This window comes from Nonomuraea mesophila (assembly GCF_004352805.1).
GTDB lineage: Bacteria > Actinomycetota > Actinomycetes > Streptosporangiales > Streptosporangiaceae > Nonomuraea > Nonomuraea longispora.
This window is the reverse complement of sequence record NZ_SMLD01000048.1, coordinates 1-53,902: the sequence shown is the minus strand read 5'-3', so window position 1 is coordinate 53,902 and position 53,902 is coordinate 1. Positions and strand designations below refer to the sequence as shown.

At 70.4% G+C, this 53,902-nt stretch carries 55 protein-coding genes, 2 tRNA genes, 1 rRNA gene and 1 riboswitch; of the genes, 30 read left to right on the top strand and 28 right to left on the bottom strand.

Annotated elements, in window-relative coordinates:
- Positions 1 to 145 precede the first annotated feature (145 nt).
- A complete protein-coding gene (locus tag E1295_RS19820) occupies positions 146 to 1,072 on the bottom strand; it encodes a zinc-binding dehydrogenase (RefSeq protein ID WP_132631813.1) in 927 nt (308 codons plus the stop codon).
- A 220-nt stretch (positions 1,073 to 1,292) separates the two neighbouring features.
- Between E1295_RS19820 and E1295_RS19810 the strand changes: the two genes are divergently transcribed.
- Both E1295_RS19810 and E1295_RS19805 read left to right on the top strand, forming a co-directional pair.
- A complete protein-coding gene (locus tag E1295_RS19810) occupies positions 1,293 to 2,081 on the top strand; it encodes a hypothetical protein (RefSeq protein WP_132631812.1) in 789 nt (262 codons plus the stop codon).
- Positions 2,078 to 2,821, top strand: coding sequence for an MBL fold metallo-hydrolase (locus E1295_RS19805; protein WP_132631811.1), 744 nt, complete (start codon positions 2,078 to 2,080; stop codon positions 2,819 to 2,821). Before E1295_RS19810 ends, E1295_RS19805 begins: the two co-directional genes overlap by 4 nt.
- On the opposite strand, the gene E1295_RS19800 is transcribed toward E1295_RS19805, so the two are convergent.
- The 4 genes from E1295_RS19800 to E1295_RS19785 form a co-directional block, all read right to left on the bottom strand.
- Positions 2,802 to 3,251 carry an NUDIX domain-containing protein gene (locus tag E1295_RS19800; RefSeq protein WP_132631810.1) on the bottom strand — a complete coding sequence of 150 codons (450 nt, stop codon included), beginning with the start codon at positions 3,249 to 3,251 and terminating at the stop codon, positions 2,802 to 2,804. The two genes, E1295_RS19805 and E1295_RS19800, sit on opposite strands and share 20 nt — an antisense overlap.
- Positions 3,229 to 3,978 carry a DUF1722 domain-containing protein gene (locus E1295_RS19795; protein ID WP_132631809.1) on the bottom strand — a complete coding sequence of 250 codons (750 nt, stop codon included), beginning with the start codon at positions 3,976 to 3,978 and terminating at the stop codon, positions 3,229 to 3,231. The genes E1295_RS19800 and E1295_RS19795 overlap by 23 nt, the downstream gene beginning before the upstream one ends.
- A gap of 81 nt (positions 3,979 to 4,059) precedes the next feature.
- Positions 4,060 to 4,746, bottom strand: a complete 687-nt coding sequence (locus E1295_RS19790; RefSeq protein ID WP_246080147.1) for a DUF47 domain-containing protein — start codon at positions 4,744 to 4,746, stop codon at positions 4,060 to 4,062.
- Positions 4,743 to 5,699, bottom strand: a complete 957-nt coding sequence (locus E1295_RS19785) for an inorganic phosphate transporter (protein ID WP_246080146.1) — start codon at positions 5,697 to 5,699, stop codon at positions 4,743 to 4,745. Before E1295_RS19785 ends, E1295_RS19790 begins: the two co-directional genes overlap by 4 nt.
- A 343-nt stretch (positions 5,700 to 6,042) precedes the next feature.
- Between E1295_RS19785 and purU the strand changes: the two genes are divergently transcribed.
- Positions 6,043 to 6,906, top strand: a complete 864-nt coding sequence (gene purU / locus E1295_RS19780) for a formyltetrahydrofolate deformylase (protein ID WP_132631808.1) — start codon at positions 6,043 to 6,045, stop codon at positions 6,904 to 6,906.
- A gap of 6 nt (positions 6,907 to 6,912) precedes the next feature.
- On the opposite strand, the gene E1295_RS19775 is transcribed toward purU, so the two are convergent.
- The 4 genes from E1295_RS19775 to E1295_RS19760 are packed head-to-tail and all read right to left on the bottom strand — an operon-like array spanning position 6,913 to position 10,821.
- Positions 6,913 to 7,557 (bottom strand): DUF6461 domain-containing protein, encoded by a 645-nt coding sequence (locus E1295_RS19775; protein ID WP_132631807.1) that lies wholly within the window; start codon positions 7,555 to 7,557, stop codon positions 6,913 to 6,915.
- Between the two features lie 48 nt (positions 7,558 to 7,605).
- Positions 7,606 to 7,956 carry a VOC family protein gene (locus E1295_RS19770; RefSeq protein ID WP_132631806.1) on the bottom strand — a complete coding sequence of 117 codons (351 nt, stop codon included), beginning with the start codon at positions 7,954 to 7,956 and terminating at the stop codon, positions 7,606 to 7,608.
- Positions 7,953 to 8,753: a helix-turn-helix domain-containing protein gene (locus E1295_RS19765; protein ID WP_132631805.1), complete on the bottom strand. Its 801-nt coding sequence runs from the start codon at positions 8,751 to 8,753 to the stop codon at positions 7,953 to 7,955. The genes E1295_RS19770 and E1295_RS19765 overlap by 4 nt, the downstream gene beginning before the upstream one ends.
- 10 nt (positions 8,754 to 8,763) lie before the next feature.
- Complete coding sequence (locus tag E1295_RS19760; protein ID WP_132631804.1) at positions 8,764 to 10,821, bottom strand: prolyl oligopeptidase family serine peptidase; 2,058 nt, start codon at positions 10,819 to 10,821, stop codon at positions 8,764 to 8,766.
- 281 nt (positions 10,822 to 11,102) lie between these two features.
- Between E1295_RS19760 and E1295_RS19755 the strand changes: the two genes are divergently transcribed.
- From E1295_RS19755 to E1295_RS19745, 3 genes are read left to right on the top strand one after another with little or no spacing between them, the layout of a single operon-like run.
- Positions 11,103 to 11,609, top strand: coding sequence for an HNH endonuclease (locus E1295_RS19755; RefSeq protein WP_132631815.1), 507 nt, complete (start codon positions 11,103 to 11,105; stop codon positions 11,607 to 11,609).
- A 44-nt stretch (positions 11,610 to 11,653) separates the two neighbouring features.
- Complete coding sequence (locus E1295_RS19750; RefSeq protein ID WP_132631803.1) at positions 11,654 to 12,448, top strand: GNAT family N-acetyltransferase; 795 nt, start codon at positions 11,654 to 11,656, stop codon at positions 12,446 to 12,448.
- A 41-nt stretch (positions 12,449 to 12,489) separates the two neighbouring features.
- Complete coding sequence (locus E1295_RS19745; protein ID WP_132631802.1) at positions 12,490 to 12,693, top strand: FmdB family zinc ribbon protein; 204 nt, start codon at positions 12,490 to 12,492, stop codon at positions 12,691 to 12,693.
- Here E1295_RS19745 and E1295_RS19740 read toward each other — a convergent pair.
- The 4 genes from E1295_RS19740 to E1295_RS19725 all read right to left on the bottom strand — a co-directional run bounded on the left by E1295_RS19740 (position 12,690) and on the right by E1295_RS19725 (position 17,128).
- The gene (locus E1295_RS19740) at positions 12,690 to 13,631 is read right to left on the bottom strand and encodes a serine hydrolase (RefSeq protein WP_132631801.1); all 942 of its coding nucleotides are present in this window, start codon (positions 13,629 to 13,631) and stop codon (positions 12,690 to 12,692) included. The two genes, E1295_RS19745 and E1295_RS19740, sit on opposite strands and share 4 nt — an antisense overlap.
- Positions 13,632 to 13,699: 68 nt before the next feature.
- Positions 13,700 to 14,194 carry a helix-turn-helix transcriptional regulator gene (locus tag E1295_RS19735; RefSeq protein WP_165974528.1) on the bottom strand — a complete coding sequence of 165 codons (495 nt, stop codon included), beginning with the start codon at positions 14,192 to 14,194 and terminating at the stop codon, positions 13,700 to 13,702.
- Between the two features lie 87 nt (positions 14,195 to 14,281).
- On the bottom strand, positions 14,282 to 16,120 hold the full coding sequence (ilvD, locus tag E1295_RS19730) for a dihydroxy-acid dehydratase (protein ID WP_132631800.1): 1,839 nt from the start codon (positions 16,118 to 16,120) through the stop codon (positions 14,282 to 14,284).
- Positions 16,121 to 16,300: 180 nt separating this feature from the next.
- Positions 16,301 to 17,128 (bottom strand): nuclease-related domain-containing protein, encoded by an 828-nt coding sequence (locus E1295_RS19725; protein WP_132631799.1) that lies wholly within the window; start codon positions 17,126 to 17,128, stop codon positions 16,301 to 16,303.
- Positions 17,129 to 17,358: 230 nt separating this feature from the next.
- Here E1295_RS19725 and E1295_RS19720 point away from each other — a divergent pair, with 230 nt between their 5' ends.
- Positions 17,359 to 17,649: a hypothetical protein gene (locus E1295_RS19720; protein ID WP_132631798.1), complete on the top strand. Its 291-nt coding sequence runs from the start codon at positions 17,359 to 17,361 to the stop codon at positions 17,647 to 17,649.
- 7 nt (positions 17,650 to 17,656) lie between these two features.
- Entirely contained in the window at positions 17,657 to 18,019 is a 363-nt protein-coding gene (locus E1295_RS19715) for a DUF5130 family protein (RefSeq protein WP_246080148.1), read from the top strand.
- Between the two features lie 13 nt (positions 18,020 to 18,032).
- Here the strand turns inward: E1295_RS19715 and E1295_RS19710 are convergent, their stop codons facing one another.
- The 3 genes from E1295_RS19710 to pepN all read right to left on the bottom strand — a co-directional run bounded on the left by E1295_RS19710 (position 18,033) and on the right by pepN (position 23,008).
- Positions 18,033 to 18,983, bottom strand: a complete 951-nt coding sequence (locus E1295_RS19710) for a hypothetical protein (RefSeq protein ID WP_132631796.1) — start codon at positions 18,981 to 18,983, stop codon at positions 18,033 to 18,035.
- A gap of 52 nt (positions 18,984 to 19,035) precedes the next feature.
- Positions 19,036 to 20,313, bottom strand: coding sequence for a serine/threonine-protein kinase (locus E1295_RS19705; RefSeq protein ID WP_132631795.1), 1,278 nt, complete (start codon positions 20,311 to 20,313; stop codon positions 19,036 to 19,038).
- Positions 20,314 to 20,443: 130 nt separating this feature from the next.
- Complete coding sequence (gene pepN / locus E1295_RS19700; RefSeq protein WP_132631794.1) at positions 20,444 to 23,008, bottom strand: aminopeptidase N; 2,565 nt, start codon at positions 23,006 to 23,008, stop codon at positions 20,444 to 20,446.
- Between the two features lie 90 nt (positions 23,009 to 23,098).
- On the opposite strand from pepN, the gene E1295_RS19695 reads away from it, so the two are divergent.
- Positions 23,099 to 23,719 (top strand): mycothiol-dependent nitroreductase Rv2466c family protein, encoded by a 621-nt coding sequence (locus tag E1295_RS19695; protein WP_132631793.1) that lies wholly within the window; start codon positions 23,099 to 23,101, stop codon positions 23,717 to 23,719.
- A gap of 129 nt (positions 23,720 to 23,848) precedes the next feature.
- Positions 23,849 to 25,252 carry an aldehyde dehydrogenase family protein gene (locus E1295_RS19690; protein WP_132631792.1) on the top strand — a complete coding sequence of 468 codons (1,404 nt, stop codon included), beginning with the start codon at positions 23,849 to 23,851 and terminating at the stop codon, positions 25,250 to 25,252.
- A 23-nt stretch (positions 25,253 to 25,275) separates the two neighbouring features.
- Here the strand turns inward: E1295_RS19690 and E1295_RS19685 are convergent, their stop codons facing one another.
- Together E1295_RS19685 and def are read right to left on the bottom strand one after the other, a co-directional pair.
- On the bottom strand, positions 25,276 to 26,004 hold the full coding sequence (locus tag E1295_RS19685) for an SDR family oxidoreductase (protein WP_132631791.1): 729 nt from the start codon (positions 26,002 to 26,004) through the stop codon (positions 25,276 to 25,278).
- A 9-nt stretch (positions 26,005 to 26,013) separates the two neighbouring features.
- Positions 26,014 to 26,499 (bottom strand): peptide deformylase, encoded by a 486-nt coding sequence (gene def / locus E1295_RS19680; protein WP_132631790.1) that lies wholly within the window; start codon positions 26,497 to 26,499, stop codon positions 26,014 to 26,016.
- A gap of 92 nt (positions 26,500 to 26,591) precedes the next feature.
- Here def and E1295_RS19675 point away from each other — a divergent pair, with 92 nt between their 5' ends.
- Positions 26,592 to 27,059, top strand: coding sequence for a ribose-5-phosphate isomerase (locus tag E1295_RS19675; RefSeq protein WP_132631789.1), 468 nt, complete (start codon positions 26,592 to 26,594; stop codon positions 27,057 to 27,059).
- Between the two features lie 3 nt (positions 27,060 to 27,062).
- On the opposite strand, the gene E1295_RS48780 is transcribed toward E1295_RS19675, so the two are convergent.
- On the bottom strand, positions 27,063 to 27,209 hold the full coding sequence (locus tag E1295_RS48780; protein WP_166427310.1) for a hypothetical protein: 147 nt from the start codon (positions 27,207 to 27,209) through the stop codon (positions 27,063 to 27,065).
- A 15-nt stretch (positions 27,210 to 27,224) separates the two neighbouring features.
- Positions 27,225 to 28,457, bottom strand: coding sequence for a GNAT family N-acetyltransferase (locus tag E1295_RS19670; protein WP_132631788.1), 1,233 nt, complete (start codon positions 28,455 to 28,457; stop codon positions 27,225 to 27,227).
- A gap of 118 nt (positions 28,458 to 28,575) precedes the next feature.
- Here E1295_RS19670 and E1295_RS19665 point away from each other — a divergent pair, with 118 nt between their 5' ends.
- Positions 28,576 to 29,691 (top strand): PP2C family protein-serine/threonine phosphatase, encoded by a 1,116-nt coding sequence (locus E1295_RS19665; protein WP_132631787.1) that lies wholly within the window; start codon positions 28,576 to 28,578, stop codon positions 29,689 to 29,691.
- Positions 29,692 to 29,805: 114 nt separating this feature from the next.
- Here the strand turns inward: E1295_RS19665 and E1295_RS19660 are convergent, their stop codons facing one another.
- Positions 29,806 to 30,402 carry a response regulator transcription factor gene (locus E1295_RS19660; protein WP_132631786.1) on the bottom strand — a complete coding sequence of 199 codons (597 nt, stop codon included), beginning with the start codon at positions 30,400 to 30,402 and terminating at the stop codon, positions 29,806 to 29,808.
- 154 nt (positions 30,403 to 30,556) lie between these two features.
- On the opposite strand from E1295_RS19660, the gene E1295_RS19655 reads away from it, so the two are divergent.
- Positions 30,557 to 31,861 carry a M50 family metallopeptidase gene (locus E1295_RS19655; protein WP_132631785.1) on the top strand — a complete coding sequence of 435 codons (1,305 nt, stop codon included), beginning with the start codon at positions 30,557 to 30,559 and terminating at the stop codon, positions 31,859 to 31,861.
- A gap of 40 nt (positions 31,862 to 31,901) precedes the next feature.
- On the opposite strand, the gene E1295_RS19650 is transcribed toward E1295_RS19655, so the two are convergent.
- Positions 31,902 to 32,723: a hypothetical protein gene (locus E1295_RS19650; RefSeq protein WP_220448797.1), complete on the bottom strand. Its 822-nt coding sequence runs from the start codon at positions 32,721 to 32,723 to the stop codon at positions 31,902 to 31,904.
- A 202-nt stretch (positions 32,724 to 32,925) separates the two neighbouring features.
- Here E1295_RS19650 and E1295_RS19645 point away from each other — a divergent pair, with 202 nt between their 5' ends.
- The 4 genes from E1295_RS19645 (at position 32,926) to E1295_RS19630 (ending at position 37,372) form a co-directional block, all read left to right on the top strand.
- On the top strand, positions 32,926 to 34,125 hold the full coding sequence (locus tag E1295_RS19645) for a sensor histidine kinase (protein WP_132631784.1): 1,200 nt from the start codon (positions 32,926 to 32,928) through the stop codon (positions 34,123 to 34,125).
- Positions 34,122 to 34,805: a response regulator gene (locus tag E1295_RS19640; RefSeq protein WP_132631783.1), complete on the top strand. Its 684-nt coding sequence runs from the start codon at positions 34,122 to 34,124 to the stop codon at positions 34,803 to 34,805. The genes E1295_RS19645 and E1295_RS19640 overlap by 4 nt, the downstream gene beginning before the upstream one ends.
- Positions 34,806 to 34,973: 168 nt before the next feature.
- Entirely contained in the window at positions 34,974 to 36,080 is a 1,107-nt protein-coding gene (locus tag E1295_RS19635) for a MerR family transcriptional regulator (protein ID WP_246080145.1), read from the top strand.
- Positions 36,081 to 36,109: 29 nt separating this feature from the next.
- Positions 36,110 to 37,372 carry an MFS transporter gene (locus E1295_RS19630; RefSeq protein ID WP_132631781.1) on the top strand — a complete coding sequence of 421 codons (1,263 nt, stop codon included), beginning with the start codon at positions 36,110 to 36,112 and terminating at the stop codon, positions 37,370 to 37,372.
- A 189-nt stretch (positions 37,373 to 37,561) separates the two neighbouring features.
- Here E1295_RS19630 and E1295_RS19625 read toward each other — a convergent pair whose 3' ends face one another.
- The 3 genes from E1295_RS19625 to E1295_RS19615 all read right to left on the bottom strand — a co-directional run bounded on the left by E1295_RS19625 (position 37,562) and on the right by E1295_RS19615 (position 40,588).
- Complete coding sequence (locus tag E1295_RS19625; protein WP_132631780.1) at positions 37,562 to 38,515, bottom strand: coiled-coil domain-containing protein; 954 nt, start codon at positions 38,513 to 38,515, stop codon at positions 37,562 to 37,564.
- Between the two features lie 5 nt (positions 38,516 to 38,520).
- A riboswitch (cyclic di-AMP (ydaO/yuaA leader) is annotated at positions 38,521 to 38,663 on the bottom strand.
- A gap of 66 nt (positions 38,664 to 38,729) precedes the next feature.
- Positions 38,730 to 39,812, bottom strand: a complete 1,083-nt coding sequence (gene galT, locus E1295_RS19620; protein ID WP_132631779.1) for a galactose-1-phosphate uridylyltransferase — start codon at positions 39,810 to 39,812, stop codon at positions 38,730 to 38,732.
- Positions 39,809 to 40,588, bottom strand: coding sequence for a DeoR/GlpR family DNA-binding transcription regulator (locus tag E1295_RS19615; RefSeq protein WP_132631778.1), 780 nt, complete (start codon positions 40,586 to 40,588; stop codon positions 39,809 to 39,811). The genes galT and E1295_RS19615 overlap by 4 nt, the downstream gene beginning before the upstream one ends.
- Positions 40,589 to 40,724: 136 nt before the next feature.
- On the opposite strand from E1295_RS19615, the gene E1295_RS52485 reads away from it, so the two are divergent.
- Complete coding sequence (locus tag E1295_RS52485; RefSeq protein WP_372513659.1) at positions 40,725 to 40,802, top strand: 50S ribosomal protein bL37; 78 nt, start codon at positions 40,725 to 40,727, stop codon at positions 40,800 to 40,802.
- A gap of 58 nt (positions 40,803 to 40,860) precedes the next feature.
- Here the strand turns inward: E1295_RS52485 and E1295_RS19610 are convergent, their stop codons facing one another.
- On the bottom strand, positions 40,861 to 41,478 hold the full coding sequence (locus tag E1295_RS19610) for a nucleoside/nucleotide kinase family protein (RefSeq protein ID WP_132631777.1): 618 nt from the start codon (positions 41,476 to 41,478) through the stop codon (positions 40,861 to 40,863).
- A gap of 85 nt (positions 41,479 to 41,563) precedes the next feature.
- On the opposite strand from E1295_RS19610, the gene E1295_RS19605 reads away from it, so the two are divergent.
- Complete coding sequence (locus tag E1295_RS19605) at positions 41,564 to 42,217, top strand: class I SAM-dependent methyltransferase (protein WP_132631776.1); 654 nt, start codon at positions 41,564 to 41,566, stop codon at positions 42,215 to 42,217.
- Positions 42,218 to 42,237: 20 nt separating this feature from the next.
- On the opposite strand, the gene E1295_RS19600 is transcribed toward E1295_RS19605, so the two are convergent.
- Positions 42,238 to 42,308: transfer RNA gene (locus E1295_RS19600), tRNA-Gly, on the bottom strand.
- A gap of 89 nt (positions 42,309 to 42,397) precedes the next feature.
- On the opposite strand from E1295_RS19600, the gene E1295_RS19595 reads away from it, so the two are divergent.
- From E1295_RS19595 to E1295_RS19580, 4 genes are all read left to right on the top strand, one after another.
- Positions 42,398 to 42,474, top strand: a tRNA-Pro gene (locus E1295_RS19595).
- Between the two features lie 209 nt (positions 42,475 to 42,683).
- The gene (locus E1295_RS19590; RefSeq protein ID WP_132631775.1) at positions 42,684 to 43,115 is read left to right on the top strand and encodes a DoxX family protein; all 432 of its coding nucleotides are present in this window, start codon (positions 42,684 to 42,686) and stop codon (positions 43,113 to 43,115) included.
- A 38-nt stretch (positions 43,116 to 43,153) separates the two neighbouring features.
- On the top strand, positions 43,154 to 43,900 hold the full coding sequence (locus tag E1295_RS19585; protein WP_132631774.1) for a hypothetical protein: 747 nt from the start codon (positions 43,154 to 43,156) through the stop codon (positions 43,898 to 43,900).
- 11 nt (positions 43,901 to 43,911) lie between these two features.
- Complete coding sequence (locus tag E1295_RS19580) at positions 43,912 to 44,412, top strand: DinB family protein (RefSeq protein ID WP_132631773.1); 501 nt, start codon at positions 43,912 to 43,914, stop codon at positions 44,410 to 44,412.
- A 67-nt stretch (positions 44,413 to 44,479) separates the two neighbouring features.
- Here E1295_RS19580 and E1295_RS19575 read toward each other — a convergent pair whose 3' ends face one another.
- The gene (locus E1295_RS19575) at positions 44,480 to 44,959 is read right to left on the bottom strand and encodes an ATP-binding protein (protein ID WP_132631772.1); all 480 of its coding nucleotides are present in this window, start codon (positions 44,957 to 44,959) and stop codon (positions 44,480 to 44,482) included.
- 234 nt (positions 44,960 to 45,193) lie between these two features.
- Here E1295_RS19575 and E1295_RS19570 point away from each other — a divergent pair, with 234 nt between their 5' ends.
- From E1295_RS19570 to E1295_RS19540, 7 genes are all read left to right on the top strand, one after another.
- Positions 45,194 to 46,060: a helix-turn-helix domain-containing protein gene (locus E1295_RS19570; protein WP_132631771.1), complete on the top strand. Its 867-nt coding sequence runs from the start codon at positions 45,194 to 45,196 to the stop codon at positions 46,058 to 46,060.
- A 167-nt stretch (positions 46,061 to 46,227) separates the two neighbouring features.
- Positions 46,228 to 47,619 (top strand): trigger factor, encoded by a 1,392-nt coding sequence (gene tig / locus E1295_RS19565; RefSeq protein WP_132631770.1) that lies wholly within the window; start codon positions 46,228 to 46,230, stop codon positions 47,617 to 47,619.
- A 374-nt stretch (positions 47,620 to 47,993) separates the two neighbouring features.
- Positions 47,994 to 48,626, top strand: coding sequence for a ClpP family protease (locus E1295_RS19560; RefSeq protein ID WP_132332989.1), 633 nt, complete (start codon positions 47,994 to 47,996; stop codon positions 48,624 to 48,626).
- Between the two features lie 11 nt (positions 48,627 to 48,637).
- On the top strand, positions 48,638 to 49,261 hold the full coding sequence (locus tag E1295_RS19555; protein WP_132332988.1) for an ATP-dependent Clp protease proteolytic subunit: 624 nt from the start codon (positions 48,638 to 48,640) through the stop codon (positions 49,259 to 49,261).
- Positions 49,262 to 49,445: 184 nt separating this feature from the next.
- The gene (clpX, locus tag E1295_RS19550; RefSeq protein WP_132332987.1) at positions 49,446 to 50,729 is read left to right on the top strand and encodes an ATP-dependent Clp protease ATP-binding subunit ClpX; all 1,284 of its coding nucleotides are present in this window, start codon (positions 49,446 to 49,448) and stop codon (positions 50,727 to 50,729) included.
- 72 nt (positions 50,730 to 50,801) lie between these two features.
- The gene (locus E1295_RS19545) at positions 50,802 to 53,375 is read left to right on the top strand and encodes a valine--tRNA ligase (RefSeq protein WP_132631769.1); all 2,574 of its coding nucleotides are present in this window, start codon (positions 50,802 to 50,804) and stop codon (positions 53,373 to 53,375) included.
- A gap of 450 nt (positions 53,376 to 53,825) precedes the next feature.
- Positions 53,826 to 53,902, top strand: a 16S ribosomal RNA gene (locus tag E1295_RS19540); the annotation flags it as partial.

Below are 53,902 nucleotides of genomic sequence, written 5' to 3'. Positions count from 1 at the left end.
GGAGAAGGGGGTGGCACGGGAGTGGCGGGTGGCCGCGGTGCTGGCGGTGGTCGCGCTCGTGCCCGTGGCGCTGGTCGTGGCCGTGGTGCGGTACGGCGCCTGACAGCGGCCGGCCCGCCCGCGCCACCGCGTCGCTCCGGAACCGTCAGGGGCGGAGGAGGGTCTTGCCGGTGACGGTGCGCGCTTCGATGGCGGCGTGCGCCTCGGCGGCCGACTCCAGAGGGAACGTCGCGCCGATCGTGGGCCGCAGGCGGCCGGCCGCGGCCAGGTCGAGTGCCTGCCGGGACAGCTCGCGCAGGTCCGTCGCGGGCCAGGCGACCGCGGTGACGCGCGGGTCGGGCGTCGTCATCGGGCCGCCCGCCATGCCGTACACGCTGAGCCTGCCGCCGTCCTTGAGCAGCCCCTGCGCGGCCGCCCCGATCTCGCCGCCGACGCCGTCGAAGACCACGTCCAGCCCGCCGGTGGCCGTGCGGACCGGCCGCGTCCAGCCGGGGTCGGTGTAGTCGACGGTCAGCTCGGCGCCCAGGCCCGCGGCGAGGTCGCGCTTGGCGGCGCTGCTCGCGGCGCCGACGACGCGGGCCCCCGCGTCGCGGGCGAGCTGCACGAGCAGGCTGCCCACGCCGCCGCCCGCGGCCTCCACCAGCACCCATTCGCCGGGCCTGGGCGCGGCGGCGGTCGCCAGGCCGACGGCGGTGCGCCCGTCGGCGAGCAGCGCCACCGCCGTCTCGGGCGACAGGTTCTCCGGCAGGGGGATGAGGTCGCCGGCGCCGGCCACCGCCAGCTCGGCGTACCCCCCGTAGCCGCCCAGCGTGCTCACGACCCGCGTGCCGGCCAGCGCGGGGTCGACGCCCTCTCCGGTGGCGAGCACGGTGCCCGCCACGCCGTTGCCCAGGATCGCGGGCAGTGCGGCGGGCCGCGGCCCGCGACCGGCGCGTACCTGTGTCTCCACGAACGTGATGCCGGCCGCCATGACCTCGATCAGCACCTGGCCGGGCCCGGCGACCGGGTCGGGCACCTTCTCGAGGACCAGTGCCTCCGGCCCGCCGCTCTGCCGCACCACTACCGCGCGCATGCCACAACCTTCCTTTGTCGGAGCGATCCGCTCCGTCCACTATAACGGAGCGATCCGCTCCGCAATTTTCCGGACCCCACGAACAGACGCGGTCGGCAGGCCGAGGCGGCACTCGACGGCCTGCGCGCGCCCGGCGCCACCACGCTGCCCGGCGAACCGCCGAGCGTCGAGTGGTACGAAGGGCGATGGGGCAGCGCACCGTAGGTCTACGGTGGGGTGCGTGTCGTTCAACGAGCTGCTCCGCGACCTCGATGTCAGCGCCAGCGTCCAGGCCGCGGGCATCAGGCGCGGCTACGGCGGGCCGCCCGCGCGCCAGGTGAGCGTCAGGTCAGGTCTGACGCGCCTGCGCTGCGCCTCCCTGCTCAAGCCCCTGTACGCGTGGGTGAGCGCGGACCACGTCGCCGACGCCGAGCGGTGGCGCCGCCACGCCGAGCCCGCCGTCGTCATCTCGTCGAACGCCGACACGCTCCACCTGTGGCTGGCCATCGGCCCCGGCGTCATCCTCGAGGACATCCGCCGGCGCACGGGCGTGGCCTGGTCACCGCCGAACGGCGACCCGTCCAGGTTCGGCTCGGTCGAGGTGGCCGCCGACGAGGTCGCGACCGCGTACGCGGTGCTCGCCCAGGCCGGTGCAGCGGGCGACCCTGCCGCGGCGACCGTCATGGAGTGGATGCGGCAGGTCGAGGGGCCGCAGACGTTCGGCGCACGCGAGGCGGCGCGCTCGCCGGAGGCGGCGGTCAAGTGCGGCTGGTACGGCGCCCCCGACGAGACGTGCCTGCGTACCCACGCCGTGACCGTTCTGCCGAGGGGCGGCACGCGCACCACCGTGGCCGTGGCGATGACCGCGCTGCCCCACACCGGCACGCGGGAGCGTGCGCTCTACCAGGAGCAGGTGAACCAGGGGGTGTCCGTGGAGGCCGCGCACGAGAAGGTGGCGGGCACGGTGCTGCGCGGGCTGCTGGCTGCGACGCTGGCCGAGCTGGGCCATACGTCGGCGGGCGCGGCATGAGGCTCACCGTTCTGGGCGGGTGCGGCGCCTGGCCGGCGGCCGGTCAGGCGTGCAGCGGCTACGTCGTCGAGGAGGAGGGCTTCACCGTCTACGTCGACCCCGGCTACGCCACGCTGCCCCGGCTGCTCGAGCGGTGGCCGGCCGGTGACGTCGACGCGGTGATCGTCACTCACGGCCATCCCGACCACTGCGCCGACCTCAACCCGCTGCTGCGCGCCCGCGCGCTCGCCGGCCGGCCCGTTCCTCCGCTGCCCGTCCACGCCCCGCCCGGCGCACTCGACGCCGTGCTGGCGCTGGACAACCGGCGCATGCTGGCCGGCAGCTTCGTGGCGCACGAACTGGCGCCGGGCGTGCCGCGGCGGCTCGGGCCCTTCCGCCTCGACCCGTTCGACCTGCCGCACCACGTGCCCAACGCGGGGCTGCGGCTGAGCGCCGGTGACCGGGTGATCGCCTACACCGGCGACACGGGCCCGTCCGGCTCGCTGGTGGCGCTGGCGAAGGACGCGGACCTGCTGGTGGCGGAGGCGACCTATCCGGAAGGGGTGCCGGATGAGGATGCGCCTTACCTGTCCAGCGCCCTCGACGCGGGCCGCACCGCGGCGTCGGCCGGCGCGGCCCGGCTGCTGCTCACTCACCTGTGGCCGGACACCCCGCCCCAGCCCGCGCTGGAGGCCGCCGCCACGACCTATGACGGCCCGCTCGCCGTCGCCGCCGCGGGCGTCACCGTGGAACTGCCGTGAGCGCCGCCACGACCTCGGCCAGCCGCGGAGGCTCGACCCCCACGGGCAGCTCCTCGACCCAGGCGTAGCCGCGGAAGACGTGGCGCTCCTCCTCCGTGAGCGCCTTGGGCGCCACCTCGGGACGGGCCTCGTCGAAGACCGCCAGGAAGAACGGCTCCGTCTTGACGTAGCGTACGCCGAGCCACGAGAAGTCCCGTCCGACCTCGACGCAGCTGCCGCTCACGGCCGAGCCCGGCAGGCCGGTCTCCTCGGTCAGCTCACGCCTGGCCGCCTCCAGCGCCGTCTCGCCGGGATCGATGCCGCCGCCCGGCGGCTCCCAGACGTCCGTCCGGCCGACCGGGTCGTACCAGTGCATGAGCAGCACCCGGCCGTCTCGGTCGAGGCAGACCACGCGCGCCGCGGGGCGGTCACTGATGTCCTCGGTGTTCATCCGGCACGAGACTATCCAAGGCGTCCCGCAGCCCGTCGGGGTAGGGCACGAAGTACGTCTGGTCGCGCACGTACCCGGTGGCCTGCCGGTGCAGCAACGCGGCGGGAAGGCGCAGCGGCGCCCTGCCCGCCTGGTAGGCGTCGATGGCGGCCAGCGCCTCGTCCCGCCGGGCGGGGTCGAGGCCGAGCATGCCGAGACAGTGCTGCAGCACGTTGACGTTCTTGCCGACGGTGGCGGGGGTGGCCAGGGCCCGCCGGAAGACCTCGGCGTACTCGGCGGCCACCGCGGCGGGCGGGCGCACACCGGCCTGCGCCACCACGCGCCCGGCCAAGCGGTATCGCGCGGGATCGTGGGCGAGCACCTGCATCTTGTGCCGGGTGTGGAACCCGATCAGGTCGCGCGCCCGCCCGCTGCCGGCCAGCGCCGCGCGCAGCCTGGCGTGCGCGAAGACACGCTCCGCGAAGTGCGCCAGCGCCCGCGCGTCCTTCCCGGCCACGATCAGCGGTAGCGCCGCGTCGCCCGCGTCGCCCGCGTCACCGCCGTCGCCGCCGTCACCACCGTCGCCAACCGCGTCACCCGCGCCGCCCATGGCGCCGACGGCGACGCGGCCGTCCACGTCGGTCTCCTCCGCCCCCACCCACTCGACGTACGGCCCGAGCACGCCGGTCAGCACGCGGTCGTCCGCCGGAGGACGGTCGACCGCCACGCGAGGACGTTCGACGGCCATGTTCACAGTGGAGCCCGGCGGCGCAGGGGCGGGCAACCAACCGCGGGAAGATCAGTGCCGGGCTTCGTCAAGGGCGGCGCCTCACCGCTTCATCGCGCCGTCCGCGATCGCGTCGGCCGCGTCGCCGATGGACACGCCCACGATCTCCAGCCGGCGCACCAGCTCCCGCTGTTTCATCGCGTCCGCGGTCAGCTCTCCCGAGAAGATCCGCGAGATCTCGTACTGGTACATGCGCCGGATGGCCCCGCCCGCCTTCTTCGCCTCCAGCGCGTCCTGCACCACGACAGAGGGCCGGGAGGCGAGGTCGCGCACGGCGTTCTCCAGGGCGTCGATGCCGACGATGACCTGGTCGAGCAGCGGGGTGAAACGGATCTGGTCGGGCACCCGGTAGAGATGCGACTCGCGGACGAAGTCCCGCAGCGAGTCGAGCACGTCGTCGATCGACCGTGACAACCTGAACAGGTCCTCCCGGTCGATGGGGGTGACCAGGGCCGTCTTGAGCTCGTCGACGAGCCGGGCGCGTTCCTCGTCGCCGAGGTGCTCGATCGCGCGCATCTGCTCGTGCGCGCCCGTCCTGCCCACCTCTCCGCCGATCATGGCCATGGCCAGCCAGGCACCCTCCTTGGTGGCCTCCAGCTGGCCGAGCAGCGCCTCCGTCAGCGCGCTGTCCATCCGGCCGGTCATGAGATCGCGGATCCGCCGCAGCCGTCTCACCGTCCGGCCGCCTTCCATGCGCAACCGCGCTCCACCGTTCGCCCTTTCGTTCATGACAGTTCCACGCTCGCGATCCCCTTCACCATCGACGCCAGCACCCAGCCGAGCAGCCCGCTCGCCGGCAGGGTCAGCAACCAGGCAACAACGATCTTGACGGCGGCGTACCAGCGGACCCGTCCGCCGCCCTGGGCGACGCCCGCGCCGATGAGCCCGCCGGCGATGGATTGGGTCATGCTCACCGGCATGCCGACGGCCGCGGAGGCGACCACCGCCGTGCCCGCGGCCAACTCGGCCACGACTCCGTGCGGGGGGCGGGAGGCGATGATCTCGCGGCCGAGCGTACGGCCCGCCCTGGGCAGGCCGTACAGGGTGCCGAGACCGAACAGGAGCGCCACCAGCGACGTGTACGCCAGGGGCGCGTCCGAGAAGCCCAGCGCGATCATGAACACGGCCAGCATCTTCTGCCCGTCGTTGGCCGCGTACGCGAGGGTCTGCAGCAGGAACCCCGCCCAGTGCCAGCGCGGCAGCCCGCGAGCCGTGGTCACCGAGACCAGGACCCGGATGAGCACCCAGGCCAGCAGCCCTCCGGCGAACGGCGCCGCCAGCCCGAACGCCAGCACCAGCCCCACCGATCCGGCCGAGACCGGCAGCCCCCAGCCCAGCCCCGCGCCCGTGAGACCGCCCACGACGGCGAGTGTGAGGCTGGTCGGCCGGCCCTTCGCGCTGAGCACCGTCACCACGGCCAGCGACGAGACCACCGCGCACGTCATCGCGAGCCGCCCGCCCGGCTCGTCGAAGGTGGCCAGCCGGGTCACGAACGTCAGCGCCACCTGGTGCGTGACCAGCGGGACCAACGCCACCATCAGCACCAGCACGAGCACGCCGGTCGCCGGGCGGACCGTGGGCAGTTTGAGCCCCGTCGCCAGAACGGCTCCGCCGTCGTTGACCCCGGAGACGACGGCGAACAGACCCGCGACCACGATCAGCACGACGGCGTCCAACGGCAAGCGCTCCATTCCGGCCCGCCCTGCCAGGGCGGGGCCCGCTCGATCCACTCACGGCACTCATGGCGGAAAGACGACTGCCCCGTGACCCCCGCATACAGTCTTTCCTCGATGAACACGAACTACCCGTGTTCGTGTGGAAGATGGATGAAGCTCCAGGTATCAGAGTGTTCGCCTGGCCGAAGCCCGTGGGGTCAACCCCTGCTCAACCGCTGGTGACCGGACACTTCGCCGCTCCGGCCGTACATTCCGCGGCAGGTACTCTCGGACCTGGCCGCCCCGGTTGTACGCTGCCCACACCGACCGCAAGGCGCCCGCAGACCCCACGCCCCGCGAGAGTGAAGGCATGACCGATCCCGCCCAGTACGCCGAGTACATTGTCACGTTGTCGTGTCCCGACCGGCCCGGTGTGGTGGCCGCCGTCTCCGGCCTGCTGGCCGCGCGCGGATGCACCATCATCGAGAGCCAGCAGTTCGGCGACAGGGCCGCGCACCGGTTCTTCATGCGCGTGCAGTTCGCCGGGCCGCTGGGTGAGGACGAGATCACCGGCGCCTTCGCCGCGCTCGCGCCCGACTTCGCCATGGAGTTCAGGCTGCGCGACGTGGCCAGGAGGCCGCGGGTGCTGATCATGGTCAGCAGGTTCGACCACTGCCTGAACGACCTGCTCTACCGGGTGCGGGCCAAGTCGCTCGACATCGAGATCGTCGCGGTGGCCTCCAACCATCCCGACCTGCGCCCCCTGACGCAGGCGCACGGCATCGACTATCACCACCTGCCGATCACCCCAGAGACGAAGGCCAGGCAGGAGGCCGAGGTGCTGGCGCTGGTCGAGCATTATCAGGTCGACCTGGTGGTGCTGGCCCGCTATATGCAGGTGCTGTCGGAGGAGCTCTGCGAGAAGCTCGCGGGCCGCGCCATCAACATCCACCACTCGTTCCTGCCGTCGTTCAAGGGAGCCAGGCCCTATCACCAGGCTCATGACCGCGGGGTCAAGCTGATCGGGGCCACGGCCCACTACGTGACCTCCGACCTGGACGAAGGGCCGATCATCGAGCAGGAGGTGGCCAGGGTCAACCACAGCCACTCGCCCGAGGACCTCGCGGCCATCGGGCGTGACGTGGAGTGTGTGGCGCTGGCCAGGGCGGTCACGTGGCATGCCGAGCAGCGCGTGCTGCTCGACGGGCACAAGACCGTCGTCTTCCCCCGCTGAGCGCTCCTAGAACGTGCCGATGGCGCCGACGAGCAGCGGGCCCGCCAGCAGGCCGGCGGTGAACTCCACCCCGGTGATGCGGGCCGCCAGCAGGAACGCCCGGGCCAGGCCGTTGGCCGACAGGTCCTGCCACTGGGCCTCCCAGCCGTCGGCGGCCTCCTCAGGGGTCAGCCCCACCTCGCGCATCAGCGCGTCGAGCCGGTCGCTGCCGTGCCGCTCGCTCGGCATGATCGGCCTGAAGGAGGTGACGACGTCGCCGTCGACGGCGTAGGCGAAGTCGTCCTCGGCGTAGTCGTGCCGCGAGACGACCACCACCTCGCAGCCCTTCGACAACGGCGTCAGCGCCTCGGTCAACGCCGCCGTCCAGCCCCACAGTTCGATCGCCACGCACCACTCGCCCGCCGGGACCACGCCCACGTAGCCGCCGCCGTCACCGCCGTCGGTCTCCTCGACGAACGCGAGCACCTGCTCGCTGAGCTCGTCGAAGCTCATCTCCCTGCCGGCAGGCCCATCGTGGCCGAAGCGGCGCAGCACCTCTGCGGGGCCGAGGCCCCGGAAGAAGGACACGCAGTAGATGTCGCCCAGAGGGTTGGCCGGGTCGCCGTCGGCGGCCTGGAGCCAGCGGTAGGGGGCGAGCGGATCGTTGGTCATGTCCCGGATCGTGACAGGCGCCACCGACAGAACCCGTCAGCGTCGGCGTCAGGGCCGGTAGGTGCCGAAGTACCAGGTGTTGCCCTGCGGGTCCGTGCAGGCGTATTCGCGCGACCCGTACGGCTGGTCCACCAGGTCCATGGTGACCGTGGCCCCCGCGGCCTTCGCGCGGTCGTGGTGGGCGTCGACGTCGTCGGTCGCGATGTAGATGCCCGGCCCGCCCGGCCTGCCCCGGCCGAGCATGACGATGTCGTCCCCGACGAGCAGCTCGACGTGGTCGACGGCGCCCTCGTCGTTCGTGGACACCTCGCGCACCCCGAACCCGAACGCGGCGATCAGGAAGTCGAGCGCGGCCTGGCAGTCGTGGTATCTGGCCTGTGCGTAGACGGTTCTGCTCATACGTCCCAGGCTGCCCGCTGCGCGGACCCTGGTCTTGGACGAATCTGACCGGGCGTCGTGCCGCCCAGCACCCGGAACTCCCTGTTCATGTGGGCCTGGTCGTAGAAGCCGCACTCCGCCGCCACCTGGGCGATGGAACGGCCCGATCGCAGCAGCCGCGCCGCCCTGCCGAACCTGATCACCCGCGCGGCCGCCTTGGGCGTGAGCCCGATCTGGTCGTGGAAGCGGGCGACGAGATGGCGATGGCTCCAGCCGAGCGAGTCGGCCAGCGACGACACGCTCAGGCCGCCGCCCGACTCCAGCAGCCTGGCCCAGGCCCACGGCAGCTCGGGACCCAGCTCAGGGCCGGACAGGATGCGCTCGCACAGCAGCCGGTCGGCCAGCGCCAGCCGGTCACGCCAGGACGGCGTCTCGGCCAGCCTGCTCACCACGGTGTCACCCCACGCCCCGAACAGGTCGCCGACCGGCACCACCCGGTTGGTCAGCTGCCGCATCGGCAACCCGTAGAGGCGGCGCGCCCCGAACGGCGTGAAGAACACCTGTACGCCCTCCGCAGGACCCGTCGTGCGCGTGACGGTGAAGCGGTCGCCGAGGCCGCCCGTGAACGCCGAGACCCGCTGCCCCTGGACCTCCATCGGCGTGCCGAAGCCGAGGATCAGCACGGCCGCCGGCATCGCCACCTCGGACCTGGTCACCGGCTCGGCGTAGCGCTCGCTGTAGGCGCACAGGTGCGTCACGTAGGGGCGCAGCAACGCGCTGGGGGCGGCCTCGACCATGGCAAGCCCCAGCGCGCTCATGGTGGCGAGGCTACAGGCCGGTGTGCCGTGCCAGGAAGGTCAGCGTGTCGGCCGACAGGTCGACCGTCCTGCTCACGGAACGGGCGCCGTGGCCCACCTCCGTCTCGTTGCGCAGCAGCACGGGACGCTCGCTCGTCGTCGAGTGCTGCAGCGCCGCGCACATCTTCCACGCGTGCATCGGGTGCACGCGCGTGTCGGACTGGAAGACGGTGAAGAGCGTCGCGGGATAGGCGACCCCCTCCTTGACGTGGTGGTAGGGCGAGTAGGCCCGCAGCCAGCCGAACTGCTCCGGGTCGTCGGCCGAGCCGTATTCGACGCTCCAGGTGGCGCCGAGCCCGAACTTCTCGTACCTGATCATGTCGAGCAGCGGCGCGGAGCAGACGACGGCGGAGTAGAGCTCGGGACGCTGCGTCAGCGCGGCGCCCACGAGCAGGCCGCCGTTGGAGCCGCCGGAGATGCCGAGCCGCTCCTTGGTGGTGACGCCGGTGGCGATGAGGTGCTCGGCGGCCGCGTGGAAGTCGTCGAACACGTTCTGCTTGCCGGCCAGCATGCCCGCGCGGTGCCACTCCTCGCCCTCCTCGCCGCCGCCGCGCAGGTTGGCGATGGCGTAGACGCCGCCCGCCTCCACCCAGGCCAGGATCGAGGCGGAGTAGCCGGGCGTCATGGACAGGCCGAAGCCGCCGTAGCCGTAGAGGATCGTGGGGCGCGGCCCGGAGGCCTCGCCGGCCGGAGAGATGATCAGCATGCGGACGTCGGTGCCGTCGTGGGACTGGTAGACGACCTGCTCGGTGCGCACCTCCGGCACCTCGACCGCGCCGGGGGAGGCGGCCCAGAGCGAGGTCTCGCCCGTGCGGGCGTCGTACCGCTGGATGCTGGGCGGCGTGGTGTTGTCGGTGTAGCCGAACCACGCCTCGTGGCCGCCCTCCGGACGCTCGGCGATGCCGCCGATGGTGCCGAGACCCGGCGTGGGCACCTCGCCGACGCGCGCGCCGCTCTCGAGGTCGTGCACGGTGATCTCGCTGATGGCATGGCGGGTCCAGCCCACCAGCATGACCGGGCGCTCCAGGTCGTCGAGGATCGCGAAGTCGCTCAGCACCGCCTCGGGGTCCTCGGGGACAAGGTCGCGCCAGGTCTCGAACGCCGGCGCGGCCGGGTCGGTCACGCACACCCTGCCCCGAGGCGCGTCACGGTCGGTGTGGACGTAGAGGCGGCCGTCGCGGCCGAACACCAGCGCCGACTGCGCGTCCACACCTTCCTGCACCACCCGCAGCTCAGGCCGGTCGACGGGGGACTCCGTCAGGTCGGCCAGCCAGATGTCGTTGCGCGGCGCGGTGCCCTCGTGCGCCGACACCTGAAGCCAGCGCCCGTCACGCGAGACCGAGACGCCGTAGTAGTTGGTCATCTTCAGGCCCTGCCCGAAGATCATCACGTCGTCCTCGGTCGAGGTGCCGACCCGGTGCAGGTAGACGCGGCGGTGGAACTGCGTCTCGTTCTCCGGCACCTCGCTGCTCGGCAGCCGGCGTACGTAGTAGAACGCCTCGCCGCCGGGCAGCCAGGCGACGGGGGAGTAGCGGCAGCGGTCGATCGGCCCCTCGATGCGCCGCCCCGTCGCGACGTCCAGGACGTAGAGGACCGACTCCTCGTTGCCGCCCACCGAGATCTGGTAGGCGAGCAGGCGGCCCTCTTTGTCGGGCTGCGCCGCGTCGAGCGTGGTGAGGCCGGAGGGGTCGATGGCGATGGGGTCGATCAGCGCCCGCTCGGTGCCGTCGGGCTCGACGACGTAGTAGACGGCGTGCTCCTGGTCGGGGGTGCGGCGCGAGAAGAAGTGGCGCCCGCCGCGCCACGCGGGCACGCCCACCGAGCCCGACCTGAGCAACTCAGCGATGCGGCTCTTGAACCGCTGCGGACCCCGCTCCCGGCTGAACAGCTCGGCCTGCGCGAGCAGCCACCCCTTGGTTTCGGGACCATCGGGGTCCTCAAGCCACCGATAGGGGTCGGGCACGGGTGTTCCGTGCAGGTTGTCAGTGGTTTCTCCGCGTCGTGCGGTCGGGTACGGCTCTCGCGTCATGCCAGGAACCCTATGCCAACGGGGATGCGTAAAGCGCTGGTCGAGCGGGCATAAAACGTATCGTGCGTCCCTTCAGTCAGTCCGCTGAGCGGTTTTGGGGTGGCGGGGACCACGGTGCAAACGCCAGACTTGGTGACAGGACGGTGCCGTGGTGACCATCCGCTGGGCCGTCCGGCGGAGGTCCACGTGACGGAAGCACGAGTGCCCCAGGAGGGGCCGACAGCCGGGACATGCCGCGGCATGTCCCCTTTGATACGCGCGCGGCGGGGAGAGGCCCCATGATGCGCCAAGTCCTGCTGCTCAACGCCACCTACGAGCCACTCACCACCCTCTCGCTGCACCGGGCCATCGTGCTGGTGCTGCGGGAGAAGGCCGACGTCGTGCACCGCGACGGCAGGGGCGCCGTGCTGCGCTCGGCCAGCCGTACGCTCGACGTGCCCTCGGTGATCCGGCTCCGCAGATATGTTCGCATTCCGTACCGGTCGCGCATCCCTCTGACCAGGGCCGCCCTCATGCGGCGCGACGACTACCGCTGCGCCTACTGCGGGCAGCGGGCCGAGACCATCGACCACGTCGTCCCGCGGTCCAGGGGAGGCACGCACACCTGGGAGAACTGCGTCGCCTCGTGCACGACCTGCAACCACAGGAAGGCCGACAAATACCTGGAGGAGCTGGGGTGGACGCTTCGCGTCAGCCCGGCGGTGCCACGGGGCGCCCACTGGAGGCTCATCGGCGCGTCGCTCGTCGGAGACCCCCAGTGGGCGCCCTACCTCCAGGCCGCGGCCTGAGAATTTTTTGATGAGGGGTTCCCTGCCTGACAGCATGAGCAGGCATGTGGACCTTCACCTCAGAGGTTGAGGAGTACGCCGCGGTCGCCGGGCCCTTCCTGCTCGGCGACCCGGTGCGCAACACCGTCCCGCTGACCGTCCTCGCCAACCTGCGCGCGGGCATGCCCGCCAAGGACCCGCTCTTCGGCTGGTGGACGGCGGACGGCGAGGTTCGCGGCGCGGTCTTCCGCACCCCGCCGCATCCCGTCGGCCTCTTCGCGACGCCCGTCGAGGCCGTCGCACCGCTGATCGAGGCGCTCGATCGCGACCTGCCCGCGCTCGCGGGCCCCGTCGAGGTGACCTCCGAGGCCATGCGGCTGCTCGGCACGCCCCGCAGGGTGGTGCCGGAGCGGCTCTACCACCTCGGCACGCTCACCGTCCCCGACGTGCCGGGCCGGGGCAGGATCGCCGTCCCCGGCGACTTCCCGCTGCTGGTGAGCTGGTACCACGCGTTCCACGACGAGGTGGAGCTGTCCGAGGGAGACCTGGCCGAGCGGGTGGCGCAGCGGCTGGCCCGCCGGGAGCTGTTCGTGTGGGAGGTGGGCGAGACACCCGTCTCGCTGGCCGGGCTCTCACCGGCGGCCGGCGGGGTCTGCCGCGTCGGCCCCGTCTACACGCCGCCCTCGTGCCGCAGGCGCGGCTACGGCTCCGCCGTGACGGCGTTCACCAGCCTGACGGGCCTGTCCGAGCGGTGCGACCACGTCGTGCTCTTCACCGATCTGGGCAACCCCACGAGCAACTCCATCTACCAGGCCATCGGCTACGAGCCGGTGTCCGACTACGCCCACCTCACCTACTGACGCCGAAAGCCCGTCCACGTGAACCTGGGTAAACTCGGTCCATGCCGCGATACGACTTCCGCTGCCGCGCCTGCGGCTCCACCTTCGAGGTCTCCCGTTCCATGTCGGCCTCCAACGACCCGGCCACCTGCCCCGAGGGCCACGACGACACGGTGAAGTTGCTGTCCACGGTCTCCATGACGGGCGGCGCAGCCGCACCCCAGACGGGCGGCGGCTGCTGCGGCGGAGGGTGCTGCTCCTCCTAGACACCGGCGGTGGCGCCCCGCCGGGTGGACGAGTTCGCCTTCGGAAGGCCGCGACCGGTCACGCCGACGGTGGCGCCCCGCCGGGTGAGCGTGTTCACCGCCAGCCTGGCCAGCCGCTCGACGGTCTCGATGCCTGTCCGCATGTCCGGGCTGCGCTCCGACAGCACCGCGACCAGCACCTCGTGCCCGTGCACGTCGAGCAGGCCCACGCTGTTGACGGTCCACAGCCCGTCGTGGACGTGGGCGGGCAGCCACCCGTTCTTCAGCGCCGCCGCGCCACCGTCGGCCGCGGCGCTGACGCCCCACGCCTGCGAGGGCACCACCGACGACATGAGCCGCAGGGCGTAGCGCCGGCCGGCCGCCGGCACCGGCCCGCCGGGGTCGGTGAGCCGGTCCAGCACCTGCACCTGGTCGGACGGCAGGCTGTGGGTCGAGCCCCAGGACAGGCCGGGGCCGGGCCGTGTGTGCCGTACACCGAGCCGGCGCAGCACGCCGGTCAGCGCGTCCTGGCCGCCGATCGTCATGTACAGCTCGTGGGCGCAGTCGTTGTCGCTCTCGCGGATCATCCGGGAGGCCAGCCGGTGCTCGTAGCGGGTCGGCGGCTCCCCTTGCTTGCCGAGCAGGAAGGCCAGCAGGATGTCCACCTTGGCCACGCTGGCCAGCATGAACGGCTTCGTCTCGCCGAAGGAGTAGCGGGCGCCCGTGGTCCGGTCGAGCACGGCCAGCGCCGCCCGGCCCGGACGCCCCCGCAGATAACGCCTGAGTACGCGGTCGAGGGCACGCCGCTCGGCCACGGGCGGCGCGCTCTCGACGACGACCTGGCCGGCCGGTGGCCGCTGAGGCACGGCGGCAGGGCGTGGGGCGGCGGCGGACGGTCCCCTGCACCCGGATGCCGCGACCAGCAGGACGGCGATGAGCGAGACCCCGCGTACGCGCATGTGCGGGAGCCTGCCACCCCCCGGCCCAACGGCCGGGGGCACGGCCGGTCAAACGATCGGCAAGGTTGTCACGCGGCCCTGGCGCGCTTGCGGCGCTGGAACGGCAGGAACCGGTCGGCGAGATGCGGCCGGGACGGCGTGAGCGTGGGCTCGACCGCGATGATGCGGTCGAACCTGAACGCCCTGATGGCCCGGCGCATCCTGCACACGCCGACGAGGTACCAGTATTCGCGGTGGACCAGGCAGGTCACCGGCTCGACGTCGCGCGCGGTGACGGTGCCGTAGGCGTCGCGGTAGTGGAGACGGATCATGAGGCGGCTGGTGATGGCGTCGGCCATGAGCCTGGCCCGGGAGGCGACGTCGACGGGCAGCGGCTCGGTGAGGGTCGCGAGGGTGGTGGAGATGACGTCGTCGTCGAGCTCCAGGTGCTCGAGTGCGTGCTGCAGGCCACGCCTGGCGGTGACGGCCTGCGGACCCGCGCCGAGGTGGGCGAGGGAGAGGGCGAGGGCGGCGATCTCGGCGGTCGTCAGCGGGCGAGTATCGTGCTTCACGACTGTCGTCATACCCCAAGAATACGGACGACCACCGACATTTTTCGAAAACCTGTACGGCAGGCGAGAACCCGTCGCCTGCCGTACAGGGGTGGTGAACTACTGCGACAGCTGCGAAAGGTCGCGTGAGGCGCCCGTGGACGCCGACGTCGTCATCGCCGCGTAGGCCTGCAGCGCCACGGTCACCGGCCGGTCGCGGTCGCGCGGGCGGAAGCGGCCCCGCTCGGCCAGCAGCCGCTCGCGCCGGGCCGCCAGCTCGGCCTCGGTCACCCGCAGCTCCATCGACCGGTTGGGGATGTCGATGTCGATCATGTCGCCGTCCTCGACCAGCGCGATCGCGCCGCCCTCCGCCGCCTCCGGAGAGGCGTGGCCGATCGACAAGCCCGAGGTGCCGCCGGAGAAGCGCCCGTCGGTGACGAGCGCGCAGGCCTTGCCCAGGCCCCGGCCCTTGAGGAAGGAGGTCGGGTAGAGCATCTCCTGCATGCCCGGCCCGCCCTTGGGGCCTTCGTAGCGGATGACCACCACGTCGCCCTCCTTGACGCGCCCGCCCAGGATGCCCTCGACGGCCTGCTCCTGCGACTCGAACACCACCGCGGGCCCGCTGAACTTCCAGATCGACTCGTCGACCCCCGCGGTCTTCACCACCGCGCCGTCACGCGAGATGTTGCCGTAGAGGACGGCCAGCCCGCCGTCGGCGGTGTAGGAGTGCTCGATGTCGCGGATGCACCCCTCCGCCCGGTCGAGGTCGAGGGAGTCCCAGCGGTTGTCCTGCGAGTAGGCCTTGACGGTGCGCACGTTGCCGGGCGCCGCGTGCCACAGCTCCACCGCCTCCGGCAGGACCGACGGCGAGCGCACGTCCCAGCCGGCCAGCAGGTCGGCGAGCGTGCCGCCGTTGACGGTGGACACGTCGCGGTGCAGCAGACCGGCCCGGTCGAGCTCGCCCAGGATGGCCGGGATGCCGCCGGCGCGATGCACGTCCTCGACGTGGAACTTGCTGGTGGCGGGGGCGACCTTGCACAGGCACGGCACCCGCAGCGACAGCTCGTTGATCTCCTTGAGGCCGAAGTCGACCTGGGCCTCGCGGGCCGCGGCCAGGATGTGCAGGATCGTGTTGGTGGAGCCGCCCATCGCCACGTCGAGCGTCATCGCGTTCTCGAACGCCTCGCGGGTCGCGATCGAGCGCGGCAGCACCGACTCGTCGTCCTCCTCGTAGTAGCGGCGGGTGATCTCCACCAACTGCCGGCCGGCGTCCTCGAACAACGTCTTGCGGGCCTTGTGCGTGGCCAGGATCGTGCCGTTGCCCGGCAGCGCCAGCCCGATCGCCTCGGCCAGGCAGTTCATCGAGTTGGCGGTGAACATGCCCGAGCAGGAGCCGCAGGTCGGGCAGGCGGCCTCCTCCATCTCCAGCAGGTCGGCGTCGGAGACGGACTCGTCCGCGGCGGCGATCATCGGGTCGATGAGGTCGAGCTTCTTGCCCGGCGTCTTGCCGGCCTCCATGGGGCCGCCGGAGACGAAGATCGTCGGGATGTTCAGCCGGAACGCCGCCAGCAACATGCCCGGCGTGATCTTGTCACAGTTGGACACGCAGATCAGCGCGTCGGCGCAGTGGGCGTTGACCATGTATTCGACGGCGTCGGCGATCAGCTCGCGCGAGGGCAGGGAGTAGAGCATGCCGCCGTGGCCCATCGCGATGCCGTCGTCGACCGCGATCGTGTTGAACTCGCGGGGGATGCCGCCGGCCTCCCTGACGGCCGACGCCACCACGTCGCCGACCTCGCGCAGATGCACATGACCGGGAACGAACTGCGTGAAGCTGTTGGCCACCGCGATGATGGGCTTGCCGAAATCGCCCCCGGCTACGCCGGTCGCCCGGAGCAGGGCCCGGGCACCGACCATGTTCCTGCCGTGGGTGACTGTACGTGACCTGAGGGCCGGCATAGTGCTTCTCCCGTCGCTAGCAAGTCCTCACATGTTACGGCCAACCGCCCGGCGACTGAGACGCCTTGTCCATGCATCGGACAGCGGCCGGCCCGGCCGCGCCACGGCGGAGCCGTGCAGGGCGTGCGAGAAGGGCGTTCAGCCTGCGGCGACGGGAGAAGCCGGCGGCTGGGGAGGGGCTCAGTCCTCGCCGTAGCGGGCGGGCAGCACCTGGGCGGCGATCTCGTAGATCCGGTTGATCTCGCCGTCGGTCAGCGCCCGCTCCCGCTTGGTGATCCACTTACGGGCCCGGTCACCCTGGTAGACGTCCACGCCGCGGATCGTCATGATCTTCCACGGCACCTGCGGCCCGTAGATGGCGAGGGACGGCACGACCGAGATCTCGCGGCCGAACGACTGGCTGATCAGCTCGCTCGCCCGCGACGCCTCCCACTTGGCCTCGGTGATGCGGGGCTTCTTGTCGAACGGCCCGTGGAAGAGCTTCTTGCCCATCTGCACGCGCACGGGCAGGCGCTTGTCCCACTTCTCGGAGTCGACCGCGTAGACGCCCGTCGGGCCCACCACGAGGTGGTCGATCTGGGCCTCGCTGTCGGGGATCGCCCTGGCGTGCAGCGTGCGGTAGCCGTTGCGTTCGAGCTTGCGCAACTGCGCCTCGGTGCGGCGCTCGGCCACGGACGTGCGCCGCCACGCGGGCACCGAGGAGTTGGAGCGCGCCCGGTAGACCGCCTCGGCGATCGCCGCGAGCACGCCCGCGGTCACACCGGCCCGCCAGTCGCCCACGAGGAAGCCCACGACGAGGCCGACGGCCACCGCCAGAAGCGCCCGGTTGCGCAGTCGCTGGACCCGCGGCTGCTGCATCAGGCTGCGCACGGACACGCGCTTGACCGGCGCGTATGTGGAGGTGGGCGCCGAAGGCTTCGCGGCGGCGGTCTGCTCGCTCTCTGGCTTGTCGCTCACCCAGATGGGTGACGAGTTGTGACCGTCTTCTCGCTGGATGTCGGAGTCCACGTAACTCACCGTAGCCCGGGGGTTCGATCGATTCCTAGTGTTGCCGCGTCCATAGTTTTATGGCCCAGCTCATCGTGTTCCACGCATGTTTTCCGGGTATGTCTTACGTTCTTCTCTAGAGAAGCCAAGGGGCCCGTCAAAGATCCTAGGCGTACCGATCAGGTGCCGCAGCCGCCGGACATCCCGCGGCGGGTCTGGCCGGACCCGCCGCAGCGGTCTACGGTCAGGGTGTGAACAGCGCGGCGGAGATTCTGCTCTATCTCATCGGAGCGTCCTTGGGCTTGTTCGTGCTGATCAGCCTGCTGGTCATGGTGCCGGGCCGGACGCAGCGGCGCCGTACGGGATCGTGGCCGGTGTGGATCGGCGGGCCGTCCAGGAGCGAGCGCGGGGTCAGCACGTCCGAGCTGGTGCTGGCCGACCGGGTGGCGCCCTGGACGGACGTTCCCCAGAACGACTGGGTGGCCGCCGCCGAGACGGCCGAGCCGGGCAGGCACGTCGGCGGCGCGTCCGCGGGGTGGTGAGGTGACGATGCGCGGACTGACCGCTCCCCAGGCCGACGACCTCAGGAAGGCCGTGCAGGCCGCCGAACGGCTGAGCGGCCTGCGGTTCGGGTTGTTCATCGGCGAGCCGGAGGGGTCGCGGCGGCACTTCGCCGAGCGCCTGCACGCCGCCCTGGGCGACGAGGCGGGCAACGCCGTGGTGATCTTCGTGGACCCCGTCGGGCGGGCGCTGGAGATCGTCACCGGCGACGTCGCGAGGCTGCGGCTGCCCGACAGCGCCTGCCGGCTGACGGCGATGTCGATGGCCACCTCGTTCAGCGTGGGCGACGTGGTGGGCGGCCTGTTGTACGGCATCGCCGCACTCGCGGAGCAGGCCGCGGCCCGCCGCTGACCCCGGGCAGGGATCAGTCGCGTTCGAGCAGGCCGACGATGTGCTCGCTCACCCCGTGCAGCAGGGTCGCCGGCTCGATCGGGGCGCCGGCGACGGCCGCGAACAGCGCGGGCAGCCCCGGCAGCGGGAACCCGTCGTCCTTCAGCGCCGCGGCCCCGACGGCGTTCTTGTCGAGCGCCGCCCGGCTGCGCTCCCACGCGTCGAGCACCTCCTCCGGCGACGGCACCCCGAACCCGTGCCCCACGGGCGCCGCATGGCGCAGCCGCACGAGCGGGGTCTCCGCGAAGGCCAGCGCCGTACGGGCGCGCACCTGGAGGTCGGCCCGCGGCTCCGGCTCGATCCAGTCCATGGCCGTGCACGGGTTGCGGCAGCCGGCGACGCACACGGCGAGCGCGCCGGCGACCTGGCTGTGCTGCCGGTCGAAGTACGCCCGCCAGCCTTCGGCCGGCTCGGACGACACCCGCAGCGTGCGGTTGGTCGCCGACTGCTCGGACTTGGTGTGGTCGCACTCCCGGTCGCCGATCACGCCGAACCGGCTGCCCGCCACGCTCAATCCCTCGGGCCAGCGCGCGGGGTCGCCCGCGTGGCCGAGCTGCGGCTCGAAGGCCAGCAGCGGCAGGTATTCGCTGGCGATGTGCACCGCGGCGATCATCGGGCTCAGCTCGCGCCGGTGCCACCGTACGGAGATCACTTCCAGCAGCAGTTCGTACGCGGGCCGCAGCGACTCCAGCGCCCCGCGCGGCTGCTCGCGCGGCGTCTGCGGCATGTGACAGGCTCGCGCGCGCCGCCGCAGGTCGGCGGGGACCACCCGGGCCTCGGCCGCGAAGTCCTCGGCGTCGAGCGACAGCAGCCGTTGACCGAACTCGCAGACCTCGGCGATGTCGGCGGCGGGTGCCAGCGCACCGAGGTCGGCGAACGCGTAACGACGGGCAAGGGCAACGAAAAGGTCACGAGTCGAGTCCACGCGAAGACCTTCTCATGTTCGGCGAGCCCTCAAGGACGGCGCCGGAGGCCGGTCACGGGCACGGAGCGCGGACACACTGGATCTCGCCAGGGGGCGGCGGACGGGAGATCGTGGGCTCCGACGTCGGCTCCTCGGGCTCGTCGGTCGTCGGCTCCTCGGTCGGCTCCGGCTGGGGCGTGGTCGGCGAGACGGTCGGTGTCTCCGTCGCGGTCTGGGTGGCGGTGACCGTCGCGGTGGGCGTGGGCACCGCCGACTTCGAGGCCGAGGGCTTGGGGCCGGGGGTGCGCTTGGCCGGCAGGACCGGCTGCTTCGTGGTGGCGGGCGGCGATGGCGAGGTCTCCGCGACCGTGGGGGTGGTGGCCGGCGGCTCCATCCGGCTCACCGGCGTGGGCGATGAGGGCCGCAGCCAGACGAACCCCGCCACCGCCGCGGACACCGCCACCGCGGCGGCGATGGTGAGCACCGCCCGCAACGTGCGGCGGCGGCGCGGGACGGGCAGTGTGGCGGGCGAGACCATCGCCCTTCGGGCGGCCTCGGCCATCGCCGCGACCGACGGCCAGCGCGCGTCGGGCGTCTTCTCCAGCGCCCGCTCCACCACCTGCCGCGGCCCCGCCGGAACGTCGGCGGGCAGGCGCGGGACGGGGGAGTTGAGGTGCTTGAAAATGATCTGTACGGGCGTGTCACCCTGGAACGGCAGGTGCCCGGTCAGGCATTCGTACGCCACCACGCCCAGGGCGTAGACGTCGACCGCGGGCGTCACGTCGCTGCTCGTGGCCATCTCAGGAGCGCAGTAGCCGGCCGAGCAGAGCATCGTGCCCGTGGCCGTCAGGTGCCCGGCCGACGCCGAATGGGCGATGCCGAAGTCGGTGAGCGCCACGCCGCCGTCGGTCCTGATCATGAGGTTGGCGGGCTTGACGTCGCGGTGGACGATGCCCTCCGCGTGGGCCGCCGCCAGCGCGTCGCCCACCTCGGCGACCAGCCGCATGGTGGCCTCCGGGCCGAGCGCGCCACGCCGCAGCACGTGGTCGAGCGACTCGCCCTCCACGTATTCCATGACCAGGAAGCTCACCTGGCGGCCGTCGACCTCGCTGACGCCGTAGTCGTAGACGTCGACCACGCCGGGATGCCGGAGCGTGGCCATGGCCCTGGCCTCGTTCTGGAAACGCTGGGTGAAGGACGGGTTCTCGGTGAGCGCCGGCATGAGCACCTTGACGGCCACCGTGCGGCCGAGAACCGTGTCGTCGGCACGCCACACCTCGCCCATGCCACCGCCGCCGAGGCGGCCGGTCAGCACGTAGCGATCGTTGAGCGTCGTCCCGGCGCCTAGCACGTACTTGAGGCTAACATCGCCGCTGCGCTGCCATGGCCAAGTCCGCCCAGCCCACGGGCCCTCGCCTGGAGGCGGGGCCCGCGGCGGGCGTCAGCCGGGCGCGTCAAGGCAGACCCGTCAGGCAGACCCGTCAGGCAGACGCTGCGTCCTTCTCCCTGTTGCGCAGGGCCCTGCTCACGCCGTCGGCGCCTTCGAGGATCAGGCGGCGCAGCGCCTGCGGCGGCTCCTCGTCGGCGAGGTAGTGCTCGGCGGCCTCGACCGTGGCCGGCTCGATGAGCAGCGAGGGGAAGCACCCCACGGCGAACGTGGACGCCTGGTCGAACGTCCACTCCTTGTAGATCCGCCCCACCTCGGCGAAGTATTTCTCGCGGTAGGGGGCCAGCAGCTCGGGATGGCGCGGGTCCTGGAAGCCGCCGATGGTCGTACGGGCGACGTGGTTGGCCAGCTCGCCGCCCACGATGCGGTCCCACGCGGCGGCCTTGGCCTCGGCGGTCGGGATCGCGGCCCGGCAGTGCGCGGCCGAGCGCTCACCCGTCGCCGTAGGGTCGAGCTCCAGCTCGGCGTCGATGTCCGACTCGGTCAGACGGCCGCAGGAGACCAGCGCGTGCACCAGCGACCAGCGCAGGTCGGCGTCGACGGTGAGGCCCTCGGGCACGGACGAACCGTCGAGGATGCCCTGCAGCAGGTCGAGGTCCTCGTCGGAGCAGGCCACGGGGGCGAAGGCCTGGAGGAAGGCGAGCTGGTGGTCGGAGCCCGGCTCGGCGGCGGCGAGCAGCTCGCGCAGCTTGCCCGCCAGCAGCGTCAGGCCCTCCTGCCGCCACGCCGGGTCGGCGTACTGCTGCACGGCCATGCGCGCCTGCCGCAGCACCGCCTGGAGCACGGTGATGTCGGCGACCGTCTCCGCGCCGGATACGACCAGCTTGACGTAGTCGCGCGTGGACATCTCGCCGTCGCGGGTCATGTCCCATGCCGCCGACCAGCACAGGGCCCGCGGCAGCGACTCGGTGAACGCCGCGATGCCGCCGTCGACCAGCGTCTTCAGCGAGCGCTCGTCGAGGCGGATCTTGGCGTAGGTCAGGTCGTCGTCGTTGATCAGTACGAGGTCGGGCTGCTCCTCGCCGACGAGCTGGGCCACGTTCGTCCGGGCGCCCACCACGTCGAGCTCCACCCGCTTGGTACGGGTCAGCTCGCCGCCGGCCAGGGAGTACAGGCCGATGGCGACCCGGTGGGAGCGCAGCGTCGGGTGCTCGGCCGGGGCCTCCTGCAGCACCTCGAAGCGGGTGAACCGGCCTCCTGACACCTCGAACGAGGGCCGCAGCGTGTTGACCCACGAGGTCTCCAGCCACTCCTTCGACCACGACGACAGGTCGCGGCCCGAGGTGCGCTCCAGCGCGGTGAGCAGGTCCTTCAGCTCGGTGTTGCCCCAGGCGTGCTCGGCGAAGTAGTCGCGTACGCCGGCCAGGAAGTTGTCCAGGCCCACGTAGGCGACGAGCTGCTTGAGCACCGAGGCGCCCTTGGCGTAGGTGATGCCGTCGAAGTTGACCTCGACCGCCTGCATGTCGGGGATGTCGGCGGCGATCGGGTGAGTGGAGGGGAGCTGGTCCTGGCGGTAGGCCCAGGCCTTCTCCACGTTGGCGAAGGTCGTCCACGCGCCCTTGCCCCACCGCGTGGCCTCGGCCTGGGCGAGCACGGACATGTAGGTGGCGAACGACTCGTTCAGCCACAGGTCGTCCCACCAGCGCATGGTGACGAGGTCGCCGAACCACATGTGCGCCATCTCGTGCAGGATCGTCTCTGCGCGGCGCTCGACGACCGCGTCGGTGACGCGGGAGCGGAAGACGTAGTCCTCCAGGAACGTCACGCAGGCGGCGTTCTCCATGGCGCCGGCGTTGAACTCGGGGACGAAGAGCTGGTCGTACTTCCCGAAGGGGTAGCGCACCGCGAACACCCGGTGGAAGAAGTCGAAGCCCTGCCGGGTGACCTCGAAGATGTTGTCGGCGTCGAGGTGCCCGGCCAGCGAGGCCCGGCAGTAGACGCCGAGCGGGATGCCGTCGTGCTCGGTGGTCACCTTGTGGTAGGGCCCGGCGACCAGCGCGGTGATGTAGGTGGAGATGGCCGGCGTGGGCGCGAACTGCCAGCGGCGGGCGGCCGGCACCGTGCCGTGCTTGCCGGCCTGCTCGGGCAGCTCCTCCACCTCGGTGGCGGTGGCGTTGGAGATGACCTCCCAGGCGGCCGGCGCCAGCACGGTGAGCTGGAAGGTGGCCTTGAGGTCGGGCTGGTCGAAGCAGGCGTACATGCGGTGGGCGTCGGCCGTCTCGAACTGGCTGTGCAGGTAGACGTTCTTGTCGACCGGGTCGACGAAGCGGTGCAGCCCTTCGCCGGTGCGCATGTAGGAGCAGTCGGCGTCCACGACGAGCTCGTTGTTCTCGGCGATGGAGGGCAGCGGGAAGCGCCCGGCGGCGGCGTCGTAGCCCGCCACGTCGAGTTCCTCGCCGTTGAGCACGACCCTGCGCACGCGGGCTCCGTGCAGATCGATGAAGGTGGACGCGCCCGGGCTGGTGCCGGCGAAGCGGACCTTCGTGACGCTTTCGAAGCGCTCGTCCCCCTCTGTCAGGTCGAGTGCGACCTCGTAAGACTCGACCTTGAGCAGCCGGGCGCGCTCGCGAGCCTCGTCTCGGGTCAGGTTGCCTGCCAAGTTGCGCTCCTTTTCACCACTTCGGAGAAGTTTGTCGGTATCCTGCCACGGCGGGAATAGGACCCGAACCACCTCAGGTTATGGCCCCACGTGACTGAAAAGATTCCCGTGGACCTGTGGTTCGACCCATCCTGCCCCTTCGCGTGGGTGACGTCACGGTGGCTGATCGAGGTGGCGAAGGTCCGCCCCATCGAGCCGCGCTGGCGCATGATGTCGCTTCACATCCTCAACGAGGACAAGGACGTCTCCGACGACTACCGCGAACGCGCCGCCAGGGCCATGGGGTCGGTCAGGGTGGTCGCGGCCGCCGCCGAGAAGCACGGCGAGCAGGCCGTCGGCGAGCTCTACACCACTCTCGGCACTCTGCTGCACAACGAGGGCAGGGGCAAGGAGCCAGAGCGGCTGCGCGAGACCGTCGAGACCGCGCTCGAACGGGCCGGCCTCGACACGAGCCTCGTCGAGGCCATGCACTCCGAGCAGTGGGACGCCACGATCCGCGCCTCCCACGACGAGGGCATCACGCTGGTCGGCCAGGAGGTCGGCACGCCCATCATCCGCGTCGGCGCCAACGCCTTCTTCGGGCCCGTGATCACCAGCATCCTCCGAGGTGAGGAGGCGGGCAGGCTCTGGGACGGCGTGCTCACGGTCACCGCGTACGAGGACTTCTTCGAGCTGAAGCGCACCCGCACCAAACGACCGCAATTCGACTGACACATCCGACTATGCCCGTTGCGCCATCGTACGCTGGCGGTTGAAGTCGGACGGCGGCGGTGGAGAAGGCTCATCCCCGGAGGGGGTGAGCCCTCGCACCGCCGCGTGAAGCGCTGTCAGGATGGTGCCATGCGTCAGCTCTATATCGGCGGCTCCTGGTCCTCGTCGCAGTCGGACGAGTCCATCGAGGTCGCGAACCCGGCCACGGAAGAGATCATCGACAACGTCCCCGCGGGCTCCCCCGGCGACGTCGAGTCGGCCGTGCGAGCGGCCAGGACGGCCTTCCCCCGATGGTCGGAGACCGCCGCCGCCGAGCGTGGGAAGCTGCTCGGCGACGCCGCCGAGCTGCTGAAACAGCGAGCTGACGAGATCGCCAAGACCATCGCCACCGACATGGGCGCGCCCCTCGGCTTCGCGCTCAAGGTGCAGACCCTCATGCCCGCGACCGTGCTGGCCTCCTACGCCAGGCTGGCCGAGAGCCATCCGCGCGAGTCGCGGGTCGGCAACTCGCTGGTGCTCAAGGAGCCGGTCGGGGTGGTGGCGGCGATCACGCCGTGGAACTACCCGCTGCACCAGATCATCTGCAAGGTGGGCCCCGCGCTGGCCGCCGGGTGCACCGTGGTGCTGAAGCCGAGCGAGGTGGCGCCGCTCGCGGCGTACGCGCTGGCGGAGGTCTTCGACGAGGTCGGCCTGCCCGCGGGCGTGTTCAACCTGGTGAGCGGGCGTGGGCCGGTGGTGGGGGAGGCGATGGCCGCCCACCCCGAGGTGGACATGGTGTCGTTCACCGGCTCGACCGTCGCCGGCAAGCGGGTGGCCTCGCTCGCGGCCGAGTCGGTCAAGCGGGTTGCGCTGGAGCTGGGCGGCAAATCGGCAAATATCATCCTTCCTGATGCCGACCTGGCCCGTGCCGTCAAGGTCGGTGTGGCCAACTGCTTCGTCAACGCCGGCCAGACCTGCTCGGCGTGGACCCGCATGATCGTCCACCGCGACCAGTACGACGACGCCGTGCGCCTGGCCGTGGAGGCCGCTCGCGGCTACACCGTCGGCGACCCCTTCGACGAGTCGACCAAGATCGGTCCGCTGGTGTCGGCGACCCAGCGCGAGCGCGTCGTCCGCTACATCAACACGGGCCAGGAGGAGGGTGCCCGGCTGGTCGCCGGTGGCACCGAGCAGCCGCACGAGCGCGGCTACTACGTCGAGCCCACCGTGTTCGCGGGTGTGGAGCCGGGCATGACGATCGAGCAGGAGGAGATCTTCGGCCCGGTGTTGTCGCTGATCCCGTACACGACCGAGGACATGGCCGTACAGATCGCCAACGACACGAAATACGGCCTGGCCGGAGCCGTCTGGTCGGGCACCGGGGAACACGCCCTGTCGGTCGCCCGCCGGCTCCGCACCGGCCAGGTGGCCGTCAACGGCGGCCGGTTCAACCCGATGGCCCCCTTCGGCGGCTACAAGCAGTCGGGCGTGGGCAGGGAGCTCGGCGAGCACGGACTGGAGGAGTTCCTGGAGGTCAAGGCGCTGCAGCTGTAGCCGGGGCACGGCGCGCCGGCGGGTCAGACGTACAGCCCGCCGGTGGCGTGCACGTTGTGGCCGGTGACCCAGTGGCCGTCGGGGCCCGCGAGGAAGGCGACCACGGCGGCGATGTCGCCGGGCCTGCCGAGGCGCCGCAGCGCGGTGTACTGCTCCGTCAGCTCCAGCGCCTCCGGCGGGTTGGCGCCGCGCAGCATGTCGGTGTCGGTCGCGCCGGACGAGACGACGTTCACGGTGATGCCCCGCACGCCCAGCTCGCGCGAGGCCACTTTGGCGAACTGCTCGACCGCCCCCTTGCTGCCGCAGTAGAGCATCAGGCCGGGAGCGGGCACCTGGGTGTTGAGCGTCGAGATCGTGATGATCCGCCCGCCGTCGCGCATGACCCCGCCCGCCCACTGCGTGGCCAGGAACACCGCCCGCGTGTTCACCGCGAAGACCCGCTCGTAGTCGTCGCCGGTGATGTCGCCCAGGGGCTTGGCCAGGCTCAGGGCGGCGTTGTTGACCAGGATGTCCAGCCCGGGCAGCCGCGCCTCCGCCTCGGCGAACAACCGCCGCAGATCGCCTTTGTCGCCCAGATCGGCTCGTACGGCGTGCGCACCCGTGCCCTCGGCCACCTGCCGCGCCGCCTCTTCCGAGTGCTCGTAGCAGAACACGACCTCGGCCCCGTCACGGGTCAGCCGCTCCACGACGGCCCTGCCGATGCCCCTCGAACCTCCGGTGACCAGTGCGCCCTTTCCGGAAAGTACACTCATGCGATCAACCTACGCCCTGAGCATGATCTCGCGGGCTTCGTTCCTGGGAAGGCGGTCGACGTACAGTTTGCCGTCCAGATGTTCGCTCTCGTGCTGGAAGCAGCGCGCCAGCGATCCGCGGGCCTTGACGCGCACGGGCCGCTGGAGCCGGTCGACGCCCTCGACGGTGACGCCCGAGGCCCGCGCGACGGGGGCGTAGATCGGCCGGCCCGTACCGCGCTCGGGCACCGACAGGCAGCCCTCCTCGTCGACGATCTCCTCGGGGTCGTCGACGGTCAGCCGCGGATTGATCACGTGGCCCTTGCGTCCGCTGATGTCGTAGACGAACAGCCGCCGTGACACGCCGATCTGCGGGCCCGCCAGGCCGACGCCGTTGACCGCGTACATCGCCTGGAACATCTCGTCGATCAGGCGGCGCAGGTCGCGGTCGAAGTCGGTGACGGGGTCGGCTGTCGTGCGCAGCACCGGATCGCCGATGATGCGGATCTCGCGCATGGGAATTCTGCTTTCGTAAGGACTGGTATGCGGAACGGGTCCTTACTCTAGCAAGCGGGCCTGATCGGCGAAGGCTGTGGAAGACTGGTCGGGTGCGTGTCTACATCGGTGCCGACCATGCCGGCTATGAGCTGAAGAACCACCTCGTGTCCTGGCTCAAGGACCACGGTCACGAGGTGACCGACTGCGGTCCCTTCGTCTACGACGCGGAGGACGACTATCCCGCGTTCGTCCTGCGCGCGGCCGAAGGCGTCGCGGGCGACCCCGGCAGCCTGGGGGTGGTCATCGGAGGCTCGGGCAACGGCGAGCAGATCGCCGCCAACAAGGTGCGCGGCATCCGCGCGGCGCTGGCCTGGAGCGAGGAGACGGCCTCGCTGGCCCGCGAGCACAACAACGCCAACGTCGTCAGCGTCGGCGCGCGCATGCACACCGTCGACGACGCGACCAGGTTCGTGGAGGTCTTCCTGACCACGTCGTTCTCCGGCAGCGAGCGCCACAGCAGGCGGATCGCGCAGCTCGACACCTACGAGACGATCGGCCAGCTGCCCTCCCTGCCCTGACCCTCAGCCCTTGCGCCTGGCGTCACGCCGTGGCATCTCATCACGCAGAGGCCGCCGGTCGGCGGCCTCCTGCTGCTCTTTCGACGGTCTCGACACGTCGCGGGCGCGCATGGCGACGGTCGCGGTGATCTGCAAACTCTGCAGTGCCATGTCCCCGACCCTACGTCAGAACGTCAGCCCCGCCCATGGCCTCGGGCTCCAGGACATGGCGATGGCCAGCGAACGCAGCGTGCCGGGGGAGTGCTCGCGCACCAGCCCCGCCGCCAGCTGCTCCATGAGGAGGCCCTCGCCGAGGTACGCCGAGCCGAGCGAGGCCACCGGAAGCGTCACGTCGGGCCGGTCGTCGACCGGGGCGCACTCCGCGCCCGCCGGGCCGGCGGTGAGCCGCCAGCGCCGGGCGTTCCACGGGCACACGTCGTCCTCGACCTCGATCACCGCGTCCACCGGCGCCGAGTAGGAGCGGGCGGCCAGAGCCGCGCCCACCTCGACCAGGCGCACCCACAACTCGTCGACGTGGCTCGCGCGCGCCTGCCTCGGGTCGGCCAGCAGCGCGAGCAGGGGGTCGTCCACCGGCCTCGCGCCCGCCTGCACCCGGGAGACGAGATCGCGGTCGAGCACGCTGCGCCACAGCAGCGCGTACGCCGCCGGGTCGGCCGCCTCCAGTTCCTGCAGCCTCAGCTCCCCGTCGGGAATGCCGTCGGCGTCCCACGACGACTTGATCCGGAACAGGGCGTAACCGCGTACGCCGCCGTCGTCCTCGGCCAGCACCGAGCGCAGCGGGCCCGCGCCGTCCTGGTCGGCCTCCTCGTCGGCCAGCACGCCGTCCCAGAACCGCGCGTTGCGCTCGTAACGTCCGGGACGCCGGGCCACGACGGAGGCGAACACCTTCTCCAGGTCGGCGCGTACGTCGGCGGGCGCGGCGACCCTGAGCCTGAGCGACGGGTCGGAAGGAGCGTTCGCGACGAACTCCGTGCCACCGGGCTTCCTGAACCGGAACGACAGTGCGTTCGACGCCCTGCCGTAGCCGTACCTGCCGTAGATGGGAGCCTCGGAGGCGTAGAGAGCGGCGACGCTCTCCCCACGCTCCCGGATGTCGGAGAGCTGCCTGCGCATCAGCGACGACAACACGCCGCGCCGGCGATGGGAGGGCAGCACGCTGACGGCCGTCACGCCCGCGACGGGAAGCCGGCCGCCGGGGACCGTCATGGTGAGGCTGTAGATGGACGTGACGCCCGCGATGAGGTCTCCGTCGAAGACCGCGAGCGTCCGGTCGAACTCCGTCTCGGCCTTGAAACGCTCGTTCTGCACGGAGTTCGGCCGCCAGCCGAACCCCTCTTCGAGCACCAGCGCGAACGCCGGCCACTGGGACTCGTCAATCGGGCGGATCGGATACGTCATCTGTCCACGGTAGGAGCGGGCAAAGGGGGAGGGCCACCGAATATACGTGCTTAATGATCAAGGCCTTGGTCAAGTGGGCTGCCCAAACACGGGTCAGACCGATACAGTCAGGCCCATCATGAGTACCCGACCGGCGCCGCTGATCCCGCCACGGGTCCGTGCCGTCCTGGTGCGGGTGCCGGGTCTGGTGGCCGCCGTCCGCTTCGTCAGGCGCGGGCCGCTGGCACGTGACCGCAACCTGCTCATCACGCTGACCGTGCTCGCGCTCGTCATCGGGTTCCTCGCGGTCAGGGTCTCGACCGAGTGGTTCTCGCCCTCCCTGCTCATTCTCGTCACCCTGGTCGGCGGGCTTCAGCTGCGTCTGCGCAGCCTGGTCAAGCTCCTGGTCGGCGTCGGCGTCGCGCTGGGCTACATCGCGTTCGGGCTGGGCCCCGACCGGATCGGCGTCGGGCTGACCGTGACGATCGTGTTCACCACGGTGCTCGCCGTGCTCATGGCCCGCACCAGGGGCAAGCTCGGCGTGCAGGGGTTGCGCGGCGACGCCATGCTGCTGGAGCTGCGCGACCGCCTCAAGAGCCAGGGCGAGCTTCCCGCGCTGCCCAAGGACTGGGGCGGCAAGGTGGTGCTCAAGCAGGCCGGCGGGTCGTCGTTCGGCGGCGACTTCCTGGTCTCCATGCGCGACGGCAACTCCGTCGAGATCGCCCTGGTCGACGTGTCCGGCAAGGGCGTCGACGCGGGCACCAGGGCGCTGCTGCTGTCCGGCACGTTCGGCGGGCTGCTCGGCTCGGTCGACGACTTCCTGCCCGCGTGCAACACCTACCTCCACCGCCAGCGCGGCGACGAGGGGTTCGTGACCGCGGTGCACGTGCGGCTCGACCTCGACACGGGCGACTACACGATCACCTCGGCCGGGCATCCGCCGGTGGTGAAGTTCGACGCGGGCACGGGCAACTGGCAGGTGGCCTCGGCCAAGGGCGTGGTGCTCGGCGTGGTGCCCGACCTGCACTGCGAGCCCGACAGCGGCACCCTGCGCAAGGGCGACGCGCTGCTGCTGTTCACCGACGGCCTCATCGAGCAGCCGGGGCGCGACATCGACGCCGGGCTCGACCGGCTGCTGGGCGAGGCGGAGCGGCTGCTGCCCTCCGGTTTCCGCGACGGCGCGCGGCCGCTGGTCAACGCCATGGCCTCCGGGCACAACGACGACTGCGCATTGGTGCTGATCTGGCGCCCCTGATGACAAACCACACGGTTCAGGTCGTGTTGGGGGTCACTGGCAGCCGGCTCGACGCTGCTGAGATCCTCTAGACGGTCGGGCCCCGGCGGAGCGGCGCGGCTCCACCGGGTCCCGTCACAACCAGCCCTGGTCGCTCGCGATGCGCACCGCGTCGAGCCGGTTGCGCGCCCCTGTCTTGCACATGATGCGCGACAGATGGTTGCGTACGGTGCCCACGGAGAGGAAGAGCTGGTCGGCGATCTCGGTCGAGCGCGCGCCGCCCGCCGCGACGCGCAGCACGTCGAGCTCCCGCCTCGTGAGCGGGTTCGTCGCGCACTGGAGCGCGGCCGCGGCCAGCTCCGACTCGATGGCCCGGCGGCCAGCCGCGACCAGGCGCACTCCTTCGGCCAGCCGCTCCGGCGGCACGCACAGGCTCATGAACCCGAGCGCGCGCTCGGCCAGCGCGCTGCGCACCTGCCCGGGATGGGGATCGGCCGACAACATCAGCACCTTGCACCCCGGCGCCCGCGCGGAGAGCCCGGCCAGCACGGAGCTCCCCGGCAGCCCGGCATCGACGACGGCCACGTCGGGATCGCTCTCGACGGCCGCCCGCACCGCTTCTTCGGCGCATCCGGCCTGCGCCACGACCCGCAGATCGGGTTCGGCTGCGAGAATGGCCAGCAGGCCACGGCGCACCAACGGCAGGTGCTCTGCGATCAGTATGCGGATCAAGGACTCCCCCTCCATCGTCTCTTAGGGTGATCGTTTGATCGCTCACTGTCAATCCATTCCAAAAGGCGGGCAAGCCGTACCGTGCGGCGGATTCGACTACCCTTGGGTTGGCGGTTTTTCGCCCGTCCTGCCGTCTGCCGTGGAGCGCGACTCGATGAACTGGCTATATCTCGTGGGGATCATCCTCTTTCTCCTCGGGCTGATGTTCTCCATCGCGCTGCACGAACTCGGCCACCTCGTGCCCGCCAAGATCTTCGGCGTGCGCGTGACCCAATACATGGTGGGTTTCGGCTCGACGGCCTGGTCCCGCAGGAAGGGCGAGACCGAATACGGCGTCAAGTGGATCCCGCTCGGCGGCTACATCCGCATGATCGGCATGCTGCCGCCGCGCCCCGGTGACGACCCCACCAAGGCCAGGAGCACCGCGACGGGCCCGTTCCAGGGGCTCATCGAGTCCGCCCGCGACGCCGCGCTGGAAGAGGTGCGGCCCGGCGACGAAGAGCGCGTCTTCTACCGCAAGAAGTGGTGGCAGAAGGTCATCATCATGTCCGGCGGCCCGGCGATGAACTTCGTGCTGGCGTTCGTCTTCTTCAGCATCCTGCTGGTCGGCATCGGCCTGCCGACGTGGGCCCCGATCGTCTCGCCCGAGACCAACACGTGCGTGATCCCCGCCTCGGAGCAGCGCACCACGTGCAAGCCCACCGACCGACCGACCCCCGCCGCCCAGGCGGGCCTCAAGCCCGGTGACCGCCTGGTCTCGCTCGACGGCAAGAAGATCGGCGACTGGACCGCCGCCACCCACCTGATCCGCTCCCACGGTGCCGGCCCCGCGCAGCTCGGCATCGTCCGCGACGGCAAGGCGATGACACTCGACGTCACGCTCATCGCCCAGGACCGGCCCAACCTCGAGGACCCGGAGAAGATCGACAGGAACGTCGGCTTCCTCGGCGTGCTGCCCACCGAGGTCATGCAGCAGCAGAACCTCGGCCAGGTGATCGGCTACATGGGCGAGCTGACGGGCCGGGTCGCGAGCTCGCTGCTCAACCTGCCGGAGAAGATGGTCGGCGTCTGGCACGCCGCCTTCTCCGGCGAGGAACGCGACCCCGAGGGCCCTGTCGGCGTCGTCGGCGCGGGCCGCATGGGCGGCGAGATCCTCGCCTCCGACCTGTCCAACGAGAAGAAGATCGCCATCTTCGTCAACCTGCTGGCCGGGTTCAACCTCGCGATCGGCATGTTCAACCTCATCCCGCTGCTGCCGCTCGACGGCGGGCACATCGCGGGCGGCCTGTGGGAGGGGCTCAAGCGGGCGTACGCCAAGGTCATGCGGCGGCCGGAGCCCGGCTACGTGGACATCGCGAAGGTGCTGCCGCTGACCTACGCCATCGCGATCGTCATGATGATCATGGCGGGCCTGCTCATCTACGCCGACCTGGTCAACCCGCTGCGGCTCACGGGCTGACGGGCTTCAAGGGCTGAAGGGCTGACGGGCGGGGGGCGGCTCAGCCCCGGGTGAACGGCAGGGCGGAGCCGAAGGCCGCGCCGAGCACCAGCCAGGCGATGACGACGGCGAGCCAGAACACGGCTCGCCGGCTCGGCGGAGGGCCATCGCGCAGCAGCGAGATGCCCAAAGGAACCAGCGCGACGCAGAGTCCGCCCGCGGCGATGACGGACTGCGGGATCTGGGTGCCTTTCAGCGTCCCGAGCGCGAGCGCCGACATCAGGCCGAGCGCCACCGAACGGCCCAGGCCCAGCGCGCCGGAGCGGTAGGCGCCGACGGCCAGCACGATCCAGCCGGCGAAGGCCGCCCCCGACAACGTCCGGAACGGATGTACTTGCGTGTCCCGCCACGCCGCGTAGTAATGCTCGATCCCGCCGATCATCGCGGGCAGGCCCAGGCCGTCGGTCAGGTGGAAGGCCAGGTGGTCGGTGCCGTACTGGAAGGTCCGGGTGAACAGCCCGGCGATCACCAGGCATCCGCCCCACAGCCCCCACAGCGGCCTGGTGGCGGCGATCCTGTGCGCCAGCGTCATGACCGCCGGGCACAGCAGGATGACGCCGCAGGCGAAGCAGGCATAGGCGGCGGTGACGAGCCCTGGTTGCCGGGTGTAGGCGGCGAGCTGGTCAGGGAAGAAGAAGTGGAACCGGGAGCGCAGCAGAATTCCGGTCATGAGCAGGGCGGGCCCGGCGATCAGCGCGACGGCGCTCACCCATCGTCCGGGGAACGGCGGTTGCCGGCCCAGGTTGGCCGCGGCGTTGGCGGCCCGCCGTTCCCTCTGCGCCCGCCGCCATCGCGTGATCCGCCGGCGAAGCTCGTTCCTCATGCGTTCCTGCCCGTCGTGTCGGTGTCGGCGCGGCCCGGAATGCCGGGCGCATCAGCATGGTGGCGGGCGGTGCGGTGGGTACGCGTCGGGCTCAGGTCACATCTTGCGGCGGCGAGCAGGAGGCGGGTACGACCCAGGACAGACGCGGTTGTCCTACCGTGGTCAGATGCCGGGCGACCAGGCGAGACGATAACGTCACGGCATGAAGCAGGCTCGGCGGCTGCGCCGTAAGGGCGTCGCCGACGCGGCGGCGGCGGTCATGGTGGCGCTGCTCGTCGGCTACACCCTCGTCGATCCGCCGGGGCCGTCGCCGTCATGGCCCGCCTGGACGCTCTGGCCGTTCGCGGCGGTCGTGAGCCTTCCCGTCGCGCTCCGCCGGCGCCTGCCGTGGACCATGCTCGCCGCCGGGTGCGCCGCGGGCGCGCTGACGACCGTGGCCGGCGCCGCCGCGGCGGGCGCGCTCTGGGTGACGTTCCTGCCGACCGTGCTCGTGCTGTACGTCGTGGCCTCCACCGCCTCGCCCGCGTGGTCGGTCACGGGGTGGGCGGCCTGCCTGTCCGCCGCGGTGATCGCGGTCCTGATCTTCTACGCCCAGGTGCTGCCCGGCCTCTCGCCGGTGGCCACGCCGAGCGAGCTGCCCCCTCACTGGCCGGTCGAGATCGGCGCGATCGGGGTGCTGCTGACGGCCGCCTGGGCGCTCGGGACGGCCGTGCGCTGGAAGCGCGACACGACCGCTCGGCTCGTCCGCCACCTCGCCGAGGCCGCGGTGGGGGAGGAGCGCAGGCGCATCGCCAGGGAACTGCACGACATCATCGGCCACAGCATGAGCGTGATCGCCGTCAAGGCCACCGTCGCCAACCACGTCGCCGACGCCCGCCCGCAGGAGGTGCGCGCCGCGCTGTCCGTCATCGAACAGACCAGCCGGAGCACGCTCACCGAGATCCACCGGGTGCTCGACCTGCTGCGCTCCGAGGGCGACCCCCAGCAGGCGCACGTGCCCGGCATGGCCGACCTGCCCGAGCTGGCCGCGCAGGCCCGCGCGGCGGGGGTCGAGGTCGACCTGACCGTCCGCGGGGAGGCCGCGCCGCCTCCCGCGGTCGCGGTGTCGCTCTACCGGATCGTGCAGCAGGCCCTGACCAACGTCGTCACCCACGCGGGGCCCACGCGCTGCTCGGTCACCGTCGACGTCGACGGGCGGGAAGCCGTGGTCGAGGTCGTCGACGACGGCCCACGCAACGGGTTCCGCAGGCCACCCCGGCCCGGTCACGGCGGCCACGGCCTGGTGGGGATGCGGGAACGCGCGAAGACATACGGAGGCACGTTCAGCGCGGGAGCACGCCCTGAAGGCGGGTTCCGCGTGGCGGTCCGCCTGCCCTACGACCTGGACGGCCGGCCGGCATGAGCGCCGACGCCCCTACGCCGATCAGGGTGCTGCTCGCCGAGGACCAGGTCCTGGTGCGCGACAGCTTCAAGGTGCTCATCGACACCACACCGGGGCTGACCACCGTGGGCGAGGCGGGCAGCGGCGGCGAAGCCGTCCTGCTGGCCCGCCGGCACCGCCCGGACGTCGTCCTCATGGACATCCGCATGCCGGGCATGGACGGCATCGAGGCGACCAGGCGCATCTGCGCCGACCCGGCCGGCAGCGGCACGCGCGTGCTGATCCTCACCACGTTCGACCAGGACGACTACGTCCACGCGTCGCTGCGCGCGGGAGCGAGCGGTTTCCTGCTCAAGCACGCCACGGCGACCGAGCTGCTGGCCGCCATCCGGGTCGTCGCCGCCGGCGAGGCGCTGCTGGCGCCGACCGTGACCCGCCGGCTCATCGCCGACTTCCTGCGACGTGCCCACCCCGCCCCGGCCACGCGGGACCTCGGGCACATCACCCAACGCGAGCGCGAGGTGCTCACCCTGGTCGGCAGGGGCATGTCCAACGCCGAGATCGCCGGGCAGCTGCATCTGACCGTCGGCACGGTCAAGACCCACATCGGCAGGCTCCTGGCGAAACTGCAGGCCCGCGACCGGGCCCAGCTCGTCATCGCCGCCTACGACGGCGGGCTCGTCGACCCGCGGCCACGATGACACAGAGCCCGTTCGTGGCGGAGAGTCTTCTCAGAGCGTGTGTACGGCAGCCGTCAAGATCGATCTCGGCTGAGCGGCTGAGCCACGAGCGGCTGTCGTTGACCTTCCCCTTGGGGCAAGCGGCAGCATCGTCGGCACCGGCCGCGGTGGCCGGGATGAGGAGGAGTGGTGCTGCTGACGATCGGGGCGTTCGCCCGGGCCGTACGGCTGTCACCGAAGGCGCTGCGGCTGTATGACCAGCTCGGGTTGCTGCGGCCGGCAGCGGTGGACGGTGAGTCCGGCTACCGCTTCTACGATCCGGCGCAGCTGGAGCGGGCACGATTGATCGCCTCGTTGCGGCGGCTGGGCATGCCGTTGGCGCGTATTCGGCAAGTGTGCGACCTGCCGGGACCCGCGGCGGCCGAAGAGATCGCCGCCTACTGGCAGCAGGTGCTGACCGAGACCGCCGCCCGCGGCGAGCTGGCCACTTTCCTCGTCGACTATCTGTCGGGGAGAGGAAGCACAGTGGAAGAGACCCTGCTCGGGATCCGTTACGCCGCCTGCTCGGAGTCCGGACCGGTGCGTACGAGTAACGAGGACACCGCCTACGCCGGACCCGGGATGCTGGCGGTGGCGGACGGGGATCGCTGCTCGGGCGGCGGAGACCTGGCCAGTGCGGCGGCCATCGATGCGTTCAAACCGTTGCAGACCCTGGCCGTGCCGGCCGAGGACCTGCTCGGCGCGCTCGCCGACGCGGTCGGCGAAGCCGAGCGGGCCATCGGGGAAATCGCCGCGTCGACGGAGTCGGGTGAGGTGGCCACCACGCTCACGGCGTTGCTGTGGTCGGGATCACAGCTGGCGCTGGTGCACATCGGTGATACCCGGGCCTACCTGGTACGCGACGGTGAGCTGCACAGGATCACCCACGATCACACCTACGTGCAGGCGCTGGTCGACGAGGGCCGGCTGGCCTCGGAGGAAGCGGCCTCGCATCCGCAACGCTCGCTGCTCACACGAGCGCTGACCGGCACGCGCGGAGCCCAGCCGGAACTGTCGCTGCACAGGGCCGTGGCCGGTGATCGGTATCTGCTGTGTTCCGATGGGCTGTCCACCGTCGTTCCGGACGAGCAGGTACGCGAGGTTCTGACCGGGGCGGCCGGCCCTCAGCAGGCGCTGGACGGCCTGATCGCGCTGGCGTACGCCGCCGGCGCGCCCGACAACATCGCCGGCGTCGTCGCCGACGTGGTGAATCTCCAGACACCGGCCGCACCCGAAGCCGGGGGCAACGGGCGGTGAGCACGGCACGATCATTCGGCGTCCACACGATGGATCGCCGTCCCCTGGCCATCGCGGCCTACCGGCGGCTGTGGGTGGCATCGGCTGTCTGCGCGGTGGGCGGTTCGTTCAGCGTGATCGCGGTACCGGCCCAACTGTTCACGGTGACCGGCTCTTCGGCGGCCGTGGGCGTAGCGGGCGCGGTGTCGTTCGTGGCGCTGGTCGGGGCGGCGCTTTGGGTCGGGGCCCTCGCCGACGTCGTGGACCGGCGAAAGGTGTTGCTCGCGGCGCACAGCGGTCTGGCGTTGACGTACGCAGCCTTGTGGATCCACGCCGCACTGGGCGGACGCTCCGTTGCCATCCTGATGACGCTGGTCGCCTGCCAAGGGCTGGCCTTTGCGGCGATCATGACCACGATGGGTGCCACGGTGCCCCGCCTTGTCCCGATCGAGCTGCTGCCGGCGGCCAACGGCCTCAGCTCCTTGACCCGTTACGCCGGGTCGATCCTGGGCCCTGTCCTGGCAGGTGTGTTGATACCGCTCGTCGGGCTCGACACGCTGTACCTGTTCGACGCCGTCGCGCTGCTGGCCATCGTGTGGGCCGTCGTCAAGCTGCCACCGCTGCCACCGCACCCGGGCAGTCCATCGGCCGATCCGGATGCCCGCAGCCGCGGGCGCCGGCCCGTGATCGGCCAAGTGCTGGCCAGTTTCCGGTACTTGGCGGCCAGCCGGCTGCTGGTGGCCGTACTGGCGGTGGACCTCGCGGCGATGGTCTTCGGGATGCCGACAGCCCTGTTCCCGGAGCTCGCCCAGCACAGCTACGGCGGACCCGCGGCAGGTGGCCTGGAACTCGGCCTGCTGTACGCCGCCTATCCAGCAGGAGTCGTCACGGCGGCCTTGTGGTCCGGCACGTTCACCCGCGCCCGGCGTCACGGTGCGCTCATGGCGGCGGCCGCGGCGGCGTGGGGGATCACCGTGGTGGCGTTCGGATCGGCTGCGCATCTGTGGATCGCGCTGACGGCGCTCGTCCTCGGCGGTGCGGTCAACTTCGTGCTGAGCACGTTTCGCAATGCCATCACCCAAGCACACACCCACGACGCCATACGCGGCAGGATCCAGGGCTTGCTCACCGTCGTCCTCTTCGGAGGCCCGCACATCGCGAACCTGCTGCACGGGGCCGCCGCATCGATTCTCGATCCGCGGATGGTGATCTGCGCCGGCGGGCTGCTCACGACCGTGACCGTGGCGGGGATCGCCTGGGCGACGCCAGAACTGCGGAACTACGCGCCTCAACAGATGCCGTCTCCCGGGTAGGAGGCGGATCTGCGTGTCGGCACAGTGTCAGGTCCGGTTACGCGCCTGGCCCGCAGCGTTGCCATAGCGGGCTGGTCGACCGCCGCAGATCGTCGCCCACCGACCGACGGTTCCCGGCGCAAGCCCGAGCAGCCGGCTTCTTGCTACGACGGCGCAGGCGAAGCAGCGGGAGCACAGGGTTCTCCCTTGTCAGTTCATGGAGATGTGCACGTGGTCGTAGTGGTTCTCCGTGATGCTGCCACGGTCGGACATCGTGCTCCAGCCCGATCCGTGGTTGATGCGCTGCTTCCAGATGACGTACTTGACGCCCAGCTTGCTCTTGTTCTTGATGGCCCATTCCGCGATGCGGTCGCCCAGGGCGGCGTTGGCGGCGGAGGGCATCGAGCCGCCCGTGCTCATCATGAAGTCGCAGGCCCGGCCCAGCGGGTGTTCGCCGCTTGAGCCGCCGCGGAAGCAGCCGACGGTGAAGGGCAGCGCGAAGTTCTTGCCGATCTGCTCCTTCATCAACCGCGTGCGCGGGGTGATGTTGTCGGAGCCGGACGGCAGTTCGGGCGCCCAGCCGCCGTCCGACCTGCGGTTCGTGCCGAACGGCACCAGGTCCTGCAGCTTCTTCTCGATGTCGTCGATGACGTCCTCGGCCTTCTCGCGCCGGCCGGCCACCTCGGCGGCGTCCTTGCGGATCTTGCCGGCGAGCTCGGCGGCCTCCAGGGCGGCCTTCTTCTTCTGGTCGCGTGCCTTGGCCACGCCCTGCACGAACGCCTGCTGCTCGGCGGTGACCTGGTTGAGCACGGCCGCGCCGCCGCTGTTCTCGGGCAGCATGAACGCGGGAACGCCGGAGTTGCCATTCTGGTAGCGCAGCCGGGCGATCTCGGCGACCCGCTTCTCGGCCGTCGTGAGCGCCTCCTCGGCGGTGGCCAGCCGGGCCTTGGCCGCCTTGGCCGACTTCTGTGCCTTGGCCAGCTCGACCCGCTTGAGGTTGTACGCCTCGATCAGCTTGTCGACCTTGTTGTTGAGCTGCTTGAGCTGGGCCCGTAGCTCCGACTCCTTGGGCTTGGCCGTTGCGGACGCCGGGGCCGCCGAGACGGCGACGGCGGCGGCGGCGATGAGACCGATGGCAAGACTCGCGGGGGACGAAGCCGCCACGTAGGTGTTCCTCTCCCTCTGCCGGCCGGGTTAGCTGACGGGTTCGGGTAAGGGAGCTGCGTTTCCCTACCACCGAAGTGGATTCACCCCAGGTGCGATGGGTCCCCGGCTCCTGGGCAACTCGCCCAGGATTAGGCGGTGCAACGGCTGTTACGGCCGGTGCATAACGGGATATTAGTGGTAGATCACGAGTCATGCGACCTTAAGTAGAAATCTATTCTTGATCGATCCGTGACCGGAGCATACAGGCCGCCTCCTCCGGCATCACGTCGTTGACGAACGCGCCCATCGCGGACTCCGAGCCCGCCAGATACTTGAGCTTGTTCGGCGCCCGCCGGATGCTGAAAAGCTCCAGATGCAGGTACGCGAGCTCGCGGTCCCGCCGCACCGGAGCCTGGTGCCAGGCCGAGATGTACGGCATCACGCCGCCGAACAACCCGTCGAAGGCCCGCAGCACCGAGGTGTAGAGCGGGGCGAACGCCGCACGTTCCTCCTCCGTGAGCGCCGCCAGGTCGGGCACCTGCCGGTGCGGATAGACGTGCACCTCGAACGGCCAGCGCGCGGCCGCCGGCACGAACGCCGTCCACAGCTCGTTACCGGCCACCACCCGCGTCCCGGCGGCCCGCTCGGCGGCCAGCACGTCGGCGAACAGGTTGCCCGGGCCCTGATGGCGGGCCGCCGCACCGAGCTGGAGCTTCGTCCTGGGCGTGACGTACGGGTAGGCGTAGATCTGGCCGTGCGGGTGCGCCAGCGTGATACCGATCTCCTCACCCCGGTTCTCGAAGCAGAACACCTGCTCCACGCCCTCGATCGCGGACAACTCGGCCGTACGGTCGGCCCAGGCCTCCATGACGAGCCGTACCTGTGCGTCGGAGAGCTTGGAGAAGGAGGACGAGTGGTCGGAGGTGAAGCACACCACCTCGCAGCGCCCCACCCCCGGACGAACCTCGCTCAACCCGCCAACATCGTCATAAGTCCCGAAATTTGTGGAGAAGGATGGGAAGCGGTTCTCGAACACCACCACGTCATAGTCGTAGGCCGGGATCTCCGTCGACCGCGCGTCCGACGACGGGCACAACGGGCACTCGGCGGACGTGCCCGTCGGCAGGAACGTCCGCGTCTGCCGGTGCCCGGCCATCGCGATCCACTCCTCGGTCAGCGGGTCGTAGCGCAGCTCGGAGGCCACCGGCCGGGGCTCCAGCGGCCGACGGTCGATCGCGCTGCGATCGGCGTCGTCGCGCTGGTCGAAGTAGACCAGCTCCCGGCCGTCGGCCAGGTGGGTGATGGTGCGCTTCAATGCGTGCCCTCCGCGATGATCAGTTCTCCGGCCCGCTCGGCCAGCTGGGTACGGGCGTCCTCGGGCAACCCCGCGTCGGTGATGACCACGTCCGCCTCGCTCAGTTCGGCGATGGTGCTGATGCCCACGGTGTTCCACTTGGTGTGGTCGGCCGGGACGACCAGCCGGTGCGCGGCCGCCACGAGCTCCCTGTCGGTCTCCGACTCCAGCAGGTTCGGCGTGGTGAACCCGGCCCGCACGCTCATCCCGTGCACGCCGAGGAAGAGCGTGTCCACGTGCAGGCGGCGGATCGCGGCCACGGCAACCGGGCCGACCAGCGCGTCGGACGGCGTACGTACGCCTCCCGTCAGCACGACGGTGCGGTCGGCGCGCGGGTTGCGGTGGAAGACCTCGGCGACGGGGATCGAGTTGGTGATCACGGTCAGCTCGGGGACGCCGATGAGGTGGTGGGCCAGCGCCCAGATCGTGGTGCCCGCCGACAGCGCCACGGCGGTGCCGGGGCGGACCAGCCTGGCCGCGTGCCGCGCGATGGCCTCCTTCTCCTGCTGCTGACGGGCGGACTTCGCGGTGAAGCCCGGCTCCTCGGTCGATCCAGGACCGAGGGCGGTCGCCCCGCCGTGTACCTTCTCCAGCAGGCCGCGTTCGGCCAGCACCTCAAGGTCACGGCGGATGGTCATGTCGGAGACGCCCAGTTCGCGTACGAGGTCGGCGACCCGGACACCGCCGTTGCTGCGCACACGTTCGAGGATCGTCTGCTGACGCTGCTGTGCGAGCACGCCCGCTCCTTCCAACAGATTCCACCAAATTATGACACGGCGCTGTTGGGGAATGTTAGGTCGCTACGGATCGCTTGCGCCGTTCCATGGGGGAGAGAGACGTTGAAAGGACATCGATCACCTGGGAGGCGTACTGATGGCCAGGCGAGCACGCAAAGGCCGGGCACGCAAGAAGAAGAAGGCCAACCACGGCAAGCGCCCGACCGCACGCTGACGTGGTGGCCGCCCGCCGGCGGCCACCACCAGCACCCATCCCGCCCACCGGCCCGGCCTCAGAGAAGGAGCGCGGGACGGTCGGGGTGATCGGCCCTGATCACGACGTCGGCCGCCTCCTGCGGCCGCACCTCGCGCTCGTACCGCTCGTATGCGGGCAGCCGCCACCGCTCCTCCACAGGCGTACGGCGCTCCAGCGCCGCCGCCGACAACCACACATGCACGGTCAGCTCGAACGCCAGCCCCTGCCCCAGCAGCAGCGTTCCGTCGACGACGACCACCCCGCCCGGCGGCAGCTCCTCGTACGGCAGCCGGTACGCCCGGTCGATCCGGCTGTCCCACAGAGCCGGCAGCACCCGCCCGGAGCCGTGCTCGTTCAAGGGGTCCAGCACCTCTCGGCGCAGCGCCTTGACGTCGAGCCAGTCCTCGTAGAAGGCGTCGGGATCGTCCCTGCCGTGCTCCAGCCGCAGCGACGCGGGCCGCAGGAAGTCGCCGGCGCGAACCCGCAGCACGGGCCGCCCGAGCAGCCTGAGCGGCGCCACGAGGTCGTCGGCCAGCGTCTCCGGCCGCCCCGCGGGCGCTCCGTCGACGGCCACCCGCACCCACCGCTCGCGCGGCCACCGGTCGACCTGCTCGGCCAGCTCGCCGACGAGAACGGAGATCGGTCGCGCACGCATCTGCACCAGCTTACGAGCGTCCACCGCCCGCCCGATTCGCCCGCGTACGGAGGCGGAGAGAGGCGTGCGCCCCTAGAATCCGCCCATGGACTGGCAGGCGTGGCACGACGAGTACGACGACCCCGGTTCGCGACTCGCGCAACGACTGCGGGTCGTGCAGCAGCGCATCCGGCTGGCACTCGACGCCTGCCCGGCCGGCCCGCTGCGGCTCGTGAGCCTCTGCGCCGGCCAGGGCCGTGACGTGCTGGAGGCGCTCGACGGCCATCCCCGCCGCGGCGACGTACTGGCCCGTCTCGTGGAACTCGACCCGGGCAACAGCGCGAGAGCCGAGGAGACGGCCGGCGCGGCCGGGCTGGAACAGGTGGAGGTGGTCACGGCCGACGCCGCGCTCACCGACCACTACCAGGGCATGGTCCCCGCCGACATCGTGGTCGCCTGCGGCGTCTTCGGCAACATCACGGACGAGGACGTCGAACGTACGATCGCCACGTTCGCCCAGCTGTGCCGCTCGGGAGGCACGGTCATCTGGACGCGGCACCGCAGGCCCCCCGACCTGGTGCCACAGATCTGCCGATGGTTCGAGGACCGCGGCTACCACCGCGAATGGCTGTCGGAACCGGGCGCCCACTACGGCGGCGTCGGCGTCCACCGCTTCACCGGCTCCCCGCAGCCCCTGGCCGCCGGGAGGCGCATGTTCACCTTCGCCCGGCACGACGAGGGCCAGGCCCCCGTAGGGTGACCTGGCCCCTTGCTCATGAGAGCGGACGACGGGAATCGAACCCGCGTAGCTAGTTTGGAAGACTAGGGCTCTACCATTGAGCTACGTCCGCGCGAACCGGTCGAAGTCTGGTCTAGACTTCATCCGGTCGTCAGGGCGTAAGCGTACCGGAGTCGCGGACCGCATGCGCACTCGGCGAGACGGGGCGTGGCGCAGCTTGGCAGCGCGCTTGCTTTGGGAGCAAGAAGTCGCAGGTTCAAATCCTGTCGCCCCGACCAGCCGGAAGGCCCCTTCCACGTTCGGAAGGGGCCTTCCGCATGTCCGTCTGCTTGCGGGCCGCACACGTCAGGTGCTGTCACGCCACGGACGGTCGCGCTTCCGGGGGTGCATCTACGTGCACCCCAGCCGGGTAGTCAGGCCGATTCTCCCAGGCCGCCTGCGGTCCTAGCGTCGGAGTCATGAGCCGATCGGCAAGGGAGAACGCGCCGTGACCACCGCACCGAGCAAGGCCGCCCCCCGTACGACTGCCCGTACGACTGCCCGTACGACCGCCCTGACCGTCCTGCTGTGGATTCTCCAGGTGGTCGTGGCCGGTTTCTTCCTCATGTCGGCCCTGGGCAAGTTCTCGAACGTGGAACCGGCGAAGTCCACGTTCGAGGCCATCGGGTTCGGGGACTGGTTCCGCAACCTGGTAGCAGTACTGGAGGTGGTGGGGGCGGCGGCGCTGCTCGTGCCGCGGCTGGCGGGCGCCGCGGGCCTGGCGTTCGTCGGCCTGATGGCGGGCGCGACGCTGACCGAGGGGTTCGTGTCGGGCGGCGGTGTGGTGATGCCGCTGGCCACGCTCGTGCTCTGCGCCGTGATCGCCTGGGGGCGCAGGGAGAGCACGACCCGGCTGTGGGCGGCGGTCACCCGGAGGTAAATAGACTGTGAGGTCCCGCCCCCGTCACGGGCAAGGACATGCTCGAACTGTTCGACGACGATCCGATCTCCCGCCCGCTCACCTATCCAGGCCGGATCCCGGCGACCTCCGGGGTCCTGGTCGACGACGCGTACGTGCCGCTCCAGCCTGCCGGCGACGACCCGGGAGGGTGGGGTGCCGCGGGCGAGCCGCTCAGCGCACTGCTGGCACACCGGGGCTGCCTGCCGCTGACGGCTCGCCACCGCGTCGTCGCCGTGGGTTCCAACGCCGCGCCGAGTCAGCTGCGCAGGAAGTTCCTCGACCATGGGATACGCCCTGTCGTCCCCATGACGCTCGCCGACGTGCCGGGCGTCGCTCCCGGCGTGTCGGCCCACGTGAGCAGGTGGGGTTACGTGCCGGCCGCGCCGATCGACACGCCGGGTGAGACGTCCAGGCTGTTCGTGCTCTGGCTGGACGAGCGCCAGCTCGCCGCCCTCGACCTCACCGAGCCCAACTACACGAGGCGGACGCTCGCGCACCCGGTCAGGCTGGAGCCGGGCCCGCGTCTCCCGCCGCCCTTCGTCTACGCGGGCAAGCACGGCTGTGTCCTCGACGGAGGCCGCCCGCGCCGGCTGACGCCGCAGAGAGCGCTCATCCAGTCCCTCCTGGACGGGATCTCGGGGCTGCGCCGTGTGTGCGGCGACACGCCGTACGACTTCGTGGCCCGCGTCAGGGACGAGACCGTACGCGCGACGGCGTGCCGCCTCCTCCAGGCCCGGCCGGGGCGCGCGCGGGCCGCCGGGTAGAGTCGGGCCTCGTGACGGACACCCGCATTCCCCCACCCCGGACAGGCGACGAACGGACCGTCCTGAACAACTGGCTCGAATGGCACCGCGGCACCCTGGAGGTCAAGTGCGCGGGCCTCACGGACGAGCAGTTGCGCCTGCGTTCCGCGCCGCCCTCCACAATGTCGCTGCTGGGCCTGGTCAGGCACATGGCGCACGTCGAACGTTCCTGGTTCCGCCGGGTGCTGAACGGCGAGGACATCCCCAAGCTCTGGGACAAGGACCGCGACAACGACTCCGACTTCAACGAGGTCGACAAGGCCTCCGTCGAGGAGGCGTTCGCCACCTGGCGGGACGAGGTCGAGCGGGCCCGCGCCATCTCGGCCGCGGCCTCGCTGGACGCCGTCGGCGAGCACAGAGGCGCCGACTGCTCGCACCGCTGGATCCTCGTCCACATGATCGAGGAGTACGCCCGCCACAACGGCCACGCCGACCTGCTGCGCGAGCGCATCGACGGTGCGACGGGCGAGTAGGCGGCACCCGGTCCCGCGCCCGTGCCCGACGGCAGGCACAGGGGGCCGTACCGGAAATAAGGGTCTGTCAGGGGGCGTCGGCGTGGAAGAGCGCCCAGACGGCCTTGCCGCCGCTCGCCAGCGGGTCCCAGCCCCAGCGCTGGCTGTACGTCTCGACGATGTAGAGGCCGCGCCCGTTCTCCGAGATGAAGTCGGGGTTCTTGGGCCGCGGCACCTCGTCGCTCGGGTCGGCCACGGCCAGCAGCACGTGCGGCGCGACCCGCATCAGCAGCAGCTCGATCCCGCGCCGCCCGCGCGCGTACATCGCGTACCTGACGGCGTTGGTCACGAGCTCCGACACCACCAGCGCGGCGTCGTCGCTCAGGTCGTGCAGGCCCCAGCCGCGCAGGGTCGAGCGTGTCACGTCCCTGGCGGTCTTGACCGAGTCGGCCTGGAAGGGAAGCGGGCACGAGGTCGTGTACGGCTTCTCGCCCATGAGAAGGTGGTCGAAACCGACCTCGCGGGTGATCTGCAGGCAATCGGCAGTGGCCAGCGGATCCTCCACCATGCTGCCGATACCTCCCCGTTCAACCTTCGTTAGTGCATGTTTGGCCCAATATGCACCAACCCATCATGGGTCACGCGGCGGGGTCGCTGCAAGACCCAAATGCACGTGCAGTTGCATTGTGCAGGAGCAAGTGGCGCCAGCGTATCGGCCGTTGATTCGGACACGGGGTTGAGACCTTGTCATAGCTGGCGATGTGGTGTCACTGTGTGTGCGGACCTTGATAGGAGGAAGCAAGTGACGCAGAACCAGCCGGGTTCCGGGCCGACGGCGCTGCGCATCCTCCTGGGCTCCCAACTGCGCAAGCTCAGGGAAGCGAAGAACGTCACCCGCGAGGAGGCGGGCCACCTCATCCGGGGCTCCGAATCCAAGATCAGCCGCATGGAGCTCGGCCGGGTGGGGTTCAAGGAACGCGACGTGGCGGACCTGCTCACGTTGTACGGCGTCGAGGACCCGCAGGCCCGTGCCGCCGTGCTCGACCTGGTCGCCACCGCCAACGAGCCGGGCTGGTGGCACCGGTTCAACGACCTCCTGCCCACGTGGTTCCAGGCGTACGTCGGCCTGGAGGAGGCCGCCGCCAGGATCAGGACCTACGAGGTCCAGTTCGTGCCGGGACTGCTGCAGACCAAGGAGTACACCCGGGCCGTGGTGACCGCCGGGGCGGCGGGCATCGGCGCCGAGGAGATCGCCAGACGGGTGGACCTCCGGCTGGAGCGCCAGCGAATCCTGGACAAGCCCGACGGGCCCATCTTCTGGGCGGTGATCGACGAGGCCGCGTTACGCCGGCCCATCGGCGGCGCCGAGGTGATGAGAGCCCAGATCGAGCATCTCATCGAGCTGATGCGCCAGCCGAGCATCACGATCCAGATCATGCCCTTCAGCTTCGGCGGGCACAGCGCGGAGGGCGGGGCGTTCAGCGTCCTGCGCTTCCCCGACAACGACCTGCCGGACGTCGTGTACGTCGAGCAACTCGCCAGCGCCCTCTACCTCGACAAGCGCGAGGACGTGGACCGCTACACCGAGGTGATGGAGCGGCTGTGCGCCGTCAGCACCACCCCGGATGAGACGATCGAGCTGCTGCGGACCATCGCGGACGAGTTCTGAGAGCCGTGGCGTCGTTGTCGGGTGCGCATCTGCCCTAGACTGGCAGACGGCGTTGGATCCCGCCGTGGCGGAGCATGCCCGACACCGCTCATGTGGGCGCGGCGCGTGAGCCGAAACCGATGAGACGCGCCCGCGATCACTCGTAGCTTGATCAAGGAGACCATTCCGTGAAGACCGCTGTCGAGGAGCTCAGCCCGACCCGGGTCAAGCTCACCGTCGAGGTGCCGTTCGACGAACTGCGCCCGAGCATGGATGCGGCATACAAAAAGGTCGCGCAGCAGGTGCGCGTCCCCGGGTTCCGGCCTGGCAAGGTTCCGGCCCGCATCATCGAGCAGCGCTTCGGCCGGGCGGTAGTGCTGGAGGAGACCCTCAACGACGCGGTGCCCAAGCTCTATGGCCAGGCCGTCGACGAAGTGGACGTGTTCCCGGTCAGTCAGCCGGACATCGAGGTCACGAAGATCGACGACGGTGAGCAGATCGAGTTCACCGCCGAGGTCGACATCCGGCCCAACTTCGAGGTCCCCGACTACCAGGGCGTCGAGGTCACCGTCGACTCCGCCGAGGTCTCCGACGACGACGTCAACGCCCAGCTCGACGCGCTGCGCCAGCGCTTCGCCACGCTGACCGGCGTCGAGCGGCCCGCCGCCGACGGCGACTTCGTCGTCATGGACCTGCGCGCCGAGATCGACGGCAAGAACATCGAGGAGCAGCAGGCCAGCGAGGTGTCCTACGAAGTGGGCGCCGGTTCCGTGCTGCAGGGCCTCGACGCCGCGCTCGAGGGCATGTCCGCGGGCGAGGAGAAGAGCTTCAAGACCGAGCTGGTCGGCGGCGACAACGCCGGCGAGGAAGCCGACGTGATCATCAACGTCAAGTCGGTCAAAGAGAAGGTCCTGCCCGAGCTCGACGACGAGTTCGCGCAGCTCGCCAGCGAGTTCGACACGCTGGAGGAGCTCCAGGCCAGCATCCGCGAGCAGGCTCGCCGCAACAAGCTGATCGACCAGGTCGTGCAGGCCCGCGACAAGGCGCTCGACGCCCTGCTCGACAAGATCGACATCCCGCTCCCCGACAGCGCGCTCAAGGCCGAGGTCGACGCCCGCAAGCACAACCTCGACCACCAGGTGGCCGAGAGCGGCCTCAGCCGTGACGCCTTCTTCCGTCTCTACCAGACGACGGAGGAGGAGCGCTTCGCCGAGTTCGAGAGCAGCGCCGCCAAGGCGCTCAAGGTCGGCTTCGTGCTCGACAAGATCGTCAAGGCCGAGGAGCTGGGCGTCTCCGAGCAGGAGCTGACCAACTTCGTGGTCCGCCGGGCCATGGAGATGGGCGTGCAGCCCAACGAACTGGCCAAGCACCTCGCCGACAACGACCAGCTCACGCTGGCCATGGTCGAGATCGTGCGCGACAAGGCCAAGTCCGTGCTCGGCGACGCCGCCAAGGTGGTCGACAGCGAGGGCAACGAGGTCGACCTCAAGGGCATCTACAGCGAGATCAACGGCAGCGAGGCCGACGAGGAAGAGGCCGCCGAGGACGACAAGGCCGACGGCGAGAAGGCCGACGCCTGACGTCTGGAGCCTGAGACGACCGGAGCCCCTGGACCATCGGTCCGGGGGCTCTGTCATGACCTGACGCCTCGGGCACACGGCGACGCGCTCAGACGGCTTGTGCGCAGTCCTGAGGGCCGCGGTCGTCTGCGGGCGGCGGCCCGGCGCTCATCGCGCGGCACCCGCCCTCTCAGGCCGTCTCAGGCGGGCCGCCGTACGCCTTCCGGCGCCACGCGGGACGAAGACCGCACAAGCCGAAGAAGCGTAACAGGCAACCATTCGCTCGAACCTGCGCCGTCAGCGAACAGTACGGGGGACCGGGCATGACCTGTAGGCCGGGCGCGTTAGGGTCACAAGCAAAGCCCATCGATTACGACGCATCGGAAGGTGACGCTGTGACCAGCCCGCCGACCTTCTATCAGCCTGAGTCTCGAGGCCGTGAGAACGGCTCCGCCTTCCGGCTTGAGGACCAGCTTTACCAGCGCCTGCTTCGCGAGCGCATCATCGTTCTCGGGCAGGAGGTCAACGACGAGATCGCCAACCGCATCTGCGCAGAGCTGCTGCTGCTCGCGGCCGACGATCCCGACCGCGATATCACGCTCTACATCAACTCGCCGGGCGGCTCGGTGAGTGCGGGCATGGCGATCTACGACATGATGGAATACGTGCCTAACGACGTATCCACGGTCGTCATGGGCATGGCCGCCTCGATGGGGCAGTTCCTGCTGTCCGCCGGCGCCCGTGGCAAGCGTTACGGCCTGCCGCACGCCCGTGTCATGATGCACCAGCCGTCCGGCGGCATCGGCGGCACCGCCGCCGACATCGCCATCCAGGCCGAGCAGATGCTCTACGTGAAGAAGACGCTGGCCGAGCGGATCGCCCACCACACCGGGCAGCCGCTCGAGCAGATCGAGGCCGACTCCGACCGCGACCGCTGGTTCACGGCCGAGGAGGCCAAGGACTACGGCTTCATCGACCACGTGGTGCGCAGCGCACGACAGGTGCCCACGCAGGGCCCGGTCTCCTAGGGGGAGCTGACATGAACATCGAAAGCCGTTACGTTCTCCCCTCCTTCGTCGAGCGCACGTCCTACGGCGTGAAGGAGATGAACCCGTACAACAAGCTTTTCGAGGACCGCATCATCTTCCTCGGAGTGCAGATCGACGACGCGTCGGCCAACGACGTGATGGCCCAGCTGCTGACGCTGGAGTCGCTCGACCCCGACCGTGACATCAGCATCTACATCAACTCGCCCGGCGGCTCGTTCACGGCCATGACGGCGATCTACGACACGATGCAGTTCGTCCGGCCGGAGATCCAGACCGTCTGCCTCGGCCAGGCCGCGTCCGCCGCGGCCGTGCTGCTGGCCGGCGGCACCCCTGGCAAGCGGTTCGCGCTGCCCAACGCCAGGGTGCTGATCCACCAGCCGTCCACCGAGGGCGGCGGCCAGGGCAGCGACATCGAGATCCAGGCCCGCGAGATCCTTCGCATGCGCACCCTCCTCGAGGAGATCGTGGCGAGGCACTCGGGCAAGTCCTCCGCCGAAATCCGCAAGGACATCGAACGCGACAAAATTCTCAACGCGGACGAGGCGAAGGCGTATGGTCTGATCGACGACATCATCCCGTCCAGGAAGAAGCGAGCTCAGGCCGTGGCTTCCTAGACGAGACGTGACGCGCCGGAGCGCTGCCCAATAGGGCACGTTCCGGTGCGACTCGCCGCTAGGGGGCTCACTGAGGGCCCAGAAGACGGTAACGTCGAAACCTGAGCGGTTCGGCCTAGTCCGGAGGATGTCCGGAGACACTGCTCGCGTGAGCAGGGCGGTCCCACGCAAAGGAGTATCTGGGGTGGCACGCATCGGCGACGGGGGAGACCTGCTGAAGTGCTCGTTCTGTGGAAAGAGCCAGAAGCAAGTCAAGAAGCTCATTGCCGGTCCAGGCGTCTACATCTGCGATGAGTGCATCGATCTCTGCAACGAGATCATCGAGGAGGAGCTCTCCGAGTCCTCCGAGCTCAAGTGGGACAACCTGCCCAAGCCGAGGGAGATCTACGAGTTCCTCGACGCCTACGTCATCGGTCAGGACAAGGCGAAGAAGGCGCTCTCGGTGGCGGTCTACAACCACTACAAGCGGGTGCAGTCCGGCGACCGGGGCAGAGACGACGGCCTTGAGCTGGCCAAGAGCAACATCTTGTTGCTCGGGCCGACCGGTTCGGGCAAGACGCTGCTGGCGCAGACCCTGGCGAAGATGCTCAACGTGCCTTTCGCCATCGCCGACGCCACCGCGCTGACCGAGGCCGGCTACGTCGGCGAGGACGTCGAGAACATCCTCCTCAAGCTCATCCAGGCCGCCGACTACGACGTGAAGAAGGCCGAGACCGGCATCATCTACATCGACGAGGTCGACAAGATCGCCCGCAAGAGCGAGAACCCGTCGATCACGCGCGACGTCTCCGGCGAGGGTGTGCAGCAGGCGCTGCTGAAGATCCTGGAGGGCACCACGGCCTCGGTGCCTCCGCAGGGCGGCCGCAAGCACCCCCACCAGGAGTTCATCCAGATCGACACGACCAACGTGCTGTTCATCTGCGGCGGCGCCTTCGCCGGTCTGGAAAAGATCATCGAGTCGCGCATCGGCAAGAAGGGCATCGGCTTCAACGCCATCATCCGGTCGAAGGAAGAGGTCGACACCGCCGACGTCTTCGGCGACGTGATGCCTGAGGACCTGCTGAAGTTCGGCATGATCCCCGAGTTCGTCGGCCGCCTGCCCGTCATCACCTCGGTGCACAACCTCGACCGCGAGGCGCTCATCCAGATCCTCACCGAGCCCCGCAACGCGCTGGTCAAGCAATACCGCAAGCTGCTCGAGCTCGACGGCGTCGAGCTGGAGTTCACCGACGGTGCCCTGGAGGCGATCGCCGACCAGGCCATCCTGCGCGGCACCGGCGCCCGCGGGCTGCGCGCCATCCTGGAGGAGGTGCTCCAGTCCGTCATGTACGAAGTGCCCTCCAGGCAAGACGTCGCCCGCGTGGTCATCACCCGCGAGTCCGTGATCGAGCACGCGATCCCGACGCTCGTCCCGCGCGACCAGCTCGCCGCCAAGCAGCAGCGCACACCGCGCGAAAAGTCGGCCTGAGCCGCATTCGTTCACGCCGGACGCCCCGTGGTCGCGGACCGCGGGGTGTTCCGCTTTCCCGCCTCCCTAGAATTGGTCACTGTGACAACGCCAGAGCTGCCTACCCACTACACCCCGGCCGACGTCGAGACCCGGAGCTACGAACGCTGGGTGTCCGAAGACTACTTCCACGCCGATCCGGGCAGCTCGCGCGAACCGTACACCATCGTCGTCCCGCCGCCCAACGTGACGGGCGTCCTGCACATCGGGCACGCGCTCGACCACTCCATCCAGGACGCGCTGACGCGCCGGGCGCGGATGAAGGGTCACGAGACCCTGTGGCTGCCGGGCATGGATCACGCCGGCATCGCCACCCAGAACGTCGTGGAGCGCGAGCTGGCGAAGGAAGGCTTGTCACGCCACGACCTGGGCCGTGAGGCGTTCATCGAGCGGGTCTGGGCGTGGAAGGAGGAGTCCGGCGGCCGCATCCTCGGCCAGATGCGCAAGCTCGGCGACAGCGTCGACTGGTCGCGCGAGCGGTTCACGATGGATTCCGGCCTCTCGCGGGCCGTGCAGACCATGTTCAAGACGTTGTTCGACGACGGGCTGATCTACCGCGCCGAACGCATCATCAACTGGTGCCCGCGCTGCCTGACCGCGCTGTCCGACATCGAGGTGGAGCACAGCGAGGACGAAGGCGAGCTCGTCTCGATCCGCTACTCCGACGAGATCGTGGTCGCGACCACGCGCGCCGAGACCATGCTCGGTGACACGGCCGTCGCCGTTCACCCCTCCGACGAGCGTTACGCGCACCTGATCGGCACGCTCGTGGAGGTGCCGCTCACCGGCCGCATGATCCCGGTGGTCGGCGACGAGCACGTCGACCCCGAGTTCGGCACCGGAGCGGTCAAGGTGACCCCCGCCCACGACCCCAACGACTTCGAGATCGGGCGGCGTCATTCGCTGCCGTCGCTGACCGTCATGGACGAGCGCGGCGTGATCACCGCGCACGGGCCCTTCCAGGGGCTCGACCGTTTCGAGGCCAGGCCGGCAGTCGTCGCGGCCTTGCGCGCCGAAGGCCGCATCGTCGCCGAGAAGCGCCCCTACCTGCACTCGGTCGGCCACTGCTCGCGCTGCAAGACCGTGGTCGAGCCCCGGTTGTCGCTGCAGTGGTTCGTCAACGTCTCGCCGCTGGCCAAGGCAGCCGGCGACGCCGTCCGCGACGGGCGCACCCGCATCCACCCGCCCGAGCTGGCCAAGCGCTACTTCGACTGGGTCGACGACATGCACGACTGGTGCATCTCCCGTCAACTCTGGTGGGGCCACCGCATCCCGGTGTGGTACGGCCCGGGCGGCGAGGTCGTCTGCGTTGGCCCCGACGAGGAGCCGCCCGCCGGCTACACGCAGGACCCCGACGTCCTCGACACCTGGTTCTCCTCGGGGCTCTGGCCGTTCTCGACCCTCGGCTGGCCCGACTCGACACCCGAGCTCCAGCGCTTCTATCCGACCTCCGTGCTGGTCACGGGCTACGACATCCTGTTCTTCTGGGTCGCGCGCATGATGATGTTCGGCCTGTACGCCATGGACGGCCAGCCGCCGTTCCGTGTCGTCGCGCTGCACGGCATGGTCCGCGACCAATACGGCAAGAAGATGTCCAAGTCGTTCGGCAACGTGGTCGACCCACTCGACTGGATCGATCGTTTCGGCGCCGACGCCACTCGATTCACGCTGCTGCGCGGCGCCAATCCCGGCGCCGACGTCGCGGTGAGCGAGGAATGGGCCGCCGGTTCCCGTAACTTCTGCAACAAGATCTGGAACGCCACCCGCTTCGCCCTGATGAACGGGGCCGCGGTGGGTTCCCTCGACGACGCGCGGTTGACCCCGGCGGACCGGTGGATCCTCTCGCGCCTGCAGTCGGTGATCACGGCCGTCGACGCGGCGTTCGAGGAGTTCGAGTTCGCCAAGGCCTCCGACCTGCTCTACCACTTCGCCTGGGACGAGGTCTGCGACTGGTACCTCGAGCTGGCCAAGATCCAGCTCGGTGAGGGCCTGGAGCACACCCGGCTCGTGCTGGGCCACGTGCTCGACGCGCTGCTCCGGCTGCTGCACCCGCTGACGCCGTTCGTGACCGAGGAGTTGTGGCGGGCCGTGACCGGTGGCGAGTCCGTGGTCGTGGCGCCGTGGCCGAAGGCCGACGCCCGCTACGCCGACGCCGCGGCCGAGGCCGAGATCGGCGCGCTGCAGGAGCTGGTGACGGAGGTGCGCAGGTTCCGCTCCGACCAAGGGCTCAAGCCCGGCCAGAAGGTGGCCGCCCGCCTCGGGCTGGCCGGCACGCGACTGGCCGGTCAGGAAACGGCCGTTCGCGCGCTGCTGCGCCTGACCGAGCCGTCGGAGTCCTTCAACGCCACGGCGCGGTTCACCGTGGGCAAGGTGAGCGTGGAGATCGACACAGCGGGCGCCATCGACGTCGTGGCCGAGCGTAAGCGGGTGGAGAAAGACCTCGCAGCCGCCCGCAAGGAGGCCGCGCAGGCGGGGGCCAAGCTGGGCAACGAGCAGTTCATGGCCAAGGCGCCGGACGACGTGGTGGCCAAGGTGCGGAGCCGCGCCGAGCAGGCGTCCGCCGACATCGCGCGGCTCGAGGCACAGCTGGCCCGGCTCGGTGTTTGAGGCGCAGCCCCGAAGGGAAGGTTCATTCGTTACCTGAGAACGGACCTTCGACCCCGTCGGGGCTGCTACAGTTTTTGAGGCGGGGCAGTCAACCCCGACATCCCTCTGATCACACCTCGACTTCCGAGCGGCCCAGTCACGCGATTGGACAACGGCCGGATGTTGGAGTAAGTTAGCAGGGTTGCCTCCAAGCGGGGCACGTCCTAAAGATTCCGAATCGGGCGGTTTGACAAGGATCGTCCAGATCGGGTAATCTTGAGGAAACGAAGTGTGTGTGAGCCTCCATGGCAGGGTCAGTAAAGATCTTGACGAGGATGTACGCGTGCGTTTCTTGAGAACTCAACAGTGTGTTAAAAGCCAGTGCATGATGCACAACCCCGTCCATCGGCTGCAGGTTTTCTTTTGTGGTCGGTGTTGACGGATTCCTTTTTGATAGTTGGGTTCAGACCTTTTTTGGAGAGTTTGATCCTGGCTCAGGACGAACGCTGGCGGCGTGCTTAACACATGCAAGTCGAGCGGAAAGGCCC

What these genes read in the sequence shown, in the direction of transcription:
- E1295_RS19650 (WP_220448797.1), bottom strand. Translation starts at nt 32,723, where the DNA reads ATGAGGAACGAGCTTCGCCGGCGGATCACGCGATGGCGGCGGGCGCAG.
- E1295_RS19805 (WP_132631811.1), top strand. Translation starts at nt 2,078, where the DNA reads ATGAGGCTCACCGTTCTGGGCGGGTGCGGCGCCTGGCCGGCGGCCGGT.
- E1295_RS19790 (WP_246080147.1), bottom strand. Translation starts at nt 4,746, where the DNA reads ATGAACGAAAGGGCGAACGGTGGAGCGCGGTTGCGCATGGAAGGCGGC.
- E1295_RS19610 (WP_132631777.1), bottom strand. Translation starts at nt 41,478, where the DNA reads ATGCGTGCGCGACCGATCTCCGTTCTCGTCGGCGAGCTGGCCGAGCAG.
- E1295_RS48780 (WP_166427310.1), bottom strand. Translation starts at nt 27,209, where the DNA reads ATGGCACTGCAGAGTTTGCAGATCACCGCGACCGTCGCCATGCGCGCC.
- E1295_RS19755 (WP_132631815.1), top strand. Translation starts at nt 11,103, where the DNA reads ATGCGCCAAGTCCTGCTGCTCAACGCCACCTACGAGCCACTCACCACC.
- E1295_RS19630 (WP_132631781.1), top strand. Translation starts at nt 36,110, where the DNA reads ATGGATCGCCGTCCCCTGGCCATCGCGGCCTACCGGCGGCTGTGGGTG.
- E1295_RS19795 (WP_132631809.1), bottom strand. Translation starts at nt 3,978, where the DNA reads ATGGCCGTCGAACGTCCTCGCGTGGCGGTCGACCGTCCTCCGGCGGAC.
- E1295_RS19750 (WP_132631803.1), top strand. Translation starts at nt 11,654, where the DNA reads ATGTGGACCTTCACCTCAGAGGTTGAGGAGTACGCCGCGGTCGCCGGG.
- E1295_RS19770 (WP_132631806.1), bottom strand. Translation starts at nt 7,956, where the DNA reads ATGAGCAGAACCGTCTACGCACAGGCCAGATACCACGACTGCCAGGCC.
- E1295_RS19605 (WP_132631776.1), top strand. Translation starts at nt 41,564, where the DNA reads ATGGACTGGCAGGCGTGGCACGACGAGTACGACGACCCCGGTTCGCGA.
- E1295_RS19640 (WP_132631783.1), top strand. Translation starts at nt 34,122, where the DNA reads ATGAGCGCCGACGCCCCTACGCCGATCAGGGTGCTGCTCGCCGAGGAC.
- E1295_RS19715 (WP_246080148.1), top strand. Translation starts at nt 17,657, where the DNA reads ATGCGCGGACTGACCGCTCCCCAGGCCGACGACCTCAGGAAGGCCGTG.
- E1295_RS19655 (WP_132631785.1), top strand. Translation starts at nt 30,557, where the DNA reads ATGAACTGGCTATATCTCGTGGGGATCATCCTCTTTCTCCTCGGGCTG.
- E1295_RS19575 (WP_132631772.1), bottom strand. Translation starts at nt 44,959, where the DNA reads ATGGTGGAGGATCCGCTGGCCACTGCCGATTGCCTGCAGATCACCCGC.
- E1295_RS19735 (WP_165974528.1), bottom strand. Translation starts at nt 14,194, where the DNA reads ATGACGACAGTCGTGAAGCACGATACTCGCCCGCTGACGACCGCCGAG.
- E1295_RS19760 (WP_132631804.1), bottom strand. Translation starts at nt 10,821, where the DNA reads ATGACGCGAGAGCCGTACCCGACCGCACGACGCGGAGAAACCACTGAC.
- E1295_RS19670 (WP_132631788.1), bottom strand. Translation starts at nt 28,457, where the DNA reads ATGACGTATCCGATCCGCCCGATTGACGAGTCCCAGTGGCCGGCGTTC.
- E1295_RS19800 (WP_132631810.1), bottom strand. Translation starts at nt 3,251, where the DNA reads ATGAACACCGAGGACATCAGTGACCGCCCCGCGGCGCGCGTGGTCTGC.
- E1295_RS19775 (WP_132631807.1), bottom strand. Translation starts at nt 7,557, where the DNA reads ATGACCAACGATCCGCTCGCCCCCTACCGCTGGCTCCAGGCCGCCGAC.
- purU (WP_132631808.1), top strand. Translation starts at nt 6,043, where the DNA reads ATGACCGATCCCGCCCAGTACGCCGAGTACATTGTCACGTTGTCGTGT.
- E1295_RS19665 (WP_132631787.1), top strand. Translation starts at nt 28,576, where the DNA reads ATGAGTACCCGACCGGCGCCGCTGATCCCGCCACGGGTCCGTGCCGTC.
- E1295_RS19645 (WP_132631784.1), top strand. Translation starts at nt 32,926, where the DNA reads ATGAAGCAGGCTCGGCGGCTGCGCCGTAAGGGCGTCGCCGACGCGGCG.
- E1295_RS19585 (WP_132631774.1), top strand. Translation starts at nt 43,154, where the DNA reads ATGCTCGAACTGTTCGACGACGATCCGATCTCCCGCCCGCTCACCTAT.
- E1295_RS52485 (WP_372513659.1), top strand. Translation starts at nt 40,725, where the DNA reads ATGGCCAGGCGAGCACGCAAAGGCCGGGCACGCAAGAAGAAGAAGGCC.
- E1295_RS19685 (WP_132631791.1), bottom strand. Translation starts at nt 26,004, where the DNA reads ATGAGTGTACTTTCCGGAAAGGGCGCACTGGTCACCGGAGGTTCGAGG.
- E1295_RS19555 (WP_132332988.1), top strand. Translation starts at nt 48,638, where the DNA reads ATGAACATCGAAAGCCGTTACGTTCTCCCCTCCTTCGTCGAGCGCACG.
- def (WP_132631790.1), bottom strand. Translation starts at nt 26,499, where the DNA reads ATGCGCGAGATCCGCATCATCGGCGATCCGGTGCTGCGCACGACAGCC.
- E1295_RS19740 (WP_132631801.1), bottom strand. Translation starts at nt 13,631, where the DNA reads ATGCGCGTACGCGGGGTCTCGCTCATCGCCGTCCTGCTGGTCGCGGCA.
- E1295_RS19765 (WP_132631805.1), bottom strand. Translation starts at nt 8,753, where the DNA reads ATGAGCGCGCTGGGGCTTGCCATGGTCGAGGCCGCCCCCAGCGCGTTG.
- E1295_RS19820 (WP_132631813.1), bottom strand. Translation starts at nt 1,072, where the DNA reads ATGCGCGCGGTAGTGGTGCGGCAGAGCGGCGGGCCGGAGGCACTGGTC.
- ilvD (WP_132631800.1), bottom strand. Translation starts at nt 16,120, where the DNA reads ATGCCGGCCCTCAGGTCACGTACAGTCACCCACGGCAGGAACATGGTC.
- E1295_RS19690 (WP_132631792.1), top strand. Translation starts at nt 23,849, where the DNA reads ATGCGTCAGCTCTATATCGGCGGCTCCTGGTCCTCGTCGCAGTCGGAC.
- E1295_RS19745 (WP_132631802.1), top strand. Translation starts at nt 12,490, where the DNA reads ATGCCGCGATACGACTTCCGCTGCCGCGCCTGCGGCTCCACCTTCGAG.